Genomic DNA, 53,497 nt, shown 5'->3' on the forward strand with positions numbered 1-53,497 from the left:
CCGGCGACGGGGCCGAGGAACTGATCTTCAGCACTGCCCATTCCGACAAGTGGCAGACCGCCCTGCGCGCCCAGGGCATCGACCCGTCGCTGCTGTCGGCGGCGGCGGGCCGGGCCTGAACCGCTATTCCGCCGCAGTCTTGCGCGGCAGCACCCAGTTCGGGCGCGGGAAATGGCAGGTATAGCCGTTGGGGAAGCGTTCCAGATAATCCTGGTGTTCGGGTTCGGCTTCCCAGAAATCGCCCACGGGTTCCACCTCGGTCACGACCCTGCCGGGCCACAGTCCCGACGCATTCACGTCTGCGATGGTCTCCAGGGCCACCCGCTTCTGATCCTCATCCGCGTAATAGATCGCCGAGCGATAGCTGGGTCCGATGTCGTTGCCCTGCCGGTTGGGCGTGGTCGGATCGTGGATCTGGAAGAACACCTCCAGCAGCTTGCGATAGGTGATGATGCCGGGGTCGAAGACGATCTCGATCCCCTCGGCATGGGTGCCGTGGTTGCGATAGGTGGCGTTCGGGATGTCACCGCCGGTATAGCCGACGCGGGTTGCGATGACGCCGGGCAGGCGCCGGATCAGATCCTGCATCCCCCAGAAGCAGCCGCCCGCAAGAACCGCGCGTTCGCTCATCGGCCGGCCTCCTCGACCTGGGACAGATAGGCGCCGTAACCCTCGGCCTCCATCCGGTCCTTCGGCACGAAGCGCAGCGACGCCGAGTTGATGCAATAGCGCAGGCCCCCGGCATCGGGCGGGCCGTCGGGGAAGACATGGCCCAGATGGCTGTCGCCATGTTTCGACCGAACCTCGACCCGGACCATGCCGTGCGAGGTGTCGCGGTGTTCGGTCACGTTGCCGTCGATGGGCTTGGTGAAGGCGGGCCAACCGCAGCCGGAATCGTATTTGGCCGACGACGCGAACAGCGGCTCGCCGGACACCACGTCCACATAGATGCCGGGTTCGAAATGGTGGTCGTATTCGCCGGTAAAGGGGCGTTCGGTGCCGTTTTCCTGGGTGACGCGACGCTGCTCGGGCGTCAGCCGGGCGACGGCCTCGGCGGTTTTCTGATAGGCCATGCTTGTCCTCCGCTGGTCCTGTTCCGCCCCAATATGGGGCGCCGGGCGCGGATCGCAAAGGTCAGCCGCAGATCGCGGCCCTCGCGGCGGCATATTCGGCGGCCAGCCGGTCGATCCGCGCTGCGGCGGGCACGATGTCGCGCACCGCGCCGATCCCCTGGCCGGATCCCCAGATCTGGCTCCAGGCCTTGGCCTTGGCTGCGTTGCCGCCGAAATTCATGCTGGATGCGTCCGCCGTGTCCAGGTTGTCCGGGTCCAGCCCCGCCGCCCGGATCGACGGCGCAAGGTAATTCCCCGACACCCCCGTGAACAGCGACGAGGTGACGATATCCATCGCCCCGCTTTCGGTGATCATCCGCTTGTAGTCGGCGGGCGCGTTCGCCTCGGCCGTGGCGATGAAGGGGCTGCCGATATAGGCCAGGTCGGCCCCCATGGCCTGCGCCGCCAGCACCGCCCGGCCCGTGGCAATGGCCCCCGACAGCAGCAGCGGGCCATCGAACCAGTCGCGGATCTCCTGGACCAGGGCAAAGGGCGACAGCGGCCCGGCATGGCCCCCCGCGCCCGCCGCCACCGCGATCAGACCGTCCGCGCCCTTTTCAATAGCCTTCTTCGCGAAGACGTTGTTGATCACGTCATGCAGTGCGATGCCGCCGCAGTCATGGGCGGCCTCATTCACCTCGACCCGCGCGCCCAGAGACGTGATCCAGATCGGCACCTTGTGGCGGTGGCAGATCTCGATGTCGCGGTCCAGCCGGGCGTTGCTGCGGTGGACGATCTGATTCACGGCAAAGGGCGCGGCGGGCCGGTCGGGATTGGCCTGGTTGTGGCGGTCCAACTCCTCCCTGATGCGGGTCAGCCAGGCGTCCAGCAGGGGCGGCTCGCAGTCCTTCTCGCGGGCGTTCAGGGCCGGGAAGCTGCCGACGATCCCGGCCTTGCATTGCGCGATCACCAGGTCAGGGCCTGACACGATGAACATCGGCGAGGCGACGACGGGAATGCGCAGGTCTTGCAGGATGGGTGGCAGCATGTGATCCTCCGGGTCTGGCACGACGATGGCGCGGCAGGCGGCGCGGGGCAATGGTAACGCGGCGGAAAATCTCGCGCTTTCGTGAAACCGATGCCGTCCCAAGGGGTTAGAGTTTCGGATCCCTGTTGCAAAGGAGAATGCGCGCCAATGCAGCCGCCAGCCCTGTCCCTTCCCGCCCTGACCGCAAACACCGCCCTTTTCCTCGATTTCGACGGCTGTCTGGTCGAGATCGCCCCCCGCCCCGATGCCGTGTCGGTCCCTTCGGGACTGGCCGACCGGCTGGAACGGCTGCACGATGCCCTAGGCGGGGCGGTGGCGCTGGTCTCGGGGCGTGACGTGGCGGATCTGCGGCGCTATCTGCCCGGTTTTCCCGGCGCGATGGCGGGCAGCCATGGGGCCGAACTGGCCTTGGGCGGCAAGGACATCACGGCGACCCACGACGCCGATCTGGACATTCCCGCCCTGCACGCCGCCGCGGCCGGGGCGGTCGCTGCGCATCCCGCGATTCTGGTCGAACGCAAGCCGCACGGCGTCGCGCTGCATTACCGCGCCGATCCCTCGCTGCGCGCGGTGGTCGAGGAGGTGATGCAGCACCTGGCCGCCGCCCATCCCGACATGATCCTGCAACCCGCCAAGATGGCGGTGGAACTGCGCCCGGCCGGCTCGGGCAAGGACGGCGCCCTGGACCGGCTGATGGCGATGCCGCCCTTCGCGGGCCGCGTCCCGGTCTATGCGGGCGACGACCTGACGGACGAACCGGCAATGGCCCGCGCCCAGGCGCTTGGCGGGGACGGCATCAAGATCGGCGCCGGGGATACCGTCGCGCGATACCGGCTGGACGACCCCGCCGCCCTGGCCCGCTGGCTGGACGAAGCCCTGGGGGGCCTGCGCTGATGTCGCGTCTTGTCGCCGTCTCGAACCGCATTCCGCTGGGCGACAACCCCTCGGGCGGTCTGGTGGTCGCGTTGCAGGACGCGCTGCGCACCTCGGGCGGGCTGTGGGTCGGCTTTTCGGGCGAGACGGTCGAGGATCCGGCCGAGGCCCTGGCCTTCCATGAAGGGGCGGCGTTCCAGCGCGCCTCCTTCGACCTGACGCCGCAGGACCACGACGAATATTACCGGGGCTATTCCAATTCCGTGCTGTGGCCGGTCTGCCATGGCCGCGCGGATCTGATGCGGATCCTGCCGGAATACCTGGACGGCTATCGCCGGGTCAACGAACGCATCGCCCGGCTGCTGGCCCCGCATCTCCGCGAGGGCGACCGGATCTGGATCCACGACTATCAGTTGTTCCCGCTGGCCGGAGAGCTGCGCAAGCTGGGGGTCCGGGGTCCGATCGGGCATTTCCTGCACATCCCCTTTCCCGGCCCCGCCGATTGCGCCACGCTGCCGAACCCGCCAGAGCTGTTCGAATGGCTGTCTCATTACGACCTGCTGGGCTTCCAGGCGCAGCGCGACCTGGACAACTTCGCCGCAAGCGCCCGCAGCCTGACCGATGCCGAACAGGTGTCGGACCATGATTTCCGCATCGCTGACCGCCATATCCGCGCGGGCGTCTTTCCCATCGGCATCGACGCCGCTTCCTTCGTCGCCGAGGCCGAGGGCGCGCGCGAGGAAGACCGGATGCGCAGCCTGACCGGATCGCAGATGATGATCGGCGTGGACCGGCTGGATTATTCCAAGGGCATCCCGCAGCGGTTCCGGGCCTTCCAGTACCTGCTGGAAAACGACCCCTCGCTGACCGAACAGGTGATGCTGCTGCAAATCGCGCCGCCGACACGGGAATCCGTAGAGGCCTATCAGCAGATCCGCGAGGAAACCGAACATCTGGCGGGCCGCATCAATGGCCAGTTCGCCACCGTCAACTGGACGCCGATCCGCTTCATCCACCGCCCGATCCCCCGCAACGAGCTTGCGGGCCTCTATCGCCAGTCCCGCGTGGGTCTGGTCACGCCGCTGGCCGACGGCATGAACCTGGTGGCCAAGGAATATGTCGCGGCCCAGAACGCCGCCGATCCGGGCGTTCTGATCCTGTCGCGCTTCGCCGGCGCGGCCGAGGCGATGACCGAGGCTCTGATCATCAACCCCCACGACCCCTGGGAACTGGCCCAGGCCATGCAGCAGGCCATCGCCATGCCGCTGGACGAACGCCGCGACCGCCACGCGGCGCTGCTGCGCGGCGTGGTCGAACAGGATGTCGGCTGGTGGTCGGCGACCTATCTTCGGGCCTTGGCGCAGGCCCCCGGCTGATCTTCATCTTCGCCCAAATATCCCGCAGGGGGTGCGGGGGACGCGAAGTCCCCCGCCCGTGCCGCCTCAGCGCGCGGACAGCAATTCCGGCACCGACAGCAGGATGAACTCGTTATCCGCCGCCTTGCCGATCTCGCGCCCGCCCGAGAAGGGCAGGTTGTTGTCGTTCGCCACCAGGATATGCGTGTCGTCGACGCGGGCCACGTCCTCGATGGTAAAGAAGGGGAAGCTGAACCTGCCGTCCGCCGACAGCCCTTGGGGGGCCTTGTTGTCGGGATCGGCGATGTCCAGCAGGTCGATATGGCCGATACGGCGGATGAAGCCCTCGGCATCGACGCTGGCGGTATCGACCAGCACCACGTTCTTGACGCGCGCGGGCAGGGGATAGCAGGCGGATTGGTCGGCCGCGCCATCGGCGCAGGCGCGGGCGGCGTCGCCTTCGCCGTTGTCGCGTTCGATGACCAGGGCGCGGGTGTCGTCGATGAAGTTGAAATCGCCGATCGCCGTCGCGCCCTCGGCCAGGCGGAAGCGATAGCTGTCGCCGGTCCAGCCGCCCTTCGCGGTGTCGAAGGTGATGACGCGCAGGAAGTCACCCTCGGGCTGGCCGCCCTCGGCCAGCAGCGGCTTTTCCAGCATCCCCCACAGCAGGCCGGTGCCGGGTTGCAGGGCCATGCCCTCGTATCCGCCCGACCGCTGGACGCGGTAATCGGTGCCGGGCTGCGCGGGAACCGTGCTGCCGGGCGTGTCCGGGCCGGTCAGCGCCGCGCCGTCCAGCATCGTCTGGTGGACCGACAGAACCCGCCCGTCGCGGGCCACGCGCAGGACGAAGGGGCCGAATTCGTCGCCGATCCAGATTTCGTCGTTCAGGAACTGGATGCTTTCCGGGTCGAAATCCGCGCCGGTCAGATAGCGGCCCTCGGTCCCCTCGTTGGCGATGCGGAAGGGCACCTTGTGGTCGGGGTCGCGCAGGAAGACCGTTTCCAGGCGCTCGACCGCGCCGGTCTCGAAATCGGGCTGCATGCGGTGGAAGAACAGCATCGCATCGGGGCTGTTCAGCTTGGACCCGAAGCCGTTGTCGGTCAGCGTGAACCAGCTTCCATCCGCGTCGCGGTTCATCGCCAGGCCCGACATGCCCTGCACCGGCTGGCCGATGAAGGGCAGCGAGACGCCGGTCTTGTGGCCGCCATAGGTCTTGCCCACGTCGCCTTCGACCGACATCGGCGTCTCGTTGCGGGTCTTGCCGGTGAACTTGCCCGACACCCACAGGTCGCGCGGCGCATCGGCGGGGGGCGTCGCCATGGTGAAGGCGGGCAGGGTCGCGTGACCGGCCAGCGTGGCGGGAAAGCTGTCCTCGGCCAGGGCGGCGGTGGTCAGGAGGGGGGCGGCAGAGCAGGCCAGCAAGGCCAGGATCGGGCGCATCGGCGGTTTCCTTCGTCGGTTTCGAAGGCACCTGCTAGGCCGGGATCGTGACAGCGATGCGGCATTGATGTGGCAGGGCGATGAAACCTGCCTCAGCCCGTCGCGTCCCCCGGACCCCCGCCGTCCGAGGCCTGGCGCACACGGGCGATCCGTGCCTCCATCTTGCGCCCCTTGCGCCGGTGATAGCGCCGCACCAGCGGGATGGTGATGTAATAGGACAGCGCGGCGGCGATCGCGCCCATGACCGCGCCGCCGACCGCATAGGGCAGGAAGATGCCGTGCCAGAACTCGGCCAGCCCGCTCCAGCTGGTGGGGCCGGGGCCGAAGGCCGACATGACGTTGTGCCAGGTTTCCGCCGTGGCATGGGCGAATTCGCGGAAGATCACCTGGGGCGACATGTCGCCGGGCAGGCCCAGGATGGTCCGCCCCAGCCCCACCGCGCCAAGCGCGATGAAGGGCGTGGTCAGCGGATTGCCCGCGAAGGTGCCCACGAAGGCCGCCAGCACATTGCCCCGGATCGCCAGGCACAGCAGCGCCGCGACGATGAAGTGAAACCCGTGCAGCGGGGAAAACGACAGGAACACCCCCGCCGCCACGCCGCGCGCGATGCGGTGCGGCTGGTCGGGCAGGCGGCGCAGGCGATACCACAGATAGGTGGTGGACCGCCGGAACCCGCCCGGCGGATAGACGAATTCGCTGGCCAGTTGCCCATATGTGCGCGGCTTGCTGCGCTTGAACACGGCTGTCGTTCCCTTATGCCCCGGACAATGCCCGTTTCAGGGTTTCTTCGCGATATCGCGGATGCGTGCAACCTGCGCGACATCGCTTTCCGCTTCCAGCGCGGTCAGAAGGTTGTGCAGATGCTCCTGGTCGCGCAACTCGACCTCGACCTCTATCCGGTAGAAGTCGGGCTTGCGGTCCATGAATTCAAGATTCGAGATATTGGCCCCCTGCGCCCCGATCAGGCTGCAAATCCGTCCCAGCACCCCGGCATCGTGACGGATCGTCAGGCTCAGCATCGTGGAATAGACCGCCGGGTGGCGGCCCGCGCGCCATTGCACGTCGACCCAGCGGTCGGGGCTGTCCTCGTATTCCGCCAGCACCGGGCAGTCGATGGCGTGGATCACCACGCCCTTGCCGCGATAGGTGATGCCGACGATCCGTTCGCCGGGCAGCGGGCGGCAGCAGGACGCGCGCTTGAAGTCCGCGTCCGCCTCGACCCCGGCGAAGGGGCGGGTGCCGTCGATCTCGTCCTGATGGGCGGCCAGGTCGGGATACAGGACCTGCAACACCTCCTTGGCGGAGTTTTCCGCGCTGCCGATCCGGGCCAGCAATTCGTCGCCGTCGGCGATGCCCATCTGCTTGGCGGCGGTGCGCAGCGCCTTGTCGGTGACCTTGCGGCCGACATGTTCGAAGCTGACGCGGACAAGTTCGCGGCCCAGGCGGATGAAGCGGTCGCGATCTTCCTCGCGCAGGGACCGGCGGATCGCGGCCTTGGCGCGGCCCGTCACCACGATGTCCAGCCAGGTCGATTGCGGGCGCTGACCCGAGGCGGCGATGATGTCGACCGCCTGGCCGTTCTTCAGCCGTGTCCACAGCGGCACGCGGATCCCGTCCACCTTGGCGCCGACGCAGGAATTGCCCAGCCGCGTGTGGATCGCATAGGCAAAGTCGATGGGCGTCGCGCCCTTGGGCAGTTGCAGCACGTCGCCCTTGGGCGTGAAGCAGAACACCTGGTCCTGGTACATCTCCAGCTTGACGGCTTCCAGGAACTCGTTGTGGTCCTCGTCCTCGAAGCGGTCGGTCAGACTGTCGATCCATTCCGCGGGGTTGACCGCGAAGGGGTTCTTGGTGCGGGCGCCGTCGCGATAGGCCCAGTGGGCCGCGACGCCGGATTCGGCGACCTCGTGCATCTGGCGGGTGCGGATCTGCACCTCGACCCGCTTGCCGTCGCGGCCCGAGACGGTGGTGTGGATGGATCGGTAGCCGTTCGATTTCGGCTGGCTGATGTAATCCTTGAACCGTCCGGGCACGGCGCGCCAGCGTTGATGGATCACCCCAAGCGCGCGATAGCAGTCCATGTCCGACCGGGTGATGATGCGGAAGCCATAGATGTCGGACAGCCGCGAGAAAGCCAGCTGCTTTTCCTGCATCTTGCGCCAGACGGAAAACGGCTTCTTGGCGCGGCCGAAGACATCGGCCTCGATCCCCTCGCGTTCCAGTTCGACCCGGATGTCGGCGGTGATCTGGCCAATGATGTCGCCGCTGTCCCGTTGCAGGCTGACGAAGCGGCGGATGATGGAATTGCGCGCCTCGGGGTTGATGACCTTGAAGGCCAGATCCTCCAGCTCCTCGCGCATCCACTGCATCCCCATGCGCCCGGCCAGCGGCGCATAGATGTCCATCGTCTCGCGCGCCTTCTTGACCTGCTTTTCGGGGCGCATTGACCGGATCGTGCGCATGTTGTGCAGCCGGTCGGCCAGCTTGACCAGGATCACCCGCAGGTCGCGGGACATAGCCATGAACAGCTTGCGGAAATTCTCGGCCTGCTTGGACTGCGCGCTGGACAGTTCCAGATTGGTCAGCTTGGTGACGCCATCGACCAGATCGGCGATCTCGGCTCCGAAGGTGGCGGTCAGGTCTTCCTTGGTGGATCGGGTATCCTCGACCGTGTCGTGCAGCAGGGCGGTGACGATGGTCGCGTCGTCCAGCCGCATTTCCGTCAGGATGGCGGCGACGGCGATGGGGTGGGTGAAATAGGGTTCGCCCGACTGGCGGAACTGCCCTTCGTGCATCCGCATCCCGTATTCATAGGCGTCGCGGATTAGGGTCGCGTTGCTGCGCGGGTTATAGTTGCGGACAAGCGCGATAAGGTCTTCGACATCAATCATTCTTTGCCGAAGACCCCTGTTTTCGTGACCTTAACGCTGGTTCGCTTCCAGCATCATGCGCAGCATCCGTTCCTCGGATTCCTCGTCGGCGGGGCGGGGGCGATCCACCTCGGCGCCCAGCAGCAGGGCCATGGCGTCCTCTTCCGGCTCATCGACCTCGATCTGGGTCTGGGTCGATTCGATCATCCGTTCGCGCAGATCATCCACCGGCTGCGTTTCCTCGGCGATCTCGCGCAGGGCCACGACCGGGTTCTTGTCGTTGTCGCGATCCACCGTCGGCGGGCTGCCTGCGGCGATCTCTCGCGCGCGATGCGAGGCCAGCATCACCAGATCAAAGCGGTTCGGGACTTTGTCGACGCAGTCTTCGACCGTTACGCGGGCCATGTCTCACCTGTGCAGTTGCGAATCGGGTATCCGGGGCGAAATCGAGATTCTGAACCCCCCATGCGCCGTTGTCAAGCATCGGCAAGCCCGCTGCCGGGCGCAAGCGGTGTCATGCCCGACAGGGCACCGGGTCCAAGTCGCGCCACCATCTCTGACACCGACTGCCCGGTCAAGGGGTGGCGCCAGCCGGGCGCGATCTCGGCCAGGGGGACCAGGACGAAGCCGCGATCGGCCATCCGGGGATGGGGCAGGATCAACTGGTCGGGCGCCACGACCCGCTGCCGGTCCGGGGGCAGATCCATCCAGTGCCGCAGCGTCGCGGCATCGGGCAGGATCCGGTCGTCAAGGGCGATCAGGTCCAGATCCAGCACCCGCGCCGACCAGCGGCCCGTGCTGCGGTCGCGCCCGAAATCAGCCTCGATCCCATGCAGACGGTCCAGCAGCGCCCGCGGCTCAAGGCCGGTGCGAATCGCCGCCACCGCATTGGCGTAATCCGGCCCGGATCCCGGCGGAAAGGCGGGCGTGTGCCAGATGCGGCTGACCGCTTCTATTGAAATATCCGGGTTTGCGTGCAGAATCGGCAGGGCATCGCGCAGAGTTCGGGCCGCGTCGCCCCTTGCCGATGGCAGGTTCGCGCCCAGGGAAACGATACCGAAAGACAAGTTTTCCATAGGCCCCTGTTCGTTCTATGAAGTCTGCGAAGGCCGTCACGGCGCGCTTCGCCCGCGTGTTGAACGAGCAATTCCATTGAAGGCAACAAAAATGTTTTACAAGGATGATCGCCTGGCGATCTTCATCGACGGAGCCAATCTCTATGCTTCCGCCAAGGCCCTGGGCTTCGACATCGACTACAAGCTGCTGAGGCAGGAATTCGACCGGCGCGGCAAGCTGATGCGCGCCTATTATTATACCGCGCTGATGGAGGGCGAGGATTATTCCCCGATCCGCCCCTTGGTCGACTGGCTGCACTACAACGGCTATTGCGTGGTGACGAAGCCCGCCAAGGAATACACCGACACAATGGGCCGCCGGAAGGTCAAGGGCAACATGGACATCGAACTGACCATCGACGCCATGCAGCTTGCCCCCCGCCTGGACCATGCGGTGATCTTTTCGGGCGACGGCGATTTCCGCCCCCTGATCGAGGCCTTGCAGCGCCAGGGCGTGCGCGTGTCGGTCGTGTCCACGATCCGCAGCCAGCCGCCGATGATCGCCGACGACCTGCGCAGGCAGGCCGACAACTTCATCGAACTGGACGCGCTGCGCGACATCGTGGGGCGGCCGCCGCGCGAACAGCAGTCGGGCGAGGTCTGAGAGACAAGGCCCGCTGTCCCGCTGCGGGCCATCAAGGCCGGGGGCAGGTCACACCAGCCGCCCCTCCTGCATCGCCGCCCGGATGAAGCCCGCGAACAGCGGCGCCGGGGCGAAGGGCTTGGACTTCAGTTCGGGATGGGACTGCACGCCGATGAACCAGGGGTGGTCGGGGTATTCGATCACCTCGGGCAGCTTGCCGTCGGGCGACATGCCCGAAAAGCACAGGCCCGCCTGTTCCAGGGCCTCGCGATAGGTCGCGTCGACCTCGTAGCGGTGGCGGTGGCGGTCCTCTATCTCGGTTGCGCCGCCATAGACTTCGCTGATCCGCGAATCGGGGGTCAGCATCGCGGTATAGGCGCCAAGGCGCATGGTGCCGCCCTTGTCGTCCGTCACCTTGCGCTGCACGGTGTAGTTGCCCTGCACCCATTCCTTCAGATGATAGACGACGGGGGTGAAGCGCGTCTTGCCCGCCTCGTGGTCGAACTCCTCGGATCCGGCGTCGGGCATCCCGGCCAGGTTGCGGGCGGCCTCGATCACGGCCATCTGCATCCCCAGGCAGATGCCCAGATAGGGCACCTTCTTTTCGCGCGCATATTTCGCGGCGGCCAGCATTCCTTCGGTGCCGCGCTCGCCGAAGCCGCCGGGCACGATGATGCCGTGATAGCCGTCCAGAAGATGCGCGCCTTCGCCTTCCAGCTTTTCGCTGTCCACCCAGTCGGCTTTTACGCGGACGCGGTTGGCCATGCCGCCATGGGTCAGCGCCTCGGCAATGGATTTATAGGCGTCTTCAAGCTGGGTATACTTGCCGACCACGGCGATGCGGACCACACCTTCGGCGTTTTCCAGCCGGTCGATCACGTCCTCCCATTTGGACAGGTCTGGACGCGGGGCGGGGCTGATGGCGAAGGCGTCCAGGACCGCGCGGTCAAGCCCCGCGCGGTGATAGGCCAGCGGCGCCTCGTAGATCGACTTCAGGTCATAGGCGGGGATCACCGCGTCGGGGCGCACGTTGCAGAACAGCGCGATCTTGGCGCGTTCCTTTTCCGGGATCGGGTGTTCGGACCGGCAGACCAGCACGTCGGGGGCAAGGCCGATGGATTGCAGTTCCTTGACGCTGTGCTGGGTGGGCTTGGTCTTCAGCTCTCCGCTGGCCGCCAGATAGGGCAGCAGCGTCAGGTGCATCAGGATGCACTGGCCGCGCGGGCGTTCGTGGATGAACTGGCGGATCGCCTCGAAGAAGGGCAGGCCCTCGATGTCGCCCACGGTGCCGCCGATCTCGCACAGCATGAAATCGACCTCATCCTCGCCGATGGCCAGGAAGTCCTTGATCTCGTTGGTGACGTGGGGAATGACCTGGATGGTCTTGCCCAGGTATTCGCCACGCCGTTCCTTTTCCAGCACGTTGGAGTAGATCCGGCCCGAGGACACGCTGTCCGTGCGCCGCGCGGCGACTCCGGTGAAGCGTTCGTAATGGCCCAGGTCCAGGTCGGTTTCCGCGCCGTCATCGGTCACGAAGACCTCGCCATGCTCGAACGGCGACATGGTGCCGGGATCGACGTTCAGATAGGGGTCCAGCTTGCGCAGCCGCACGGTGAAGCCCCGTGCCTGCAACAGCGCGCCTAGGGCCGCCGAGGCCAGGCCCTTGCCAAGCGAGGACACGACGCCGCCGGTGATGAAGATGTAACGCGCCATGAAGGCCCCCGTGAGATGCAAATTCTGTTTGGCTGCGGGCCGTTGGACAGCCAGCATCACGGGACTTGAGATATAGCCGATTCGCCCCGTGGCCGCAATGGACCGCAAGTTGATGTGGGGCGGAAAGGCGCCGCCCCTAGTTGTGGTGTGCTTAGTTGGCGGGCGCCGGGCTGGCCGGGGCAGGGGCCGCGGGCGCATCAGCCGCAGGCGTCGTGGCCGCAGGCGGCGCCACGGGTTCGGCGGCCGGTGCCGCCGCCTCGGGCGTGGCGGTGTCGTTCGCCGGGGCGGCCGCTTCCGGCAGGGGCGGCGTCAGCGGATCGCCCGCCGCGCCGCTGGAGGGCGGCGGCACATAGGCCGGAACCTGCGGCAGCGTCGATTCCTGACGGCCTGCGGGCACGCCCAACTGGTCCATGATGGAACTGTTCGACACCTGCCGCGCCGCAATGATGGTCAGCGCGATCGAGGTCACGAACAGCGCGATGCCGAAGATCCAGGTCAGCCGCGTCAGGGCATTGGCCGCCTGGCGGCCGGTCATGACACCACCGCCACCGCCGCCCATGCCAAGCCCGCCACCCTCGGATCGTTGCAGCAGCACCACCCCGGTGAGCAGCACCGCGAGGATCAGATGGATGGTCAGGACGACGTTTTCCACGGCTTTCGGCCTTTCGCTTTCGGACGCGCCTATCTAGTCATCCGGGCAGATGATGGCAAGCGAGTGTGAACCATGCCTGCGCTGATGATCCAGGGCACCGGATCGAATGTCGGAAAGTCGCTGCTGGTGGCGGGCCTGTGCCGCGCGGCGCGGCACCGGGGCCTGTCGGTGGCGCCCTTCAAGCCGCAGAACATGTCGAACAACGCCGCCGTGACCGCCGATGGCGGGGAAATCGGCCGCGCCCATGCCTTGCAGGCCCGCGCCTGCGGGTTGGAGCCGGTGACCGACATGAACCCCGTCCTGCTGAAGCCCGAGACCGACACCGGCGCGCAGGTGATCCTGCAAGGCCGCGCCGTGGCGCGGGCCGAGGCGCGCGATTATGCGACGTTGCGTCCTCGTCTGCTGCAAGGCGTGCTGGACAGTTTCGCCCGCCTGCGTGCGGCGCATGACCTGGTGATCGTGGAAGGCGCGGGCAGCCCGGCCGAGGTCAACCTGCGCCCCCGCGACATCGCCAATATGGGCTTCGCGCGGGCGGCGGGCGTGCCGGTGGTGCTGGCGGGCGATATCGACCGGGGCGGGGTGATCGCGCAGATCGTCGGCACCCAGGCGGTTCTGGACGCCGGGGATGCGGCGATGATCCGGGGATTTCTGGTCAACAAGTTCCGGGGCGATCCGCGCCTGTTCGACGACGGCTATCGCCTCATCGAGGCGCGCACCGGCTGGCGCGGCTTTGGCCTGGTGCCGTGGTTCGCCGGGGCGCATCGCCTGCCCGCCGAGGACGCGGTGGATCTGCGGGCCTGGAAAGGCGAGGGGCTGCATGTGGTCTGTCTGTGCCTGTCGCGGATCGCGAATTTCGACGACCTGGACCCTCTGGCCGCTGAACCCGCTGTGCGGCTGACCATGCTGGGGCCGGGCCGGGCGATCCCCGGCGATGCGGATCTGGTGATCCTGCCGGGCACCAAATCCACGCTGGGCGACCTGGCCTTCCTGCGCGCGCAGGGCTGGGACACCGATCTGATCGCCCACCACCGGCGCGGCGGGCATGTGCTGGGCATCTGCGGCGGCTATCAGATGCTGGGCCGGGTGATCCGCGACCCTTCGGGCAGCGACGGGGCGGTGGGCGAGGTCGCGGGCCTCGGCCTGCTGGACGTGGAGACCGCGATGGCCGCCGACAAGCGGTTGGAGCGGATCGGCGGCACCGCCCTGGGCCAGCCGGTGACGGGATACGAGATCCATATGGGCCGCACCTTTGGCCCCGACTGCGCGCGGCCCTTCGCCCATATCCCCGGTCCCGACGGCGCACACAGCGCCGATGGCCGGGTCGCGGGCACCTATCTGCACGGGCTGTTCTCGGACGATGCCTTCCGCGCGGCCTGGCTGGCGCGGCTGGGCGCGCCGTCGCGGCCGGGATACGAATCCGGGGTGGACCGGACGCTGGACGAACTGGCCGCCCATCTCGAAGCGCACCTGGACGTGGGCGGGCTGCTGGCGGTGGCCTCAGGCGGCTGACAGGCGCAGCACCTCGGCCACGTCGGGATCGGCATTCATCCGGTCGAACAGCCGCGCGATATTGGGATAATCCTTCCAGGTCTTCGCCACCTTGGCCGACCACCGCGCCATGACGAAGGCATAGGCATCGGCCACCGTCCGACGGTCGCGATAGACATGGCCCTCGGCGCCGATCAGCCTGTCCAGATAGGTCATCACCCGATCCACCCGCGCCTCGGCCGCCTTTTTCACATTGTCCAGCGATGGCGGCGCATGATCGGCGGTAAAGCGCTGCGGGCTGAACAGCGGCCAGAAGGCGGGGTGGAAGTCGCCGGTCAGGAAGGCCATGGCTTCGGCGAATTCGAACCGGCCCATCGCGTCGTCGTCGGGACCAAGCCGGGCGGCGGGATGGGTTTCGGCGATATAGCCCAGGATCGCATCCGCCTGGGTCATCGCGCGCGGCCCGCCCAGATCCAGCGCGGGCACCTGCGCCAGCGGATTGACGCGCCGGAAGTCCGGGGACGCGTAATCGACCCTGACCGCTTCGAAGTCCGCACCCGCCCAGCGAAGCGCGATCCAGGGGGCCAGGGCACAGGTTCCCGGCGCGTAGAACAGTCTCATGGCGATCCCTCCCGTTCGATTGCGATGGTGGCGCGGCGGGGATGGCATTGCAAGCTTGTGACGGGCTTGCGGCTGGACGAAATGGCCCCGCCGCGCTACCTCGGGGGCATGGAACACGCAAAGCCCCCCTTGATGCTGTATCTTGCCGCGCCGCGCGGATTCTGCGCGGGCGTGGACCGCGCCATCAAGATCGTCGAGATGGCGTTGCAGAAATGGGGCGCCCCCGTCTATGTCCGCCACGAGATCGTCCACAACAAGTTCGTGGTGGACAGCCTGCGCGACCAGGGCGCGGTCTTCGTCGAGGAACTGGACGAGGTGCCCGACGACCGCCCGGTGATCTTTTCGGCCCATGGTGTGCCCAAGGCCGTCCCCGCCGAGGCGCGGCGGCGCAACATGATCCATGTGGACGCGACCTGCCCGCTGGTCACCAAGGTCCATAACGAGGCCGCCCGCCATCATGCCGAGGGGTTGCAGATGGTGATGATCGGCCATGCCGGCCACCCCGAGGTGCTGGGCACGATGGGGCAACTGCCCGAGGGCGAGGTGATCCTGGTCGAGACGGTCGCCGATGTGGCCGCCCTCGCGCCGCGCGACCCGGCGCGGCTGGCCTTCATCACCCAGACCACGCTGTCGGTGGACGACACCGCCGAAATCGTGGCGGCGCTGAAGGCGCGTTTTCCCGCCATCCACGGCCCCGCGCGCGAGGATATCTGCTATGCCACCACCAACCGGCAGGCCGCCGTCAAGGCGGTCGCGCACAAGATCGACGCGCTGCTTGTGATCGGGGCGCCGAATTCGTCCAATTCCAAGCGGCTGGTCGAGGTCGGGCGGGCTGCGGGCTGCGCCTATTCGCAGCTGGTGATGCGCGCCGACCAGATCGACTGGCGCGCCATCGACGGCGCCCGCGCGGTGGGCGTCACGGCGGGCGCAAGCGCCCCCGAGGTGCTGGTGAACGAGGTCATCGACGTCTTCCGCGCCCGCTATGACGTGACGGTCGAGATCGTCGAGACGGCGCAGGAGAACGTCGAGTTCAAGGTGCCGAAGGTGCTGCGCGACAGCGCCTGACGGCCAGGCCGGGGGCGCTTCGCCCCCCGGACCCCCAGAGGATATTTGTGCAAAGGTGAAAGCAGGTGCGGCTTTATTCCATGCCCTCGTCGGGCAACAGCTACAAGGTCCGGTTGCTGCTGGCGCTGACGGGCCGGGCGGTCGAGGTCGTGGATTGCGAATATGGCTCGGCCAATCTGGCGCGGGCGAAGGCGGTGCTGCCCTATGGCAAGGTGCCGGCGCTGGTTCTGGACGATGGCCGGGCCTTGGGCGAATCCGACGCGATCCTGTGGTTTCTGGGCGAGGGGACGGCGTTCGTTCCCGCCGATCCGGTGGTCCGCGCGCAGATGCTGGCCTGGATGTTCTGGGAGCAATACAACCACGAGCCGGTGATCGCCGTGCGCGCCGCCCTGCGGACCTATCCCGACCGCGCGGCGCAGGCCACGCCCGAGCGGCTGGCCGACCTGCTGGAACGGGGCCATGCCGTGTTGCAGGTGCTGGAGGACCGGCTGGCGGGCCATGACTGGCTGGCGGGGGATGCGATCAGCTTGGCCGACATCTGCCTTTACGGCTATACCCATACGGCGGGCGATCGGGGCGGGTTCGAGATGGCGCGGTTCCCGGCCGTCAACCGCTGGCTGGACCGGGTGGCGGCGTTGCCGGGATATGTGGGGCTGGATGGCTGAGCTTTTCGCCTGGACCGACGGCGCGTGCAGCGGCAATCCCGGCCCCGGCGGCTGGGGCGTGCTGATGCGCGCCATGGACGGGGATACCGTCGTCAAGGAACGCGAGCTGTCCGGGGGCGAGGCGCTGACCACCAACAACCGGATGGAGCTGATGGCCGCGATCAGCGCGCTGGAGGTTCTGGCCCGGCCCAGTGCGATCACCATCACCACCGACAGCGCCTATGTGAAGAACGGCGTGACCCAGTGGATCCACGGCTGGAAGAAGAACGGCTGGCGCACGGCCGACAGGAAGCCCGTCAAGAATGCCGAATTGTGGCAGCGCCTGGACGAGGCCCGGCGGCGCCATGACGTGACCTGGGCCTGGATCAAGGGCCATGCGGGCCACCCCGAAAACGAACGCGCCGACGAACTGGCCCGCGCGGGCATGGCGCCCTTCAAGCCCGCCAGGGTCGCGGGGTGAGCGTCGGGGCGCTTGTCCCGCTGCTGGATTATGCCAGCGTGCTGGTGTTCGCGCTGACCGGGGCCCTGGTCGCCAGCCGGGCGCAGCTTGACCTGGTGGGCTTCATCTTCTTCGCCACGCTGACGGGCATCGGCGGCGGCACGGTGCGCGATCTGGTGCTGGGGCGCGATCCGGTCTTCTGGGTGCAGCGGCCGGAACTGATCCTGCTGACGGCGGGCGCGGCGGTCGTTGTGTTCTTCACCGCGCATCTGTTCGAAAGCCGCTATAATCTGATCGTCTGGCTGGACGCCTTCGCGCTGGCGGTGGCGGTGCCTGCCGGCGTCGGGCTGGCGCTGGAAACCGGCGCGGCGCCGGTCGTCGCGGTGGCGATGGGCGTCGTGACCGGCACCTTCGGTGGGCTGATCCGCGACGTGGTGGGCAACGAACTGCCCATGGTCCTGAAGCAGAAAGAGCTTTACGTCACCGCGACCTTCGGCGGCGCCCTGGTCGGGGTCGCGCTGATCGGCGTCGGGATGCCGCGCCCGATGGCGCTGATCCTTTGCGGGCTGGTGGTCATCGCGCTGCGGGCGGGCAGCCTGCTGCTGGGCTGGAGCCTGCCGACCTACAAGGCGCGCCCGCCGCGCCGCTAGCGCAGGATCGGCGGGCCTTCGCGGGTGGGGCGGACATCCTCGACCCCCATGCGCAACCCGGCGCCGATGCGGTGGGCCAGCGCCGACCAGGCGCGGGCGGGGTCCGGCGGCAGGGTGCGGCGCAGGGTCTCGTCGAACAGCGCCAGCCAGATCGGGAAATGATCCGCGCGCACGTCGCCCGCCCGCATATGGGCGCGCATCGGGCTGCCGTCATAGCTGCGTTCATAAAGGATCGCATTGCGCCAGAAGGCGGCGATCTTTGCCTCATGCGTGGGCCAGTCGGCGACGTGGTTGGCGAAGACCGGACCCAGCACCTCGTGCCGCCGGACGGCGCCGTAGAAGACGGCGACCACGCGGTCGATCTGCGCGGCGGTCACGTCGAAGCGGGGCGGAATCATGGCGGCTTGTCTGTTCATGGTCGGATCTCATGTGGCGCGCGGCCCGGCCCGGCGCAAGGCGCGGTTTGACGCATGGGGCGGCGGCTGCTATGGCCGCGCGCCGCTCGAAAGGAAGCCCCATGTCCCATTACTCCGACGCCCTGACCCAGCTTGGCGCCCGGACCGACCTGCCCGCCAGCCCGGACCAGGCCGTGCTGGAGCGCGTGCCGAACCCCCAGGCGGGCGAGGTTTATGCCGTCCGCTTCACGCAGCCCGAGTTCACCAGCCTGTGCCCGATCACCGGCCAGCCGGATTTCGCGCATCTGGTGATCGACTATGTTCCCGGTGACTGGCTGGTGGAATCCAAGTCGCTGAAGCTGTTCCTGGGCAGCTTCCGCAACCACGGCGCGTTCCATGAGGATTGCACGGTGGGCATCGGCAAGCGGCTGGTCCAGGCCATCGCGCCGCAATGGCTTCGGATCGGCGGATACTGGTATCCGCGCGGCGGGATGCCCATCGACGTGTTCTGGCAGACGGGGGCCGCGCCCGCCGGGCTGTGGCTGCCCGATCAGGGTGTCGCGGGCTATCGCGGGCGCGGTTAGCGCAGGTTCCGCCAGACCAGCAGCGCCGCGTCCGACAGATCGCCGGCGCGGGCCAGGATATGCTCGGCCCCGATGCCGCCACCGGGACGGGCCGCATCCAGCCGCGCCAGAAGGCGCAGGATGCGGCGGCGGTGGATGCCGGTCCAGGCCTGCACCGGGTCGGCGACCAGCCCGGCGAAGGTCGTGACCAGAGACCCGATCACCGCCAGGGCGATGCCGGTCAGGACCACCGCCCAGGGCGACAGCTCGACCGGAAAGGCCCAGTACCAGGCGCGGCCCAACGTGTCGCCCAGCAGGAAATCGTTTACCGCCGTGGCATGGGCGCGCAGTTCCGCCAGCGGTCCGGCCAAGGAAATCACCCCCGGCGTGGCGCGGTTGAACAGGGCCCAGCCAAAGGCCAGCACGATCAGCGAGGTGGCGATCTCGGACACGGCGTTGCGGGTCTCGGCCAGGGCCGCGGCTTCGCGGCGCACGGCGGCGGGCGGCGCGCCGGGTCCGATTCCCTGGGCGTCCAGGTCGGTGATCAGGCGGATCAGGTCGGACTCGATCACCCGGCCCATGTCCGAGGGCAGAAAGATCCGCCGCGCCGCCAGCCAGGCGCCTGCGCGGCGCGCGCCCAGTCGCGACAACAGCCAGGCCAGCAGCCGCGTCAGAAGGAAGACCGGCGACAGCATCACGTTCAGCGGGGCGCGCAGCAGATCCAGCCCAAGTGCCGCGCGGTGCAGCCGCCATGTGCCGCGCGGCCCGTATCGGTCGCGGACGAAGCGCGATACGGCGGCGCGGCGGCGGGCCATCGCGTCATCTGTCAGGGTTGCGGGCACGCGGGCGCCTTTCTATAGAGGTCGGCATGGAATTTCTGGCGTTCGGACCCCGAATTAGCAACCCGGCGGCGTGAGGTTTCGCGCCGCCGGGTCATGCCTGTCCGAAGCCCCTCCCCGAAGGAAGCCCCGATGGCCGCCGATACCGCCACGACCGACGCCCCCGACTACCGCGACACCGTGTTCCTGCCGCAGACCGAGTTTCCCATGCGCGCGGCCCTGCCGCAGCGCGAACCGGAATGGCTGGCCCGCTGGGACCGGATCGGCATCTATGACCGCCTGCGCGAACGGGCGGAAGGCCGCGCGCCCTTCATCCTGCATGATGGCCCGCCCTATGCGAACGGGCATCTGCATATCGGCCACGCGCTGAACAAGACGATCAAGGACATCGTGGTGCGCAGCCACCAGATGATGGGCCGCGACGCGCGCTATGTGCCGGGCTGGGACTGCCACGGCCTGCCGATCGAATGGAAGATCGAGGAGAAATACCGCGCCGAGGGCCGCGACAAGGACGCCGTGGACATGGTGGAGTTCCGCCAGGAATGCCGCCGCTTCGCCGACGAATGGGTGGATATCCAGCGGCAGGAATTCAAGCGCCTGGGCGTGACCGGCAAGTGGGACGATCCCTATCTGACGATGGATTTCCATGCCGAGGCGGTGATCGCGGCCGAGTTCATGAAGCTGGTGATGAACGGCGCGCTGTATCAGGGGTCGAAGCCGGTGATGTGGTCTCCGGTCGAAAAGACCGCGCTGGCCGAGGCCGAGGTGGAATACAAGGACCACACCAGCCACACGATCTGGGTGCGGTTCCGGGTGGAAAGCGGGCAGGGTATTTGGGCAAAGAAGAAGCCCGTCAGCGTGGTGATCTGGACGACGACGCCCTGGACCATTCCGCAGAACCGGGCGGTCGCCTTCAACCCGGCGATCGGATACGGGCTTTATGAGGTCGGCGCGGTGGCCGAGGGCGCAACCGCCACGGCGGGAGAGGTGCTGGTGCTGGCCGATGCCTTGGCCGAAAGCGTCATGAAGGCCGCGAAGGTCGAGGAGTTCAGCCGCCTGGGCGACGTGGCGGCGGCGGATCTGGAGAGCGTGGTGCTGGCCCACCCGTTTCGCGGCGTCGAGGGCGGCAATGGCGAATGGGATTATGACGTGCCGCTGCTGCCCGGCGACCATGTCACCGACGACGCGGGCACGGGATTTGTCCATACCGCACCCAGCCATGGCGACGACGACTATCAGCTGGGGCTGAAATACAAGCTTCCGATGACCTATAACGTCGAGCCGGACGGCCGTTATCGCGCCGATCTGCCGCTGTTCGGCGGGCAGGCGATCATCGACGCGGACGGCAAGGACGGCCCCGCCAATGTCAGCGTCATCAAGCAACTGGCCTATGCGGGCGCGCTGCTGGCCAAGGGGAAGATCAAGCATTCCTATCCCCATAGCTGGCGGTCCAAGGCGCCGCTGATCTATCGCAACACTCCGCAATGGTTCGCGGCCATCGACAAGCCGCTGGCCGACGGCATGAACGACTATGGCGACACGATCCGCACGCGGGCGCTGACCAGCATCGACAAGCTGGTGAAATGGTGGCCGCAATCGGGGCGCAACCGGATCCATTCGATGGTCGAGAACCGTCCCGACTGGGTGCTGTCGCGCCAGCGGGCCTGGGGCGTGCCGCTGACCTGTTTCGTGCGCCGCGGCGCGAAGCCGGGCGACGACGATTTCCTGCTGCGCGACCAGCGGGTCAACGACCGCATCATCGCCGCGTTCGAAGCCGAGGGCGCCGATGTCTGGTATCGCGACGGCTTCAAAGCGCACGTTCTGGAGGGCGTGGCGAATCCCGACGACTATGATCAGGTCATGGACGTGCTGGACGTGTGGTTCGACAGCGGCTCGACCCATGCCTTCGTGCTGCGCGACCGCGCGGACGGGACGCCGGACGGGATCGCCGACGTCTATCTGGAGGGCACCGACCAGCATCGCGGCTGGTTCCAGTCGTCATTGCTGCAAGGCTGCGCGACCAAGGGCCGGGCGCCCTATCGCAACGTCCTGACGCATGGCTTCACGCTGGACGAGAAGGGCATGAAGATGTCCAAGTCGCTGGGCAATACCATCGTGCCCGCGAAGGTGATCGAGCAATACGGCGCCGACATCCTGCGGCTGTGGGTGGCACAGGCGGACTACAGCGCCGACCAGCGGATCGGGCCGGAGATCCTGAAGGGCACCGCCGACAGCTATCGCCGGTTGCGCAACACGCTGCGCTTCCTGCTGGGCGCGCTGGATGGCTTCAGCGATGCCGAGAAGCTGGACCCGGCGCAGATGCCCGAGCTGGAGCAGTGGGTTCTGCACCGGCTGGCGCAACTGGATCACGCGGTCCGCAGGGGGTACGACCAGTTCGATTTCCAGGGCGTGTTCCAGACGCTGTTCCAGTTCTGCACCGTCGATCTGTCGGCCTTCTATTTCGACATCCGCAAGGACAGCCTGTATTGCGACGCGGCGGACAACCCGCGCCGCCGGGCCGCGCGGACGGTGCTGGACATCCTGTTCCACCGGCTGGTCACCTGGCTGGCGCCGATCCTGCCCTTCACGACCGAGGATGTGTGGCTGTCGCGCTTCCCGTCTTATGACGACAGCGTGCATCTGCACGATTTCCCCGACACGCCCGCCGACTGGCTGAACGAGCCGCTGGCGGTGAAGTGGGACCATGTGCGCCGCGCCCGGCGCATCGTCACCGCCGCTTTGGAGGTCCGGCGCGCCGACAAGACCATCGGCGCCAGCCTGGAGGCCGCGCCGGTCGTCCATGTCGAGGATCGGGACATGCTGGCGGCGCTGAAATCGGTGGATTTCGCGGATGTCTGCATCACCTCGGACCTGTCGCTGACCGCCGATCCAGCCCCGGCCGAGGCCTTCCGCATGGCCGAGATCCCCGGCATGGGCGTGGTCTTCGAACTGGCGGACGGCGAGAAATGCCAGCGCTGCTGGAAGATCCTGCCCGATGTGGGCAGCCACGCCCATCCCGGCGTCTGCGCCCGCTGCGACGACGTGCTGGCATGACGGATGACGACCTGCGCCGGGCGATCCTGGCGCGGGTCGAAGCCCTGCGCCCCGGCACGACCTGCTGTCCCAGCGAGGTCGCGCGGGATCTGGCAGCCGACTGGCGTCCGCTGATGGATCCGATCCGCGATCAGGCGCTGCGGTTGCAGGACCAGGGGTTGCTGCGCATCACCCAGGGCGGGGTACCCGTTACCGGCACAAATATTCGGGGACCGATCCGCCTGTCCCCCGCGACACCGAAGGAGACGCGCGATGTATAAGCCCGCAAGCGACCGTTACGACCGGATGCAATACCGCCGCTGCGGCCGGTCCGGGCTGAAGCTGCCCGCGATCAGCCTGGGTCTGTGGCACAATTTCGGCCATGACACGCCGCACCAGACCAAGCGAGAGATCTGCCGCACCGCCTTCGATCTGGGCATCACCCATTTCGACCTGGCCAACAACTATGGCCCGCCCCCCGGCAGCGCCGAGGAAGCCTTTGGCGAGATCCTGCGCGGCGATTTCGCGGGCCATCGCGACGAGCTGATCATCAGCAGCAAGGCGGGCTGGACCATGTGGCCCGGACCCTATGGCGAATATGGCAGCCGCAAATACCTGATCGCGTCCTGCGACCAGTCGCTGAAACGGCTGGGCGTGGATTACGTCGACATCTTCTATTCCCACCGCTTCGATCCCGACACGCCGCTGGAGGAAACCATGGGCGCGCTGGATCAGATCGTGCGGTCGGGCAAGGCGCTCTATGTCGGGATTTCCAGCTATAACAGCGCCCGCACGGCCGAGGCGGCGGCGATCCTGCGCGATCTGGGCACGCCCTGCCTGATCCACCAGCCCAGCTACAACATGCTGAACCGCTGGATTGAACGCGACGGGCTGCTGGACACGCTGGACGCCCAGGGGGTCGGCAGCATCGTCTTTACGCCCCTGGCGCAGGGGATGCTGACCGGCAAATACCTGAAGGGCATCCCGCAGGACAGTCGCGCGGCGCAGGGCAAGTCCCTGGCCCAGGACTGGCTGACCGACGACATGACCCGACGCCTGAACGGGTTGAACGACCTGGCGGCCGCGCGCGGGCAGACGCTGGCGCAGATGGCGGTGGCCTGGGCGCTGCGCGACGGGCGCGTGACCAGTGCGCTGATCGGGGCGTCCCGCGCCTCGCAGGTGGTCGATTGTGTCGGCGCGCTGGACCGGCTGGATTTCAGCGCCGACGAACTGGCGCGCATCGACGAACTGTCGGCCGGCGGCGACGTGAACATCTGGCGCGGATCGACCGAAGGCGCGGGCGAGGGCTGAGGCGACAGCGCCGCCCGGCCGTGCTAGACTGGCGCCATGCACAGCCAAGGGGGGGCGCCATGCCTGTCGTCAGCGTCAGCCTGATGAACGTGCCGGGGACCGAGGCCGCCATCGGCTGGGCGGGCGGCCATTGCCTGATCGCCGACCGCCCCGAGGGGCGCGCGGGCGGCATGGGCCTGGGCTTCAACGGCGCGCAACTGCTGGCCCTGGCCATCGGCGGCTGCTTCTGCAACGACCTGCGCTACATCGCGCATCGGCGCGGGGTGGGCATCGCCTCGGTCGCGGTCAAGGTGCATCTGGCGATGGAGGGCGATCCGCTGATTGCCACCGGGGCGGACATGGTGGTGCAATGCGCCACCGAGGATGGATCGGACCCTGCGGCGCTGATCGAGGAAGCCAAGGCCGGTTCGATGGTCGGCTGTTCCCTGCCGCGCGGGATCCCGGTGCAGGTGTCGGTGGGGCAGGGCTAATCCCACCACCAGCCGTGTTTCTTCAGCGCCTGGCGGAGCGGCTTTTCGCGCGGCGGCAGGCCGCCCGCGAACAGCGGCCGCAGCTTGTCGCGGCCCTTGCCCTGATAGACCAGCTTCCTGGCCGGTTCCCAGTCGCGCAGCCGCTTCTTGATCCGGTTGGGCGCGACGGCGGCCTCCAGCAGCGCCAGCACCGCGTCGGATTCGCGGGCATAGAGCAGCGGCAGGTTGCGGTAATGGCAGGTCACGCCGCCGTCCAGACCCGCAAGGTCTGAACCGGGGCGCCCGCCGCCCAGGCTGTGGATGACCAGCGGCAAGACGACCTGATCCAGCCAGGGGTCGAGGCTCTGGCAGGCCAGTTCGTCGGGCGGATCGCCCCGCACCGACAGCGCCCAGTCCAGGAAGCGTCGCCCGAACACCGCCGGGTCGGGACCGCAGAACCAGCCGGCGTTGAAGTACAGGTAACGTTCCCAATGCTCGTCCGGTCGGGACAGGTCCAGTGACGACGCGAAGTCCAGGCCGAAGCGGTCATAGAGCGATTTCCAGATCGCCGCATGGCCCGGTCCGTAAAGCGGTGGCTGCGGCCATGTTCCTTCGCGCCGCATGGACGCGGAAGGCCGCGTTCCGAAAGGCACCCGGTCCAGCGGGCCGGTGATCAGCGTGTCGGTGTCGAAGAACACGAACGGCTCGTCCGCGGGCAGCACCGGCAGCGCCTCGATCTTGTTGCCGTAAGGATAGGCTGCGCCGAAATGGCGGGCGGTGAAGGGGGTGATCCGTGCCCCCAGGCTTTCCAGCAGGGCGCGGCTGTCGTCGGCCATCAGGGTGTCGTGACCGGCCCAGGCGCCGTCGGGCCGGGGTTCGGCGACGATCAGGCGGCCGGTGAAGCCGGGGGCGGAATGGCGCAGGCTGGCCGCGAAGATGATCGCCTGAAACTCCAACCGCCCAGCTTGCGCGACGATCAGAAGGTTCGGCGCCATCACCCGCCCAGCAGGTCGAAGACGGTTTCCTTGGGGCGGCACAGCCGCGCGCCCTGGGGTCCGAAGACCACCGGGCGTTCGATCAGCGCCGGATGGTCCGCCATCGCCGCGATCAGCGCGTCGTCGGACAGCGACGGATCGGCTAGCCCCAGGTCGTCATAGGGCGTGTTCTTCCGCCGCAGCAATTCGCGCGGCGCGATGCCCAGCCGGTTCAGGGCCGCGCGCAGTTCATCGGCCGTGGGCGGCTGCGCCTGATAGTCGCGCACCGTCACATCCGCCCCCGAATCCCGCAGGGCTTGCAGCACGAATCGAGAGGTCGAGCATTTCGGATTGTGCCAGATCGTATAGTCGGACATGCGGCCTCCTGCGGTCGCGCGAAGCCTAGCGCCCGGCTTCCGGGATGGGAAGCGCGCTTGTCGCCTTGATCTCCTCCATCGACAGCAGGGCGGTGACGTTGTGGATCTTCACCTCGCCGATCAGCGACTGGTAGAAGCGGTCATAGGCGCGGGCGTTTTTCACCTGCACCTTCAGGATATAGTCGATGTCGCCCGCCAGCCGGTGGGCCTCGATCACCTCGGGGCGGTCGCGCAGGGCCTTCAGGAAGCGCGCGGCCCAGTCCTTGTCATGTTCGCTGGTGCGGATCAGCACGAAGAAGCAGGCCTCCAGCCCCAGGGCCTCGGGGTCCAGAATCGCCACCTGGCGGCGGATCACCCCGGCCTCGCGCAGCTTGCGGATCCGGTTCCAGACCGGGGTCTTGGATGCCCCCACGCGGTCGGCGATCTGGTCCAGGGACAGGCTCGCATCCTCTTGCAACAGGGACAGGATTTTGCGATCCACCTCGTCCAGCCGGAAATTTGTTTTCGCTGCACCTGCAATCTGTGGAAGCTGTTCCGGCATGACCGACCATCGTGGCTGAATGTCCTTATTTTCCAGACCCTATCGCAAAGATCCAGAACAAAATTCTATATTATAGAGACCACTCCGAAAGGGTCCGACCATGAGCAAAGCCTTCGTCCCGACGGCCGCCAAGCCCGGCGTCATCACCGCAAACGACCTGCGCGAAGGCCATAACGTCTGGATGTGCGAGGACGGCTGGACCGCCGATCCCGCCCATGCGACCCTGTTCGAGGACGAGGCCATCGCGGATCTGGCGCTGCTGAAGGCGGTGGGACAGTCGAACATCGTCGTCGGCCCCTATCTGGTGGAAGCCCGCCGCGGCCCGAACGGCCCCGAGCCGACCCATTTCCGCGAGGCGTTCCGCCAGCGGGGACCATCCAACTATTTCCACGGCATCCAGACCCTGAAGCAAGCCAACCTGACCGAGGCCAGCAATGTTTGACGTTCGTCCCGTCGAAACCGACTATGTGCGCCACCGTGCGGCCCAGTTCCGCGCCCAGGTCGAACGACGCCTGGACGGCAGCCTGACGGAAGACGAATTCCGCCCCCTGCGCCTGATGAACGGGGTCTATCTGCAACTGCACGCCTATATGCTGCGGATCGCCATTCCCTACGGCACGATCAGCCCCGACCAGATGCGGATGCTGGCCCATCTGGCCGAGACCTATGACAAGGGTTACGGCCACTGGACGACGCGGCAGAACATCCAGTTCAACTGGCCCCGGCTGGTGGACATTCCCGACATGCTGGACAAGCTGGCCTCGGTGGGCATGCACGCCATCCAGACCTCGGGCAACACCATCCGCAACGTCACCACCGACGCCTTCGCGGGGGCCGCCGCCGACGAATACATGGACCCGCGCCCCTATGCGGAACTGCTGCGCAGCTGGTCCACCGACCACGCGGAATTCCAGTTCCTGCCGCGCAAGTTCAAGATCGCCATCACCGGCGCCGCGCGCGACCGGGCGCTTGTCGCCGCCCATGACATCGGACTGCGCCTGCGCCAGCAGGATGGCAGGACGGGGTTCGAGGTCTGGGTGGGCGGCGGCCTGGGCCGCACGCCCATGCTGGGCAAGGTGATCCGCGACTTCCTGCCCGAGGAAGACCTGCTGGCCTATATCGAGGCGATCATCTCGACCTACAACCTGTCGGGACGCCGCGACAACAAATACAAGGCGCGCATCAAGATCACTGTCCACGAACGCGGCCTGGATGTCTTCAAGGCCGAGGTCGAGGAGGAATTCGCCAAGCGCCGCCGCGACTTCCACGGCGCCGACCGCGAGGCGCTGGCGATCTTCCGCGACCGCTTCGCCGCCCCCGCCTTCCGCAACGGCGCGACCGACAGCTTCGAGGCCGAGCAGGCGAAGAACGGCGCTTTCCGCAGCTGGACGGACACCAACCTGCATCCGCACAAGGTGGACGGCTATGCCAGCGTCATCGTCACCTTCAAGACGCATGGCGCGACACCCGGCGATGCCTCGGCCGACCAGATGCGGCTGCTGGCCGATCTGGCGGAACAATACGGCCATGCCGACCTGCGCATCAGCCATGACCAGAACGTCGTGCTGCCCCATGTCCACAAGTCCGACCTGCCCGCCGTCTATGCCGCGTTGCAAAAGGCCGGGCTGGCCACGGCCAATGCCGGGCTGACCAGCGACATCATCGCCTGCCCCGGCATGGATTACTGCACGCTGGCCACCGCGCGCTCGATCCCCATCGCGCAAGAGATCGCGACCCATTTCAAGGACAACGGCCTGGAAGACGAGATCGGCAAGCTGAACATCCGCATCTCGGGCTGCATCAACGCCTGCGGGCATCACCACCTGGGCCATATCGGCATCCTGGGCCTGGACCGGGCAGGGGTGGAAAACTATCAGATCACCCTGGGCGGCGACGGATACGACATCCCGGCCATCGGCGAACGCGCCGGCGCTGGCTTCCCCTATGACCAGGTGGTGCCCGCCATCGACCGGCTGCTGCGCACCTATCTGGAGGTGCGGGCGGACGCGTCCGAACGCTTCATCGACGCCTATCGCAGGCTTGGCCCGGCGCCCTTCAAGGCCGCCCTCTATCCCGAGCCCGCCCATGCTTGACGATACTCTGGACAGCCGCGCCGCGCGGCTGAACGACCGCTATCGCCATCATGCCGCGACCGAGGTTCTGCGCCGCGCGGTCAGCGACCCCGACCTGGGCCGGGTGACGCTGGTGTCGTCCTTTGGCGCCGAATCGGTGGTGCTGCTGCATATGGTCAGCGTGGTGGCGCCGGGCCTGCCGGTGCTGTTCATCGACACGCAGATGCTGTTCCCCGAGACGCTGGATTATCAGCAAGAGGTCGCGGCCAAGCTGGGCCTGACCAATATCCAGGTGATCCGCGCCACCGAGGCCGAGGTCGCCCGGCACGATCCCGACGGCACGCTGCACCAATTCGACGCCAACGCCTGCTGCGATTTCCGCAAGACGGTGCCGCTGGAACGCGTTCTGTCGGGCTATGACGCCTGGATCACCGGGCGCAAGCGGTTCCAGAACAGCGACCGCGCCGCGCTGGAATTCTTCGAACCCGAGCCGCCGTCGCGGCTGCGCATCAACCCGCTGGCCCATTGGCGCAGCGAGGACGTGCAGGAATACATGGCCGAGAACAACCTGCCCCGTCATCCGCTGGTGGCGCGCGGCTATCCCTCGATCGGTTGCGCGCCCTGCACCTCGCCGGTGAAGCCGGGCGAGGATCCGCGCGCCGGACGCTGGCGCGGCCAGGACAAGACCGAATGCGGCATTCACTTCATCGGCGGCAAGATCGTCCGCGGAAAGGTTCCGGCATGACAGACCGACTGAACAGCGAACGCGTCATCGCGCGCGACGACGGCTTTCATCCGCTGGTCCAGGAAGCCGACGAAGTTCTGGCCCCCGATACGCCGCTGGCGGATCTGGAGCAGTATCTGGACCGAGAGTTGATCGCCATCGACTTTCCGTCCTTCACCGACGGTCGCGGCTTTTCGCTGGCGCGCCGCCTGCGGGAACTGGGCTATCAGGGCCGTCTTCGCGCATCCGGGCGGCTGATCGCCGACCAATACGCGATGGCGCGCCGCGTCGGCTTTTGCGAAGTCGAGGTGGCCCCGGACATCGCCGCCCGCCAGCCGCAGGATCAATGGATCGCGCGCGCCGACTGGAAGGCCTTCGACCACCGCGCGAAGCTGGCGGGCTAAGGGGGTTCCGCCCCGCCGCCGCATCGACTAGAACCGCTCAGGAATTGACATGACGCTGGACATCCCCGTGGCCGATGCCGCCCCCAAGCCCGCCCCAAAGACACTTCCCGACGCGCAGACGGTGACGGCCGTCAAGCACTGGACGGACAGCCTGTTTTCCTTCCGCGTGACGCGCCCCGCGTCGCTGCGGTTCCGGTCGGGCGAATTCGTGATGATCGGGCTGCTGGGCGACAACGGCAAGCCCTTGCTGCGGGCCTATTCCATCGCCAGCCCCAATTGGGACGAGGAACTGGAATTCTATTCGATCAAGGTGCCGGACGGCCCGCTGACCTCGAAATTGCAGCATATCCAGCCGGGCGATGAAATCATCCTGCGCCCGAAACCCGTGGGCACGCTGGTTCTGGACGCGCTGCTGCCCGGCAAGCGGCTGTGGTTCCTGGCGACCGGCACCGGCATCGCGCCCTTCGCGTCGCTGATGCGCGACCCGGAAACCTACGAACGCTATGAACAGGTCATCATGATGCATACCTGCCGCACGGCGGATGAGCTGACCTATGGCCGCGAACTGGTGGAAAACCTGAAGAACGATCCCCTGCTGGGCGAGATCTATGGCGAGGATTTTGCCAACCGGCTGATCTATTACCCCACCACCACGCGGGAAGAATCGCCGCGCATGGGCCGGATCACGGACAACATGACCTCGGGCAAGGTCTTCGCCGATCTGGGCCTGCCGCCGATCAGCCCGGAGACCGACCGGGCGATGGTGTGCGGCAGCCTGGCCTTCAACGTCGATGTGAAGGCGGTGCTGGAAGGGTTCGGCCTGCGCGAGGGCGCGAATTCCGAACCCCGTGAATTCGTCGTGGAAAAGGCTTTCGTCGGCGACGGCGTTTAAGCCTGCCGGGAACGGTATTTCGGCAAGGGCGCGGCTTGGGTCGCGCCCTTTTGCATTGGGATTTCCGCCGATCACGACCGGGTCACGCACCTGTTTGGAACCGGCAACTTCGAACACTGGTTACATGCGCGACAGATCAAACCGTTCGAGGCAAGGGAATCCCAATGCGCCGCATGATCAACAACACGACCGCCATCGCGGCCTGCCTGTCGCTGCTGGTGCCGCCCATGGCCCAGGCGCAGGGCGCGCCCACCGAAGGCGAACAGCCGCCCGTGCCGCCTGCCCAGGAACAGCAGGCCGAACCGGCAGCCCCCGAAGTGGAGAGCGCGCCCGTGGAATCGGCTGCGCCCGAAGCGGCAGCCGAGACCCCGGCCCAGGAACCGGCTGTCGACGCAGCCCCCGAACCGGAATCGCCCGCTGCGGAACCAGAAGCCGAGGCGGCGGCCGAACCGGAGGCTCCGGCGCCCGAAGCCCCGGCAGCCGACGCCACTTCCGCACCCGCACCCGCGTCGCAGGAGGCCGAGGCCCAGGCAGAACCGGCCGAGGTTCCGGCCCAGGCCGAAGCCCCGGCGGATTCCGAAGGCAGATCGCAGCGCGCCGACGAGCGCGCCGAACGCCAGGCCGAGCAGGAGCAGTCCACGGCCGATGCCCAGGCCGAACGCCCCGCCGCCGCCCCTCGCCAGCAGGATGAGGAACCCCCGGCCGCAGCCCAGGACGCGCGCCAGCAGGATCAGGAGCGACCCGCGCCCGCCGCCCGCGAACAGCAGGCCGACCGTCCCGAACCCGCACCAGCCGAGGCCGAGGACAGCGCCGACCCCCTGCGCGATGCCTTGGAGGCCGAACAGTCCACCCCCGAAACCGACGCCGCCCAAGCGGAACCGGACCAAGCGCAGACTGATGCCCCTGCGGCACCGAATCAGGATGACCCGCGCGACGCCCCGGCCCGCGAACAGGCGACCCCCGAGGCAGCCGCCGAAAGCCAGCCCCCTGCCGCAGACCCTTCGGCCCAAGCCTCGGAAACCGTGCCCGAGGCCGATGCTCCCGCCACCGAAGGGGCCCAGCAGGCCGCCGAGGAGACGGGCGCGGCCACTGCTGCTGCCCTGAACGACGATCAGCAAGGCGAGGTGGTCGAGCAGCAGATCACCGAGGAGAACAGCCGTTCCTCGTCCGAGGACTTCGCGACCAGCCTGCGCGACGCCCTGGCGCCGGAACAGGCGCAGACGGCCCAACGCAGCGACGATGACGACGACAACGACCTGGCCAAGGCGCTGCTGCTGGGCTTGGGTGCCGTCGCGGTCGGAACCTATCTCAACAACAACCGCCAGGTGGCGCTGTCGGCGCCCGACCGGGTGGTCGTGACCCGCGCCGACGGCAGCCAGGAGGTGATCAAGGACGAGGTGGCCCTGCTGCGCCAGCCCGGATCGACCGTGGCGACCGAGAACTTCGACGACGGTTCGTCGCGCACGGTCGTCACGCGCGCCGATGGCAGCCGCGTCGTCACCATCCGCGACGCCGACCTGCGGGTGCTGCGCCGCACGCTGGTCTCGGCCGACGGCACACAGACCCGCCTGATCGACGACACCGCCGAGGTCCAGCCGGTCGATCTCTCGACCCTGCCCGCGCCTGCGCCCGTGACCGCGACCGGCGTGTCCCAGGACGAGGCCGCGCTGCGCGCAGCCTTGCAGCGTGAGGTGGATATCGACCGCCGATTCACCCTGGGGCAGATCCGATCCATCCCGCAGGTCCGCGCCCTGGTGCCGCCGGTGACGATCGACGCGATCACCTTCGACACGGGCTCTGCGGCGATCTCTCCCGATCAGGCCCGGCAGCTGTCCGCGCTGGGCAACGTGATCCAGGACGCGATCGCGAAGAACCCCCAAGAGATGTTCCTGATCGAGGGCCATACCGATACGGTCGGCCCCGACGCCGCGAATCTGGCGCTGTCGGACCGGCGCGCGGAATCAGTGGCCCTGGCGCTGACGGAATATTTCCAGGTGCCGCCGGAAAACCTGGTCGTGCAGGGCTATGGCGAACAATTCCTGCAAGTCCGCCAGGAAGGCGACGTGCGCGAAAACCGTCGCGCTGCGGTCAGGCGGATCACCGACTTGTTGCAAACTGCGCGGGCGCAATAAGAAAAAAACCCGGCGCGGGATCCTGAAGCATTCAGCGCCATAGCCCACGACCTTCAAGGCCTGCCAGCGTCGCCGCTGGCAGGCCTTTGTTTTTAAATGTTGGGATGGCAAGGCAACAACATCCGCAGGAGTTGTTCGTCCGCAGAGCTTTAAATCCGTAAAGTTGATTTTACAGAAATCTCCATTGGCATGTGGCCCGGCATTCAAGCGCTGCCGTCCCTCGCCAAGGCGCCGAACGAGCGCTGGTCCACCGACCTTTGCCGGATCTGGGCGAGGACAGATGGACCTCTTTAGCCCTGGTCATCGATTGCCACACGCGCGAATTTCTGGGTTGGCGCCTGGTACGGGCAAGGCAACCACGGAGGCCAGCGCGCTGGAACACGCTGTGATCAGCCGGTTCGCCGCTGCCTTGCCCTGGCTCCGTAGCGCTCAACGACCACCAGCGACTTTTTCCATAGGTGAATCCAAGGCGGGGCAGCCGGGCTGGAGAGGGACGAGTGATGGACACGAACGCCTTGCGCTGTGTCCAGCGCCTCCATGAATTCGAACAGCGTTATGTCGGGATCCTGTCCGATCAGTGCCGCGAAAAAGGCCCGGTGCGCTTCCCCATCCCTCAGTTCCCGCCCAATATCCCATTCAGCGCCCGGCTCAGCGCATCGTCCGAACTGGCGGTGCTGCTGTCGCCGGGGGTCTGCGGGGCCGTCACCTGCGTCGGCGCACCCCCCGCCGGATTGGCCGAATTGACGGCCCCCGCCAAGGCGGCCGCCAGAGGGTCGTCTGCTGAACCCGAGGTTACGACGCGGGGCGCGCCGTCGTTGGACAGCAGGATGCCGCTGCCGTCCGGCGAAACGGTAGAGAGCGGCAGTTCCGGCAGCCCCTCGTGAATGTCGGTCATCACCGCCTGCCAGATCTCGGCGGGCAGGCCGCCGCCGGTCACGCCTTTCAGCGGGGTGTTGTCGTCGTAGCCCATCCAGACGCCCACGACATACTGTTCCGAAAAGCCCACGAACCAGGCGTCGCGATAGCTGCTGGTGGTGCCGGTCTTGCCTGCCACGGGGCGCGTACCCATCTTGGCGCGGGTGCCGGTGCCGCTGTCGATCACCTGCTGCATCATGTAGATCAACTGCCCCGCTGCGCGCTGGCTGATGACCCGCGCGCCCATGCCCCCCGACTGGCCCATCAGCGGCTGGTCGTCGCCCGCGATGCGCAGTTCGATCAACCCATAGGGCGCGACCGAGGTGCCGCCGTTGCGGATCCCGGCATAGGCGCCGGTCAGTTCCATCAGCGTCGCCTCGGACGCGCCCAGGCCCAACGAGGGGCTGGTGGTCAGGTTGCTGACGATGCCGAAGTCGTGGGCAATGCGGCGCACCGCGTCGCGGCCGACGGTTTCCTGCAAGCGGATCGTGGCGGTGTTCAGCGACTGTTTCAGCGCCGTGGTCAGCGTGACGTTGCCGTAATAGCGGCGGGTATAGTTCTGCGGCGACCAGGGCCTGCCGCCGGGGATGCGGATGGTCAGCGGCCCGTCCTCGATCCTGTCGCCGGGGCCATAGCCCGCCTCCAGCGCGGCGGCATAGACGAAGGGCTTGAAGGACGATCCGGTCTGGCGCTTGGCCTGGACGGCGCGGTTGAAGGCGCCGTTCACGATGCTGTCGCGCCCGCCGATGATCGCGCGCACCGCGCCGTCGGCGGACATCACCACCACGGCGGCCTCGGCCTTGGAATTGTCGCTGACCTTTTCGTCGAAGATCCGCTTCAGCGCCCGTTCCGCCGCCGTCTGGATGCGCGGGTCGAAGGTGGTGCGGATCGTCACGTCCTCGGTCGTTTCGCTGGTCAGGAAGCCGGGACCGGATTCCATCACCCAATCGGCGAAATATCCGCCCGCCCGCGCCTCGGCGGCCTGGGACAGCGAGGCGGGATTGGCGCGGGCTTGCGCGACCTCATCAGGGGTCAGATAGCCTTCCTCGCCCATCAGGCCCAGGACCACGTTGGCCCGTTCCCGGCTGCGTTGCAGGTTCGCGGTCGGGGCGAAATAGCTGGGCGCTTGCAGCAGGCCCGCCAGCATCGCCGATTCGGCCGCGTTCACCTCGGACGCGTGCTTGTTGAAATAACGCTGGCTTGCAGCCTCGAACCCGCGCGAACCGCCGCCCATGTAAGAGCGGTTCATGTAGATGCTGAGGATTTCGTCCTTGGAATACTTGGCCTCAAGCGCGAAGGCGAAGGGCACTTCCTTGATCTTGCGCCAGATGCCGCCGCCACGGCAATCCTGTTCGAATTCGGCCTCGTTCTTCCAGCGGATCGGATCGAAGGTCTCGCCCAGGCACAGCAGCTTGGCGACCTGCTGGGTGATGGTCGACCCGCCGTTGCCTTCCAGCGGACCGCGCCCTTCGGCCAGGTTGATCTTGATGGCGCTGGCGATGCCGCGCGGGCTGACGCCGAAATGGCGGTAGAAGCGCCGGTCCTCGGTCGAGATCACGGCCTCTTTCAGGACCGGGGCGATCTTGTCGCTGGTGACGGCGCCATAGGTCTCGCCCCGCCAGGCGAAGACCTTGCCGTCAGCGTCAAGCATGGTGACGGACCCGCGCGCGCGGGCGTCGAACAGGGCCTGGGGTTCCGGCAGGCCGGCATAGAAATAGGCGGTGGCGCCGCCGATGATCAGGGCCATCACCATGGCCAGCCGCCACATCGAACCCCAGACGATCCGCCAGATCAGGCCGACGGTTCCCGCGATGGTGCGCACCACGACATTGCCGCGCCGGACGGGGGCCTTGTGGCGGCGCACGGGGGATTTCGGCTCGGCCGGGGCCGTGCGTTTGTCGGCAACAGGGCTGCGGCCCGTGCGCTTCGGGGTGCCGGTCGGTCGTTTCATGAGTCAGGGTGCCTGCGTGTCTGCCCACGGCCGCTTTCCGGCCAAATTGCGCGCCAGCCTATACCAAGAATCGCCCCGAGGGAATTGCGCTGACCAATCCGTGATTTGCGCATGAAAAAAGGCCCGGCGGGATCGCCGGGCCTTTGGATCGGTACGGATGGCGTCAGTTATAGGCGTTTTCGCCGTGGGTGGTGATGTCCAGGCCCTGGCGTTCGTCGTTGACGGTGACGCGCAGCCCGATCAGCGCCTTGACGATGTGGATGGCCACGAAAGACACCACGCCCGACCAGACAATCGCGATCACCACGCCCAGGGTCTGCGCATAGACCTGCCCGCCCATCGAGAATTCGGCGACGGCATTCGCGCCGTAATCGAACACGCCCGTGCCGCCCAGCGAGGGCGCGGCGAAGACGCCCGTCAGGATCGCGCCGACGATGCCGCCGATGCCGTGGATGCCGAACACGTCCAGGCTGTCGTCGATGCCCATGCGCGGCTTCACGCTGATGACGAACCACATGCACAGCAGACCCGCGACCAAGCCGATGGCGATGGCGCCCATCGGGCCCACGAAGCCCGCCGCCGGGGTGATGCCCACCAGCCCGGCGATGGCGCCCGAGATTCCGCCCAGCAGGCTGGGATGGCCGCGGAAGGCCCATTCGCCGAAGGACCAGGCCAGCACGCCCGCGGCGGTGGCGACGGCGGTGTTGATCATCGCCAGGGCGGTCAGGCCATTGGCCTCCAGGTTGGACCCGGCGTTGAAGCCGAACCAGCCGATCCACAGCAGGCAGCCGCCCACCAGGGTGAAGGTCAGGTTGTGGGGGGCCAGAAGCTCTTTCTTGTAGCCGATGCGGGGACCGGCGACCATGGCGGCGACCAGGCCGGCCACGCCCGCGTTGATGTGAATGACCGTGCCGCCCGCGAAATCCAGCGCGCCGTGGCTGAACAGCAGGCCCGAGGGCGCGTCATAGGCCGACGGGCCGCCCCACCACCAGACCATATGGGCCATCGGCAGGTAGGACAGGAAGAACCAGATCACGATGAACAGCAGGACCGCGCTGAATTTCAGCCGTTCCGCCGTGGCGCCCACGATCAGGGCCGAGGCGATGCAGGCGAAGGCCATCTGGAAGATCACGAAGGACAGTTCCGGGATCACCACGCCCGCCGTGAAGCCCTCGACCACCGACTCGGTGCCGACGCCCGACAGGAACATCTTCGACAGCCCGCCGATAAAGGGAGTCGGGAAGCCCACCTCCTCGGGCGTGCCCGCCCCGGTGAAGGCCAGCGAATAGCCGAAGGCCACCCACAGGATCGCCATCATGCTGAACACCGTCAGCACCTGCATCAGCACCGACAGCATGTTCTTGGCCCGCACCAGCCCGCCATAGAACAGCGCCAGCCCCGGCAGCGTCATCATCATCACCAGGATGGCCGAGATCAGCATCCAGGTCGTATCGCCCTTGTCCGGGACCGGCACGGCGGCCTCGACCGCGACCACGGCATCCTGCGCGAATGTGGGCGCCGCAATCAGCATCGCGGCACCGGCAATAAAGGGAGCAGCCCTTGTCATCATCATATCCCCTTCCATGCGGCACCGGACGCGCCGCCGACGCCCTTTCATGGGGCGGGGCGCGGGGGCTTGCACAGGCGCCGGGCAGGGGCGGGACGGGACCAGACAGAAATTGCCCGTTTCATGGGCGGATTATGCCGCCATCGCCTGTCCTGGGGGCAGAGTCGGGACCGGCGATGCCCGTGGGACGTGCAAGGGCGCGGTCAGGCGACGCGGCTGACGACGAAATCCGCCAGATCGGACAGCATGTCGCGGATCGGATGCGGCGGCAGCTTGGCCAGCGCCGTGCGGGCGGTGGCGGACCATCGCAGGGCGTCGGCGCGCGCGGCCTCCATCGCGCCGTGCCGCGACAGCAGCGACAGCGCCCGGTCCAGGTCGCCGTCCCGCTGGTCGCCCTGTTCGATGGTGCGCGACCAGAAGGCGCGTTCCTCGGGGGTGGCGCGGGCGACGGCCTTGATGACCGGCAGGGTCAGCTTGCGTTCGCGGAAATCGTCGCCGACATTCTTGCCGATGGTCTCGGTCGCGCCGCCGTAATCCAGCAGGTCGTCGACGATCTGGAAGGCGATGCCAAGCGCGTCGCCGTAATCGAACAGCGCCCGCACCTGATCGGCGGGCGCCCCCGCGATGACGCCGCCCACCTCGGTCGCGGCAGAGAACAGCGCGGCAGTCTTGCCGCGCACCACCGTCAGATAGACGCCTTCATCGGTGCGCAGATCCTGGGCGGCGGTCAGTTGCAGAACCTCGCCCTCGGCGATGGTGGCGGCGGCGTTGGACAGGATCTCCAGCGTGCGCAGGTTGCCGGGTTCGACCATCAGTTGGAAACTGCGCGCGAACAGGTAATCGCCCACCAGCACGCTGGACTTGTTGTCCCACAGCAGGTTCGCCGTCGGTCGCCCGCGCCGCTGGCGGCTTTCGTCCACCACGTCGTCATGCAGCAGAGTCGCGGTGTGGATGAATTCGACCGTCGCGGCCAGATGGACGTGATAGGGCCCGGCATAGCCCAGCATCTTTGCCGCCGCCAGTGTCAGCATCGGCCGCAGCCGCTTGCCCCCGGCCTCGATCAGATGGGCCGTCACCTCGGGGATGCGGGGGGCGTGTTCGCTGGACATCCGCTGCCGGATCAAGGCGTTGACCGCCTCCATCTCGGGGCTCAGCGCCTCTGCCAGCCGGTCCAGCGGTTTCTGGACGTTTTCCTGCACACCCATGGCCTTACCCCTTTGCCGCGCCCGTCCCTTGCCATGTCATCGACAATTCCGCAACCGCCCCCTAACGTCCGCCCCATGAAAGAACTGTTCCGCAGCAACGATCCCGTCCGCATGTCCCGCGCCCTGGGCCTGCTGGAGCACGAGGGCATCCCCGCCTTTCCCATGGACCAGCACATGAGCATCCTGGAAGGATCCCTGGGGATCCTGCCGCAGCGGCTGATGGTCGCGGATCGCGACGAATTCATGGCCCGCGCGATCCTGCGCGACGCCGGCCTGGATGAGTGATCTTTCCGACGACGGCTTCCTGGACGGCCGGCTGCGCGTCTTGCAGCCCCGGCGCGGCTTCCGGTCGGGCGCCGATGCGGTGATGCTGGCGGCGGCCTGTCCGGCAGCGGCGGGCCAGGCGGTGCTGGAACTGGGCTGCGGGGCGGGGGTCGCCAGCCTTTGCCTGGGCTGGCGCGTGGCGGATCTGCGGCTGGCGGGCCTGGAACGACAGCCCGACTATGCCGATCTGGCGCGACGGAATGCCGCGGCCAATGGCATCGCGATGCAGGTGCTGACGGGCGACGTGGCGCTGCCGCCTGCCGCTTTGCGGGCGATGGCCTTCGACCATGTGATCGCCAACCCGCCCTATTTCCTGGGCGGCACCCCGGCCCCCGACGGCGGCAGGGCGCTGGCGCGGCAAGAGCAGACGCCGCTGGCGGTCTGGATCGACGCGGGCCTGCGCCGATTGCGGCCGGGCGGCGTCCTGACGCTGATCCAGCGGGCCGACCGGCTGGACGCGATGCTGGAGGCGCTGTCGGGCCGGGCGGGGTCGATGGCGATCCTGCCCATCGCGGGCCGGGCGGGGCGAGAGGCGGGCCGCGTGATCCTGCGGGCGCAGAAGGGCGGACGGGGCCCGCTGCGGCTGCTGGCGCCCTTCGTGATGCACCGCGCGCCGGCCCATCCGGGCGACCGGGAAGACCTGACCCCGGCGGCATCGGCGGTTCTCCGCGAGGGGCTGCCGCTCACGACCCTGTTTGCAAAAGTCTCGTGACAGAATCGAAAGCCTGTGCTGCAATCCCCCTGTTCGACTCAACCTATACAGGAGGACGAGATGTCGGTTGCTTCCCACGTCGAGGAACTGCGCAAGAAACACCAAGTTCTGTCCGAAACCGTTGAAAAGGAACAAAGAAGCCCTGGTGTCAGCGATCTGCAAATCAAGGCGATGAAGCGCGAGAAACTTCGTCTCAAGGAAGAGATTTCCCGACTGTCCCACTGATCCGTTGAACGATGACGGAATTGGAACGGCCCGCGCGATCCGCGCGGGCCGTGTCCGTTTGTCGCAGCCTGTCAGGCGAAATACTGCCCGCCATTGGCGGTGATGGTCGACCCGGTGATGAAGCCCGCATCGTCCGAGGCCAGGAACACCACTGTCCGGGCGATCTCCTCGGGTTCGCCCAGCCGTCCCACGGGGATCTGCGGGATGATGCGTTCGTTCAGCACCTTTTCGTCGATGGCCTTGACCATTTCGGTCGCGATATAGCCGGGGCAGATCGCATTCACGGTGATGCCCGCCCGCGCGCCTTCCTGAGCCAGCGCCTTGGTAAAGCCCAGGTCTCCGGCCTTGGCGGCGGAATAGTTCGCCTGGCCTGCCTGGCCCTTCTGCCCGTTGATCGAGCTGATATTGATGATCCGCCCGAACTTGCGGTCGCGCATTCCCGACCAGACCGGATGGGTCATGTTGAAAACGCCGGTCAGGTTGGTGTCGATGACCTCTTTCCACTGCTGCGGCGTCATCTTGTGGAACATCGCGTCCCGCGTGATGCCTGCGTTGTTGACCAGCACGGCGATGGGGCCAAGATCCTCTTCGATCTGCTTGATGCCCGCGGCGCAGGCGTCATAGTCCGCGACCGACCATTTATAGGTCTTGATCCCGGTTTCGTCCGTGAACGCCTTGGCGGCCTCGTCATTGCCCGCATAGGTCGCGGCGACAGTATAGCCAGCCTCTTGAAGCGCCTTGGAAATCGCCGCGCCGATCCCGCGCGAGCCGCCGGTGACAAGTGCAACCTTGGACATGGTCCCCTCCCTCAAATAAACAGCATTGAAATATTGCTACAAGGCAAGTTGGTGGCGCGCAATATCATTGCGCGCCATTTTTTCTCACCGCTCGACGCAGAGCGCCACGCCCATGCCGCCGCCGATGCACAGGGTGGCCAGGCCCTTCTTGGCGTCGCGGCGCTTCATCTCGAACAGCAGGGTGTTCAGGACGCGCGCGCCCGATGCGCCGATCGGATGGCCGATGGCGATGGCGCCGCCGTTCACGTTCACGATGTCCGGGTTCCAGCCCATGTCCTTGTTGACCGCGCAGGCCTGGGCGGCGAAAGCCTCGTTCGCCTCGACCAGATCCAGATCCTGGACCGACCAGCCCGCCTTTTCCAACGCCTTGCGGCTGGCGGGAATCGGGCCGGTGCCCATGATCGCCGGATCCAGCCCCGCCGTCGCATAGGATGCGATCCGCGCCAGGGGCGTCAGGCCGCGCCGGTTCGCCTCGTCCTCGGTCATGACCATCACCGCCGCCGCGCCGTCGTTCAGCCCCGAGGCGTTGCCCGCCGTGACCGAGCCTTCCTTGGAAAAGGCGGGACGCAGCTTCTGCATGGCGTCGATGGTCGCGCCCGCGCGGATGTATTCGTCCTTGTCCACCACCGTGTCGCCCTTGCGGGTCTTGACGGTGTAGGCGACGATTTCATCATCGAAGCGGCCAGCCTTCTGCGCGGCTTCGGCCTTGTTCTGCGAACCAAGCGCGAATTCGTCCTGCTGGTCGCGGCTGATCGACCATTTCTGCGCGACGTTTTCCGCCGTGGTGCCCATGTGGTAATTGTTGAAGGCGTCCCACAGCCCGTCGCGGATCATGGTGTCGACCAGTTGCATGTCGCCCATCTTCTGCCCGGCGCGCAGATAGGCGGCGTGCATCGACATCGACATGCTTTCCTGGCCCCCGGCCAGCACCACCCGCGCATCCCCCAGGATCACCTGCTGCGCGGCCAGCGCCACGGCCCGCAGGCCCGACCCGCAGACCTGGTTGATTCCCCAGGCCGAGGATTCCTGCGGCAGGCCCGCCTTGATATGCGCCTGGCGCGCGGGGTTCTGGCCTTGGCCCGCAGTCAGCACCTGGCCCAGGATCGTCTCATCGACCTCGGCCGGGTCCAGGNGCGGGCCACGACTTCCTTCAGGACGGCGGCGCCCAAGTCATGCGCCGGGATATTTGCGAACGATCCCATGAAGCTGCCGACGGCGGTGCGGGCGGCAGAGACGATTACGGCTTTGGTCATGACGGGTTCCTTCCCTCGAAGCCAGACAGATGGCGAATCGAGGACAGGATGCGGGTTCGTGCCGTCGCGTCAAGCAGATCGGCCAAAAGTCGTGCAGAGCCTTACCGCAAGGCCGCCGAGGGCGGGGACTTCCACGGCGGCGCGATGGTCGGCGCCCCGAAGTAATAGCCTTGCAGGCAGTCGATGCCGTTTTCGATCAGGAAGCTGGCATCGTCCGCCGTTTCCACCATTTCCGCCACGGTGAACATGTCGAAATGCCGGGCGATGGACATCAGCGCCTGGGTCAGCACCTGGTTGTCGGGATGGTCCGAGATTTCGCGGATGAACTGGCCGTCGATCTTGATCATGTCGAAGCAGAAATCCCGCAGATAGCGGAACGAGGTATAGCCCGCCCCGAAATCGTCGAGCGCCAGGCTGATCCCGTATTTCTGAACCTCGCGCATGAAGGACTTCACCTCGTCCGGAAGGCCCATGGCCGAGCTTTCGGTGATTTCCAGGATCAGCCGTTCGGCGGCCTGCGGGTCGTCGGCGACGCCGCGGCGCAGGATGGTCATCCAGGCGGGATAGCCGATCGACCGCGCCGACATGTTGATGGACAGCCGCAGCGACGTTTCCTCGGACAGGGCCTTCAGACCCAGCGACAGCGACAGGCAGTCGATCCGGCGGCCCAGTTCGGTGGTTTCCGCCACCGGCATGAAGTCGCGCAGCGGCACCATGCGGCCCGATTCGTCGATGATGCGGATCAGCCCTTCGTAAAAGGCCGGGCGGCTGGTCCGCTGCGCCTGCACGACCGGCTGGAAGGCCAGCACCCCGTTGCCCCGTTCGACCGCCAGCCTGACGGCGGGCAGGGTCAACCGGCTTTGCCGGTCCACGGCATAATCCAGCGGCGAGCCTTTCGCAGGCGGGTTCGCGTCCATCACATCAACCCTCGTTACGCAATCATTCCGTGTTCCCTTATGGCGATGATCGCCTAATTTGCCGTAAACGGGCAGGAGTTTCTGGATAAAAGGTTAACGATCCATGACCGACCGCTGCACCTGGTGCGGGACCGACCCGCTGTATGTCGCCTATCACGACACCGAATGGGGCGTGCCCGAACGCGATCCGCGCGCCCTGTGGGAAAAGCTGGTGCTGGACGGCTTCCAGGCGGGGCTGTCCTGGATCACCATCCTGCGCAAGCGTGACGGGTTCCGCGAGGAATTCGACGGCTTCAACCCCGAACGCGTGGCCCGCTGGGACGCGGCGCGAATCGACCGCGCGCTGCAAAACCCCGGCATCGTCCGCCATCGCGGCAAGATCGAGGCGACCGTGAAGGGCGCGCGCCTGTTCCTGGAGATCGAGGGCGATCAGGGATTCGCGCCCTGGCTGTGGTCCTTCGTCGGCGGCCAGCCGATCCAGAACCGCTTCGCCAGCATGGCCGAGGTTCCCGCCGCCACCCCCGAATCGACCGCCATGTCCAAGGCGCTGAAGAAACGCGGCTTCACGTTCTGCGGGCCGGTCATCACCTATGCCTTCATGCAGGCCACCGGCATGGTCAACGACCACATGACCGGCTGCCCGCGCCACGCGGAACTCAGCGCTGCGTCAACTGCCGGATAAGGGTCTTGGCGCCGTCGGCATCCCAATGATCGTCGCCCATCAGGCGGGCGATCTCGTTTCCGTCGCGGTCGATCAGCACGGTGACGGGCAGGCCGACCACGCCCATGTCGCGCGCCAACTGCTGGCGCGGGTCCAGCAGGACGGGCAGGTTGGTCACGCCGGTCTCGGCGAAGAAGTCGTGGATCTTCGGCACCGCGTTGCGGCCCGTGGCGATGGTCACGACCTGGAAATCCTCGCCGCCCAGTTCGGACTGAAGCGCGTCGAGCGCGGGCATTTCCTTGCGGCAGGGCGCGCACCAGGTCGCCCAGAAGTTCACCAGAACGACCTTGCCCTTGTAGTCGGCCAGGGTATGCGTGCCGCCGTCCGGGTCGGTGAATTCGACCGCGCTGACCGGCGGCGCGTCCTGGGTCTGGACCAGCTTCGGCAGCGCCTGCCTGGCCGCGTCCCAGTCCACCGGGCCCGCGAAGGCGGCGTTTGCACCGAAAAGCAGTGCCGTATAAAGCAGGGCGGAACGCAGCATGAAGACCTCCGAGGGACGCGCCAATGACCGACCGGCCGCAACAGGACAGCGCCAACAGCATGTGGGGCGGGCGCTTCGCCGCCGGGCCGGACGCGATCATGGAGGCGATCAACGCCTCGATCGGGTTCGACCGGCGGCTCTACGCCCAGGACATCCGGGGCAGCCGGGCCCATGCCGCGATGCTGGCGGCGCAGGGCATCATCAGCACTAGCGATGCCGAGGCGATCAGGGAAGGGCTGCTCACCGTCTTGTCAGAGATCGAGGCGGGCAAGTTCCCCTTCCGCACCGAACTGGAAGACATTCACATGAATGTCGAGGCGCGCCTGAAAGAGATCATCGGAGAGCCGGCGGGCCGCCTGCACACGGGCCGGTCCAGGAACGACCAGGTGGCGACCGATTTCCGTCTGTGGGTGCGCGACCAGTGCGACGCCGCGATCCAGGCGCTGCGGGCGCTGATCCGCGCTGCTTTGTCGCAGGCCGAGGCCGGGGCGGATTGGGTCATGCCGGGCTTTACCCATCTGCAAACCGCCCAGCCGGTCACCTGGGGCCATCACATGATGGCCTATGTCGAGATGTTCGGCCGCGATCTGTCGCGTTTCCAGGACGCGCGGCGGCGGATGAACGAATCGCCCCTTGGGGCTGCGGCCCTGGCCGGAACCGGCTATCCCATCGACCGCCATGCGACGGCGGCGGCACTGGATTTCGACGCCCCCATGGCCAACAGCCTGGATGCCGTATCGGATCGGGATTTCGCGTTGGAATTCCTGTCGGCATCCTCGATCTGCGCCGTCCACCTGTCGCGGCTGGCCGAGGAACTGGTGATCTGGTCATCCGCCCAGTTCCGCTTCGTGTCGATGTCGGACAAGTGGTCCACCGGATCGTCGATCATGCCGCAAAAGCGCAACCCCGACGCGGCCGAGCTGATCCGCGCCAAGATCGGCCGTATCCTGGGCGCGACGGTGGCGCTGTTCACGGTGATGAAGGGCCTGCCCTTGGCCTATTCCAAGGACATGCAGGAGGACAAGGAGCAGGTCTTCGATGCTGCGGACAGCCTGATGCTGGCCTTGGCCGCGATGACCGGGATGCTGTCCGACCTGTCCGCCAACCGCGAGAAGATGGAGGCCGCCGCGGCCTCGGGCTTTTCCACCGCGACCGATCTGGCTGACTGGCTGGTCCGTGAATTGGGCCTGCCCTTCCGCGACGCGCACCATGTCACCGGGTCGCTGGTCGCCCTGGCGGAACAGCGGGGCTGCGACCTGCCGGACCTGACCCTGGCCGACATGCAGGGGGTCCATGCGGGGATCACCGATAAAGTCTTTGGCGTTTTGGGCGTTCACAACTCGGTCGCGTCGCGGCAAAGCTATGGCGGCACGGCGCCCGGTCGGGTGCGCGCGCAGATCGCTCGCTGGAAGGAGATACTGGCATGAAATGGTTCGCAATCCTGGCGGTGATCGCGGTGGCTGCCTGCGGCGTCGACGGCGCCCCCGAACGCCCTTCCGCTGCGCCGAAGACGGCCCCCAAATCCAACGTCTCGATTTCCGGCCACGCCACCATGGGCGTGATCACGGAGCTGTAGGTGGACCATTTCAACTATCACGCCGGGGAACTGCACGCCGAGGATGTGCCCCTGTCGCGCATCGCCGCAGAAGTGGGCACCCCGGTCTATGTCTATTCGGCGGCGACGCTGACACGGCATTTCGGCCTGTTCCGGCAGGCGCTGGCCTGGACCGATCACCTGGTCTGCTTCGCGGTCAAGGCCAACAGCAATCTGGCGGTCCTCAAGCTGCTGGGCGATCTGGGCGCGGGGATGGATGTCGTCTCGGGCGGCGAATACGCACGCGCCCGCGCGGCGGGGGTGCCTGGCGACCGGATCGTCTTTTCCGGTGTCGGCAAGACCCTGGCCGAGATGCGTCAAGCCATCGAAGGCGGGATCCGCCAGTTCAATGTCGAGAGCGAGCCGGAAATGCGCGCTTTGTCGGCCCTGGCCGCCAGCATGGGCGCGGTGGTGCCGGTCGCCGTCCGCGTGAACCCGGACGTGGACGCGAAAACGCACGAGAAGATCGCCACCGGGAAATCTGAAAACAAGTTCGGCATCCCCATCGCCCGCGCCCGCGAGGTCTATGCCGAGGCGGCAAGCCTGCCCGGTTTGCGGGTCGTCGGCGTCGATGTGCATATCGGCAGCCAGTTGACCGATCTGGACCCCTATCGCGCGGCCTATGCCAAGGTGGCCGACCTGACCCGCGCCTTGCGCGCCGACGGCCATGCGATCACCCGGCTGGATCTGGGCGGCGGCTTGGGCATTCCCTATCGCCGCGACAACAACGCGCCGCCCTTGCCGCTGGAATACGGCCAGGTGATCCGCGAGACGGTGGGCGACCTGGGCTGCGAGATCGAGATCGAGCCGGGCCGCAACATCGTCGGCAACGCGGGCATCCTGCTGTCGCAGGTGATCTATGTGAAACAGGGCGAGGGCCGCGATTTCCTGATCGTGGACGCGGCGATGAACGACCTGGCGCGCCCGGCCATGTATGGCGCGCATCACGATATTGTGCCGGTGATCGAACCCGCGGTCGGCGCGGCGGTGCGGCCCTTCGACGTGGTGGGGCCGGTCTGCGAATCGGGCGACACCTTCCAGAAGGGCGCGGACCTGCCCCGGATGGCGGCGGGCGATCTGGTCGCCTTCCGGTCCGCCGGGGCTTATGGCGCGGTGATGGCCTCGGAATACAATTCCCGGCCGCTGGTGCCCGAGGTTCTGGTGCGGGGCGATCACTTCGCCGTCATCCGGGCGCGACCGACGTTTGAGGAAATGCTGGCGCGGGATAGCATTCCCGCATGGCTTTGACGCGGAACGAGTCGGAACCGTCGCAGCCGGGGGCTGTCTGCCCCCGGACCCCCGAGGATATTTTCGCACAGAAGATGGGACCGGTCGCACGCGCCCTTCGTCTGACCCGCTGGGGGATGGTGTGGGAGCAGGCGGCCCGCGCTTTCTGGCCGCTGGGCACGGTACTGGCCGCTGTATTCGCGGCTTTCGCCCTGGGCGTCGTTGCGGCGGTGCCGGGGCCGGTGCTGCCCTGGCTGGCCGGGGCCGTAGTGCTGATGCTGTTGTGGACCGCGATCCGGGGCGGGATGCGGTTCCGCCGGGTGCGTATGGCCGATGCGGTGGACCGGCTGGACCGGACCCTGCCGGGGCGGCCCTTGGCGGCGCTGTCGGACCGCGCGGCGGTCGGCGGCGAGGGCGCGCTGTGGCAGGCGCATCTGGCGCAGATGCAGGCTCGTGCCGCGCAGGCGCGGGCGGTGCGTCCCGATGCCGGGCTGGCGCGGCGCGATCCCTTTGCGCTGCGGCTGGCCGGGCTGGTGGCCCTGGCCATGGCGATGGTCTTCGGCGGCGCGGCCCAGATGGGGCAGGGGATCCAGGCCCTGGCCGCGACCGTATCCCGGCCGGCGGCGACCAATGCGGTCCCAGCCGGGCCAAGCTGGGAGGGCTGGGCCGAGCCGCCCGCCTATACCCGCCGCCCGACGATCTATCTGAACGTCCTGGCCGAGGGGCAGGTGCTGGAACTGCCCAAGGGCAGCGCCGTGACCTTTCGTCTGTATGGCGGCGGGGTGACGGTGACCCAGGACGTCGGCCCGGCGGTGGGCAAGGATCCGCAGGCGCCCGGTTTCCGGGCCGAGGCGTCGGGCGTGATCGAGGTCGCGGGGCGGCGTTTTGACGTGACCGTGCTGCCCGACAACGCGCCGGTGATCCGCGCCGGGGCCGCGCCGGTGCGCCGCGCGGACGGTCGGTTGGTGCAGGATTTCGAGGCCAGCGACGATCACGGCGTTGCTTCGGGTCAGGCGGTGATCGCGCTGGACCTGCCCGCAGTGGACCGCCGCTTCGGTCTGGCCATCGATCCCGAGCCCCGCCCGGCGGTCGAACTGGTCCTGCCGCTGCCGCGCGGCGACCGCCATCAGGTCAAGGGTCAGTTGACCGAGGATCTGTCGCGCCACCCTTGGGCGAATCTGCCGGTCAGCGTCAGCCTGCGCGCCGTCGACGGGATCGATCAGTGGGGCGAGGCGCAGCCCATGCACACCGTCCTGCCGGGGCGGCGCTTCTTCAATCCCTTGGCCGCCGCGCTGATCGAGATGCGGCGCGACCTGCTGTGGTCGCGCGGCAATGCCGGCCGCAGCGCCGAGATCCTGCGCGCCGTCACCTGGCAGCCCGAAGGGTTCGTCGAACGGCCCCTGTATCTGCAACTGCGCGGCGCCGTGAACCTGCTGGAAGGCCCGGCCCTGAGCGACAAGCTGCGCGACGACCTGGCCGAGGCGCTGTGGCAGGCCGCGATCCAGTTGGAGGATGGCGGGCTGTCGGATGCCTTGGAACGGATGCGCCAGGCACAGCAGAAGCTGTCCGAGGCGATCCGCAACGGCGCCAGTCCCGACGAAATCCAGCGGCTGATGGACGAACTGAAAGAGGCGACGGACGCCTATACCGACATGCTGGCGCAGCAGAACCAGCAGGATCCGTCCGAACGCTTTACCAGGGACCAGCCTAGCCAGCAGATCACCGGCGACCAGATCCAGCAGATGATGGACGAAATCCAGCGCCTGATGAACGAGGGCCGGATGGCCGAGGCGCAGGAATTGCTGGAACAGTTCAACCGCATGATGGAGAACTTGCAGGTCCGCCAGGGCCAGGGCGGCGAGGGTCAGCAGGGCAGCAGCGGCAACCAGCCGATGAACCGGCTGGCCGATACGCTGCGCGAGCAGCAGCGCCTGTCGGACGAGGCGTTCCGCGACATGCAGGAACAGTTCGGCCAGGGCCAGATGGGGCAGCCCTCGCCCGACGCGCAGGGTCTGGCCGACCGGCAGCGGCAGCTGCGCGAGGATCTGGGCCAGCAGCAGGGGCTGTTGCCGGGCCAGGGATCGCCCGGCGGCGACCAGGCGCGGCGGCAGTTGGATGAAGCGGGCCGCGCCATGGAGGATGCCGAACGCGCCTTGCGCGACGGCGATACCGGCGGCGCCTTGCAGCGTCAGGCCGATGCGATCCAGTCGATGCGCGAAGGGATGCGGGCGCTTGGCGACATGATGGCCCAGCAACAGGGCCAGCAGGGGCAGCAAGGCCGGGGCGAGGATGGCCAGCGACCCGGCGGCGGTGATCGCGCCGGGGAAGGACAAAGCTTTGGCCAGCGTCCGACGCTGGATCCCCTGGGCCGTCAGCGCGACGGTAACGGCAATGTCATCGCCGGGGGCGATCCGCTGGCCGAGGGCGTCGATCCGGCCCGCCGTGCGCGCGATCTGCTGGACGAAATCCGCCGCCGCACTGGCCAGCCGGAACGTCCGCAGGACGAACGCGACTACCTGGGACGGCTGCTGGATCGGTTCTGATCAGCGGACCAGCGTGGCCGCGCGATCCTGCAACCACAGCCGCGCCCCGTCCAGGCTGGCCCGAAGCTGCATCAGCCCGTCGCCAATCCCCCCTTGATCGGCCAGCCGGGGCGCCAGCAGATACAGCGCCACTACGCCCCCGGCCAGCATCACCGCCAGCCCGAAGCCCATGCCATAGCCGCCCGGCCTGCGGGCAGGGGCGGGTTCGCTGACCATCGCCGCCGGGGCGTGGACCGGGGCGGGGGTTGGGCGGGCTTCGTTTGGCTGCTCAATGGCGGGCGGCAAAGGATCCGGCAGATCCGGCATGGCGGCTTCGGCGGGTTTGGCGTCGAAATGCCGGGTGATGGTCGTCGCGGGCCATTCGGGATCGGCGGCCGCGCGGGGGACGCCTGGGGCGGCCTCGCCATCCTCGGCCGCGCGGGCGCGGCGTTCGTGTTCGACCTCGCCCCTCAGGATTTCCAGCACGCTGTCGGGCAGGCGGCGGCTCAGCGGAGGCAGATCTGCGGGCGGCTCGGCGGCGGGCAGGGACGGCAGATCGCCCGGATCCTGCCGTGCCGTGCCGTGCCAGATCTTGCCGCAGGCGCTGCACTCGACCTCTCGCCCCTCGGGTGGGATGGCCGTGTCGGGCACGCGGTATTCGGCCGCGCAACCGGGACAGATCAACCGTATTTCCGCCATTCCGACCCCTCGCATTCGCCTTGTGGCTGTTCTATCAAGCGCGGGGCCGGGTTCCAAGCCGGGCACCGAAGGAACAAGGGGGTTGCGCTTGATCGAGATGCGGGATGTCGGCTTCGGCTATCACGGGGGGGCCGAACTGCTGTCGAACATGACGCTGACCTTGCAGCCGGGCATGTTCCATTTCCTGACCGGCCCGTCGGGGTCGGGCAAGACGACGCTGCTGCGGCTGTGCTATGCCGACCTGCTGCCGACCTCGGGGCAGATGACGGCGTTCGGCGACGATGTGCGGCAGTTGACCCGCGACGGCATTTCCGATCTGCGCCGCCGGGTGGGCGTGGTCCATCAGGACACGCAGTTCCTGGATCATCTGCCGGTGGCCGAGAACGTGGCGCTGCCGCTGTCGATCTCGGGCCAGGCGGTGGACATGGCGGCGCTGCGCGACCTGCTGGGCTGGGTGGGCCTGTCCCAGCACGCCCGCGCGATGCCGCCGTCCCTGTCGGGCGGCGAACGCCAGCGCGCGGCCCTGGCCCGTGCGGTGATCCTGTCGCCCGACCTGGTGCTGGCGGACGAACCCACCGGCAACCTGGATTGGGACATGTCGGTCCGGCTGATGCAGCTGCTGATCGAGTTGAACAAGTCGGGCAAGACCGTGCTGGTCGCCACCCATGACCTGAACCTGATCCGCGCGACCAAGGCGCAGGTCGCGGCCCGCGTGCTGCGGATCGCGAACGCAACATTGCAGCTGGCAGGGGCGGATCTGTGAGACGGACGGAATTTCGGGCGCTGAATCTGAGGGCGCTGTGGCAGGGGCTGATGCGCGACGGCGGGTCGGGCGACCGGATCGTGCCGCCGACCGGGTTCACCGCGCAACTGACGCTGTTTTCCGCAGGCGCCATGGCGTTCCTGGCGGTCTTCGCCCTGGCCCTGTCGCTGGCGACGGGGCGGCTGGCCGACCGCTGGGCCGGTGAGCTGGCGGGGTCGGTGACGGTGCGGGTCAGCGCCTCGTCCTCCGAACAGGACGCCCGCACCCAGGCCGCAATGCAGGTTCTGTCCACGACCCCCGGCGCGGGCCAGCCGCGCCTGCTGCCCCCCGATGAGGTCGCCGGGCTGCTGACCCCCTGGTTCGGTCCCGACATGCCGGTCGATGCGCTGCCGGTGCCCGCCCTGATCGACCTGCCCATCGCGGGCGACGATTTCGACGCCGAGGGCCTGCGCCTGCGGCTGGAGGCCGAGGCGCCCGGCGCCGTTCTGGATGATCATACCGAATGGCGCCGCCCCCTGGTGACGGCCGCGAACCGGCTGCGGATGCTGGGCATCGTGTCGTTGCTGCTGATCGCGGCGGCGTCGGCCTCGATGATCACGCTGGCGGCCAAGGCGGCGCTTGCGGCGAACGGGCAGGTGATCCGGGTGCTGCGGCTGATCGGCGCGCGCGACATCACCATCGCCACGGCTTTCGTGCGGCGTTTCACCAAGCGCGCGGCGGTGGGCGCCACGGTCGGCACGCTGTTCGGCATGGCGGGCATCGCCCTGCTGCCCGGCATGGACGCGGCGGGCGGGTTCCTGACCGGGCTTGGCTTCCAGGGCTGGGGCTGGCTGCTGCCGCTGCTGATCCCGGTCGTGGCCGCCGCCGTCGGCTTTCTGGCGACCCGCTGGGCGGCGCTGAAGATGCTGGGAGCGGTTCGATGAGCCAGCCGGCAGAAGGCGGACGGGCGCAATCGCCCGTGCCCGGCCCGCTGACGCCGTGGCAATATGCGCAGAACGCGCTCTATTATCTGCATGTCGCGCTTGCGACCATTGTGATCGGGCTGCTGGGCCTGCCCGCGCTGTTGCGCGACGGCCGGGCCGGCGCGAACCGCGTGGCGACCCGCTGGATCGGATACATGCTGTGGGCCGCGCGTCTGCATCTGGGCCTGACCTGCGAGATTCGCGGCACCCCTCCGGTCGACGACTGCATCATCGCCGCCAAGCACCAGTGCTTTCTGGACATCCTGGTGATCGCCCATGCCGCCCCCCGCCGCGCCTTCATCATGAAGCGCGAGGTCAAGCACATCCCGATCATGGGCTGGTATGCCTGGAAGGTCGGCTGCATCCCCATCGACCGCGCGCGCGGCCGCGACGCCATGCGCGCCATCTCGGCCGAGATCAACCGGCGGATCGCGGGCGAGGGGCTGGGCCAGCTGATCATCTATCCCGAGGGCACCCGCACCCGGCCGGGCGAACGCCGCCCCTACAAGCACGGCGTCAGCACGATCCGCGCGGGCACCGGCCTGCCGGTGGTGCCGGTCGCGGTGAATACCGGCCTGTTCTGGCCCCGCAAGGGCTGGGGCATCCGCCCCGGCCGCGCCGTGGTCGAGTTCCTGCCGGTCATCCCGGCCGAGGTTCCGGCCGAAGGCTTCATTCCCCGGCTGGAGGCCGAGGTAGAGACTCATTCAGACCGGCTGATGGCCGAGGCGGGGTTTACGCATGAACTGGCTGGAACCGGGCGATCTTGAAACGATCTATGGCACACCCGGCGCGACATCGCTGCGCAAGGTGGCCGACCGGCTGACCCCGGACTACGCCGCCTTCATCGCCCGGTCGCGGTTCTGCGTGCTGACAACCGTCGGACCCGAGGGCACCGACGGCAGCCCGCGCGGCGATGACGGCCCTGTTGTCCGCGCCCTGGACGACCGGCATCTGGCGCTGCCCGACTGGCGCGGCAACGACCGCATCGATTCGCTGCGCAACATCCTGCGCGACGGCCGCGTCAGCCTGATGTTCCTCGTGCGTGGATCGGGCAATGCGATCCGCGTGAACGGCCATGCCCGCGTCACGGACGACGACGCCCTGCGCGACAGCCTGTCCCATCAGGGCAGGCTGCCCCGCACCGTCATCGTCGTGCGGATCGCCGAGGTTTATTTCCAATGCGCCCGCGCGGTGATCCGCGCCGGGCTGTGGTCGGGCATCGACGACAGCCGGGGCTTGCCCACGCCCGGACAGATCCTGGCCAACATGACCGAAGGGGCTGTCGGCGGTGCGGCCTATGACGCCGAATGGCCGGGGCGGGCCGCCGCGACCCTGTGGTGACGGGCGTCAGGCCAGGCTTTTCGATCCCATGTCCAGGAATTTCTGCCGCCTGTCCTTGATCAGCTCGGCGGGCTTCTTGCCCTTGAGTTCGGCCAGCATCGCGGCGATTTCCTGGCCCACCGCCGCGATGGCCGCGCCGGGGTCGCGCTGCGCGCCGCCCACGGGTTCGGGGATGATACGGTCTATCACGTCCAGTTTTTTCAGATCCTGGGCGGTCAGGCGCAGCGCCTCGGCCGCCTCGCGCATCCGTTCGGCGTCCTTCCACAGGATCGAGGCGCAGCCCTCGGGCGAGATCACCGAATAAATCGAATGTTCCAGCATGGCGATGCGGTTTGCGGTCGCGAAGGCCACGGCGCCGCCTGATCCGCCCTCGCCGATGATGACGGAAACCAGCGGCACCCCGATCTCCAGGCATTTCTGGGTGCAGCGGGCGATGGCCTCGGATTGCCCGCGTTCCTCGGCGCCCTTGCCGGGATAGGCGCCGGGCGTATCGACCAGCGTGATAACCGGCAGCTTGAAGCGATGCGCCAGATCCATCAGCCGGATCGCCTTGCGGTATCCCTCGGGGCGGGCCATGCCGAAATTGTGCTGGATGCGGGTCTTGGTGTCGTTGCCCTTTTCGTGTCCGATCACCACGCAGGGCGCGTCGTCGAAGCGCGCCAGGCCGCCCATCACCGCATGGTCGTCGCCGAAGGCCCGATCGCCCGCCAGGGGCGTGTATTCGGTGAACAGCGCCTCGATATAGTCGCGGCAATGCGGGCGGTCGGGATGGCGGGCCACCTGGGTCTTGCGCCAGGGGTCGAGCGATTTGTAGAGATCGCGCAGCAGGTCGCCGGATTTCTTGTCCAGCGCCGCCGCCTCTTTTTCCACATCCACGGTGTTTTCGGATTTGCGGGCCAGGGCGCGAAGCTCCTCGGCCTTGCCTTCGATGTCGGCAAGCGGCTTTTCGAAATCCAGATAGACCATGCGCAGGGTGCCTTCGGGCT

General features: G+C 67.7%; 56 protein-coding genes and 1 pseudogene (1 of these 57 cut by a window edge). 32 read left to right on the forward strand and 25 right to left on the reverse strand.

Going from position 1 to position 53,497, the window contains the following annotated elements:
* On the forward strand, positions 1 to 119 hold the 3' portion of the coding sequence (locus tag ACTJI6_RS08020; RefSeq protein WP_440799435.1) for a YqgE/AlgH family protein. It extends 505 nt beyond the left edge of the window; only the last 119 of its 624 coding nucleotides appear in the window; the start codon falls outside the window, past its left edge; its stop codon occupies positions 117 to 119.
* Between the two features lie 4 nt (positions 120 to 123).
* Here ACTJI6_RS08020 and msrA read toward each other — a convergent pair whose 3' ends face one another.
* The 3 genes from msrA to ACTJI6_RS08035 form a co-directional block, all read right to left on the reverse strand.
* Positions 124 to 630: a peptide-methionine (S)-S-oxide reductase MsrA gene (msrA, locus tag ACTJI6_RS08025; protein WP_126152801.1), complete on the reverse strand. Its 507-nt coding sequence runs from the start codon at positions 628 to 630 to the stop codon at positions 124 to 126.
* Positions 627 to 1,073, reverse strand: a complete 447-nt coding sequence (msrB, locus tag ACTJI6_RS08030; protein WP_126152802.1) for a peptide-methionine (R)-S-oxide reductase MsrB — start codon at positions 1,071 to 1,073, stop codon at positions 627 to 629. The genes msrA and msrB overlap by 4 nt, the downstream gene beginning before the upstream one ends.
* 61 nt (positions 1,074 to 1,134) lie before the next feature.
* Positions 1,135 to 2,100: an NAD(P)H-dependent flavin oxidoreductase gene (locus ACTJI6_RS08035; RefSeq protein ID WP_440799439.1), complete on the reverse strand. Its 966-nt coding sequence runs from the start codon at positions 2,098 to 2,100 to the stop codon at positions 1,135 to 1,137.
* 147 nt (positions 2,101 to 2,247) lie between these two features.
* Here ACTJI6_RS08035 and otsB point away from each other — a divergent pair, with 147 nt between their 5' ends.
* Positions 2,248 to 2,994 (forward strand): trehalose-phosphatase, encoded by a 747-nt coding sequence (gene otsB / locus ACTJI6_RS08040; RefSeq protein WP_440799442.1) that lies wholly within the window; start codon positions 2,248 to 2,250, stop codon positions 2,992 to 2,994.
* Positions 2,994 to 4,349, forward strand: coding sequence for an alpha,alpha-trehalose-phosphate synthase (UDP-forming) (locus tag ACTJI6_RS08045; RefSeq protein ID WP_440799445.1), 1,356 nt, complete (start codon positions 2,994 to 2,996; stop codon positions 4,347 to 4,349). The genes otsB and ACTJI6_RS08045 overlap by 1 nt, the downstream gene beginning before the upstream one ends.
* A 66-nt stretch (positions 4,350 to 4,415) precedes the next feature.
* Here ACTJI6_RS08045 and ACTJI6_RS08050 read toward each other — a convergent pair whose 3' ends face one another.
* The 5 genes from ACTJI6_RS08050 to folK all read right to left on the reverse strand — a co-directional run bounded on the left by ACTJI6_RS08050 (position 4,416) and on the right by folK (position 9,714).
* A complete protein-coding gene (locus ACTJI6_RS08050; protein WP_440799448.1) occupies positions 4,416 to 5,768 on the reverse strand; it encodes an esterase-like activity of phytase family protein in 1,353 nt (450 codons plus the stop codon).
* 92 nt (positions 5,769 to 5,860) lie between these two features.
* Positions 5,861 to 6,508 carry a DUF2062 domain-containing protein gene (locus ACTJI6_RS08055; RefSeq protein ID WP_440799451.1) on the reverse strand — a complete coding sequence of 216 codons (648 nt, stop codon included), beginning with the start codon at positions 6,506 to 6,508 and terminating at the stop codon, positions 5,861 to 5,863.
* 36 nt (positions 6,509 to 6,544) lie between these two features.
* Entirely contained in the window at positions 6,545 to 8,659 is a 2,115-nt protein-coding gene (locus ACTJI6_RS08060; protein WP_126152808.1) for a RelA/SpoT family protein, read from the reverse strand.
* Between the two features lie 30 nt (positions 8,660 to 8,689).
* Positions 8,690 to 9,043 carry a DNA-directed RNA polymerase subunit omega gene (gene rpoZ, locus ACTJI6_RS08065; protein WP_126152809.1) on the reverse strand — a complete coding sequence of 118 codons (354 nt, stop codon included), beginning with the start codon at positions 9,041 to 9,043 and terminating at the stop codon, positions 8,690 to 8,692.
* 71 nt (positions 9,044 to 9,114) lie between these two features.
* Complete coding sequence (gene folK, locus ACTJI6_RS08070) at positions 9,115 to 9,714, reverse strand: 2-amino-4-hydroxy-6-hydroxymethyldihydropteridine diphosphokinase (protein WP_440799455.1); 600 nt, start codon at positions 9,712 to 9,714, stop codon at positions 9,115 to 9,117.
* A gap of 91 nt (positions 9,715 to 9,805) precedes the next feature.
* On the opposite strand from folK, the gene ACTJI6_RS08075 reads away from it, so the two are divergent.
* Complete coding sequence (locus tag ACTJI6_RS08075) at positions 9,806 to 10,357, forward strand: LabA-like NYN domain-containing protein (RefSeq protein ID WP_126152811.1); 552 nt, start codon at positions 9,806 to 9,808, stop codon at positions 10,355 to 10,357.
* 48 nt (positions 10,358 to 10,405) lie between these two features.
* Here the strand turns inward: ACTJI6_RS08075 and ACTJI6_RS08080 are convergent, their stop codons facing one another.
* Together ACTJI6_RS08080 and secG are read right to left on the reverse strand one after the other, a co-directional pair.
* Positions 10,406 to 12,049 carry a CTP synthase gene (locus ACTJI6_RS08080; protein ID WP_126152812.1) on the reverse strand — a complete coding sequence of 548 codons (1,644 nt, stop codon included), beginning with the start codon at positions 12,047 to 12,049 and terminating at the stop codon, positions 10,406 to 10,408.
* A 151-nt stretch (positions 12,050 to 12,200) separates the two neighbouring features.
* Positions 12,201 to 12,701 (reverse strand): preprotein translocase subunit SecG, encoded by a 501-nt coding sequence (gene secG / locus ACTJI6_RS08085; protein WP_440799460.1) that lies wholly within the window; start codon positions 12,699 to 12,701, stop codon positions 12,201 to 12,203.
* Positions 12,702 to 12,773: 72 nt separating this feature from the next.
* On the opposite strand from secG, the gene ACTJI6_RS08090 reads away from it, so the two are divergent.
* On the forward strand, positions 12,774 to 14,210 hold the full coding sequence (locus tag ACTJI6_RS08090) for a cobyric acid synthase (RefSeq protein WP_440799463.1): 1,437 nt from the start codon (positions 12,774 to 12,776) through the stop codon (positions 14,208 to 14,210).
* Here ACTJI6_RS08090 and ACTJI6_RS08095 read toward each other — a convergent pair.
* Positions 14,199 to 14,810 carry a glutathione S-transferase family protein gene (locus ACTJI6_RS08095; protein WP_440799466.1) on the reverse strand — a complete coding sequence of 204 codons (612 nt, stop codon included), beginning with the start codon at positions 14,808 to 14,810 and terminating at the stop codon, positions 14,199 to 14,201. The two genes, ACTJI6_RS08090 and ACTJI6_RS08095, sit on opposite strands and share 12 nt — an antisense overlap.
* A 108-nt stretch (positions 14,811 to 14,918) precedes the next feature.
* Here ACTJI6_RS08095 and ispH point away from each other — a divergent pair, with 108 nt between their 5' ends.
* From ispH to ACTJI6_RS08115, 4 genes are all read left to right on the forward strand, one after another.
* Positions 14,919 to 15,875, forward strand: coding sequence for a 4-hydroxy-3-methylbut-2-enyl diphosphate reductase (ispH, locus tag ACTJI6_RS08100; RefSeq protein ID WP_440799469.1), 957 nt, complete (start codon positions 14,919 to 14,921; stop codon positions 15,873 to 15,875).
* Positions 15,876 to 15,940: 65 nt separating this feature from the next.
* Complete coding sequence (locus ACTJI6_RS08105) at positions 15,941 to 16,540, forward strand: glutathione S-transferase family protein (RefSeq protein WP_440799472.1); 600 nt, start codon at positions 15,941 to 15,943, stop codon at positions 16,538 to 16,540.
* Positions 16,533 to 17,000: a ribonuclease HI gene (gene rnhA, locus ACTJI6_RS08110; protein WP_126152817.1), complete on the forward strand. Its 468-nt coding sequence runs from the start codon at positions 16,533 to 16,535 to the stop codon at positions 16,998 to 17,000. Before ACTJI6_RS08105 ends, rnhA begins: the two co-directional genes overlap by 8 nt.
* A complete protein-coding gene (locus ACTJI6_RS08115; RefSeq protein ID WP_440799476.1) occupies positions 16,997 to 17,629 on the forward strand; it encodes a trimeric intracellular cation channel family protein in 633 nt (210 codons plus the stop codon). The genes rnhA and ACTJI6_RS08115 overlap by 4 nt, the downstream gene beginning before the upstream one ends.
* Here the strand turns inward: ACTJI6_RS08115 and ACTJI6_RS08120 are convergent.
* Positions 17,626 to 18,045: a group III truncated hemoglobin gene (locus ACTJI6_RS08120; RefSeq protein WP_440799479.1), complete on the reverse strand. Its 420-nt coding sequence runs from the start codon at positions 18,043 to 18,045 to the stop codon at positions 17,626 to 17,628. The two genes, ACTJI6_RS08115 and ACTJI6_RS08120, sit on opposite strands and share 4 nt — an antisense overlap.
* Positions 18,046 to 18,146: 101 nt before the next feature.
* On the opposite strand from ACTJI6_RS08120, the gene queF reads away from it, so the two are divergent.
* A complete protein-coding gene (gene queF, locus ACTJI6_RS08125) occupies positions 18,147 to 18,608 on the forward strand; it encodes a preQ(1) synthase (RefSeq protein WP_440799482.1) in 462 nt (153 codons plus the stop codon).
* On the opposite strand, the gene ACTJI6_RS08130 is transcribed toward queF, so the two are convergent.
* Complete coding sequence (locus tag ACTJI6_RS08130; protein ID WP_440799485.1) at positions 18,605 to 19,429, reverse strand: DUF6635 family protein; 825 nt, start codon at positions 19,427 to 19,429, stop codon at positions 18,605 to 18,607. The genes queF and ACTJI6_RS08130 overlap by 4 nt on opposite strands.
* Positions 19,430 to 19,558: 129 nt before the next feature.
* Between ACTJI6_RS08130 and ileS the strand changes: the two genes are divergently transcribed.
* The 4 genes from ileS to ACTJI6_RS08150 are packed head-to-tail and all read left to right on the forward strand — an operon-like array spanning position 19,559 to position 24,240.
* A complete protein-coding gene (gene ileS, locus ACTJI6_RS08135) occupies positions 19,559 to 22,480 on the forward strand; it encodes an isoleucine--tRNA ligase (RefSeq protein ID WP_440799488.1) in 2,922 nt (973 codons plus the stop codon).
* On the forward strand, positions 22,477 to 22,740 hold the full coding sequence (locus ACTJI6_RS08140) for a DUF3253 domain-containing protein (protein WP_440799491.1): 264 nt from the start codon (positions 22,477 to 22,479) through the stop codon (positions 22,738 to 22,740). The genes ileS and ACTJI6_RS08140 overlap by 4 nt, the downstream gene beginning before the upstream one ends.
* Complete coding sequence (gene mgrA, locus ACTJI6_RS08145) at positions 22,733 to 23,770, forward strand: L-glyceraldehyde 3-phosphate reductase (RefSeq protein ID WP_440799494.1); 1,038 nt, start codon at positions 22,733 to 22,735, stop codon at positions 23,768 to 23,770. The genes ACTJI6_RS08140 and mgrA overlap by 8 nt, the downstream gene beginning before the upstream one ends.
* Before the next feature lie 59 nt (positions 23,771 to 23,829).
* Positions 23,830 to 24,240, forward strand: coding sequence for an OsmC family protein (locus ACTJI6_RS08150; RefSeq protein WP_440799497.1), 411 nt, complete (start codon positions 23,830 to 23,832; stop codon positions 24,238 to 24,240).
* Here ACTJI6_RS08150 and ACTJI6_RS08155 read toward each other — a convergent pair.
* Genes ACTJI6_RS08155 through ACTJI6_RS08165 form a run of 3 tightly spaced genes read right to left on the reverse strand, consistent with a single transcriptional unit; the run spans position 24,237 to position 26,111 of the window.
* Complete coding sequence (locus tag ACTJI6_RS08155) at positions 24,237 to 25,214, reverse strand: hypothetical protein (RefSeq protein WP_440799500.1); 978 nt, start codon at positions 25,212 to 25,214, stop codon at positions 24,237 to 24,239. The genes ACTJI6_RS08150 and ACTJI6_RS08155 overlap by 4 nt on opposite strands.
* Complete coding sequence (arsC, locus tag ACTJI6_RS08160; RefSeq protein ID WP_440799503.1) at positions 25,214 to 25,570, reverse strand: arsenate reductase (glutaredoxin); 357 nt, start codon at positions 25,568 to 25,570, stop codon at positions 25,214 to 25,216. The genes ACTJI6_RS08155 and arsC overlap by 1 nt, the downstream gene beginning before the upstream one ends.
* A 25-nt stretch (positions 25,571 to 25,595) precedes the next feature.
* Positions 25,596 to 26,111, reverse strand: coding sequence for an Lrp/AsnC family transcriptional regulator (locus ACTJI6_RS08165; RefSeq protein WP_126152827.1), 516 nt, complete (start codon positions 26,109 to 26,111; stop codon positions 25,596 to 25,598).
* Positions 26,112 to 26,211: 100 nt separating this feature from the next.
* Here ACTJI6_RS08165 and ACTJI6_RS08170 point away from each other — a divergent pair, with 100 nt between their 5' ends.
* From ACTJI6_RS08170 to ACTJI6_RS08195, 6 genes are all read left to right on the forward strand, one after another.
* Positions 26,212 to 26,553: a DUF2849 domain-containing protein gene (locus ACTJI6_RS08170; RefSeq protein WP_440799507.1), complete on the forward strand. Its 342-nt coding sequence runs from the start codon at positions 26,212 to 26,214 to the stop codon at positions 26,551 to 26,553.
* Positions 26,546 to 28,204, forward strand: coding sequence for a nitrite/sulfite reductase (locus ACTJI6_RS08175; protein ID WP_440799510.1), 1,659 nt, complete (start codon positions 26,546 to 26,548; stop codon positions 28,202 to 28,204). Before ACTJI6_RS08170 ends, ACTJI6_RS08175 begins: the two co-directional genes overlap by 8 nt.
* Positions 28,197 to 28,928, forward strand: a complete 732-nt coding sequence (locus ACTJI6_RS08180; protein WP_440799513.1) for a phosphoadenylyl-sulfate reductase — start codon at positions 28,197 to 28,199, stop codon at positions 28,926 to 28,928. Before ACTJI6_RS08175 ends, ACTJI6_RS08180 begins: the two co-directional genes overlap by 8 nt.
* On the forward strand, positions 28,925 to 29,311 hold the full coding sequence (locus tag ACTJI6_RS08185) for a DUF934 domain-containing protein (protein ID WP_126152831.1): 387 nt from the start codon (positions 28,925 to 28,927) through the stop codon (positions 29,309 to 29,311). The genes ACTJI6_RS08180 and ACTJI6_RS08185 overlap by 4 nt, the downstream gene beginning before the upstream one ends.
* 49 nt (positions 29,312 to 29,360) lie before the next feature.
* Positions 29,361 to 30,203, forward strand: coding sequence for a ferredoxin--NADP reductase (locus ACTJI6_RS08190; protein WP_440799516.1), 843 nt, complete (start codon positions 29,361 to 29,363; stop codon positions 30,201 to 30,203).
* 164 nt (positions 30,204 to 30,367) lie between these two features.
* On the forward strand, positions 30,368 to 32,335 hold the full coding sequence (locus ACTJI6_RS08195; protein ID WP_440799519.1) for an OmpA family protein: 1,968 nt from the start codon (positions 30,368 to 30,370) through the stop codon (positions 32,333 to 32,335).
* Positions 32,336 to 32,948: 613 nt separating this feature from the next.
* On the opposite strand, the gene ACTJI6_RS08200 is transcribed toward ACTJI6_RS08195, so the two are convergent.
* From ACTJI6_RS08200 to ACTJI6_RS08210, 3 genes are all read right to left on the reverse strand, one after another.
* The gene (locus ACTJI6_RS08200) at positions 32,949 to 35,201 is read right to left on the reverse strand and encodes a transglycosylase domain-containing protein (RefSeq protein WP_440799522.1); all 2,253 of its coding nucleotides are present in this window, start codon (positions 35,199 to 35,201) and stop codon (positions 32,949 to 32,951) included.
* A gap of 163 nt (positions 35,202 to 35,364) precedes the next feature.
* Entirely contained in the window at positions 35,365 to 36,768 is a 1,404-nt protein-coding gene (locus ACTJI6_RS08205; RefSeq protein ID WP_440799525.1) for an ammonium transporter, read from the reverse strand.
* Positions 36,769 to 36,971: 203 nt separating this feature from the next.
* Positions 36,972 to 37,973: a polyprenyl synthetase family protein gene (locus ACTJI6_RS08210; RefSeq protein ID WP_440799528.1), complete on the reverse strand. Its 1,002-nt coding sequence runs from the start codon at positions 37,971 to 37,973 to the stop codon at positions 36,972 to 36,974.
* A gap of 75 nt (positions 37,974 to 38,048) precedes the next feature.
* Between ACTJI6_RS08210 and ACTJI6_RS08215 the strand changes: the two genes are divergently transcribed.
* From ACTJI6_RS08215 to ACTJI6_RS08225, 3 genes are read left to right on the forward strand one after another with little or no spacing between them, the layout of a single operon-like run.
* Entirely contained in the window at positions 38,049 to 38,258 is a 210-nt protein-coding gene (locus ACTJI6_RS08215; protein WP_440799531.1) for a putative signal transducing protein, read from the forward strand.
* Positions 38,251 to 39,009: a tRNA1(Val) (adenine(37)-N6)-methyltransferase gene (locus ACTJI6_RS08220; protein ID WP_126152838.1), complete on the forward strand. Its 759-nt coding sequence runs from the start codon at positions 38,251 to 38,253 to the stop codon at positions 39,007 to 39,009. The genes ACTJI6_RS08215 and ACTJI6_RS08220 overlap by 8 nt, the downstream gene beginning before the upstream one ends.
* A 60-nt stretch (positions 39,010 to 39,069) precedes the next feature.
* Positions 39,070 to 39,234 carry a YdcH family protein gene (locus tag ACTJI6_RS08225; RefSeq protein ID WP_126152839.1) on the forward strand — a complete coding sequence of 55 codons (165 nt, stop codon included), beginning with the start codon at positions 39,070 to 39,072 and terminating at the stop codon, positions 39,232 to 39,234.
* Positions 39,235 to 39,305: 71 nt separating this feature from the next.
* Here the strand turns inward: ACTJI6_RS08225 and phbB are convergent, their stop codons facing one another.
* The 3 genes and pseudogenes from phbB to ACTJI6_RS08240 all read right to left on the reverse strand — a co-directional run bounded on the left by phbB (position 39,306) and on the right by ACTJI6_RS08240 (position 42,201).
* Positions 39,306 to 40,031: an acetoacetyl-CoA reductase gene (gene phbB, locus ACTJI6_RS08230; protein ID WP_126152840.1), complete on the reverse strand. Its 726-nt coding sequence runs from the start codon at positions 40,029 to 40,031 to the stop codon at positions 39,306 to 39,308.
* Between the two features lie 84 nt (positions 40,032 to 40,115).
* A pseudogene (locus ACTJI6_RS08235) lies at positions 40,116 to 41,284 on the reverse strand (acetyl-CoA C-acetyltransferase).
* A 101-nt stretch (positions 41,285 to 41,385) separates the two neighbouring features.
* Positions 41,386 to 42,201, reverse strand: a complete 816-nt coding sequence (locus ACTJI6_RS08240; RefSeq protein ID WP_126152842.1) for an EAL domain-containing protein — start codon at positions 42,199 to 42,201, stop codon at positions 41,386 to 41,388.
* 103 nt (positions 42,202 to 42,304) lie between these two features.
* On the opposite strand from ACTJI6_RS08240, the gene ACTJI6_RS08245 reads away from it, so the two are divergent.
* Positions 42,305 to 42,883 (forward strand): DNA-3-methyladenine glycosylase I, encoded by a 579-nt coding sequence (locus tag ACTJI6_RS08245; RefSeq protein ID WP_440799536.1) that lies wholly within the window; start codon positions 42,305 to 42,307, stop codon positions 42,881 to 42,883.
* On the opposite strand, the gene ACTJI6_RS08250 is transcribed toward ACTJI6_RS08245, so the two are convergent.
* Complete coding sequence (locus ACTJI6_RS08250) at positions 42,858 to 43,403, reverse strand: TlpA disulfide reductase family protein (RefSeq protein WP_440799539.1); 546 nt, start codon at positions 43,401 to 43,403, stop codon at positions 42,858 to 42,860. The genes ACTJI6_RS08245 and ACTJI6_RS08250 overlap by 26 nt on opposite strands.
* Before the next feature lie 23 nt (positions 43,404 to 43,426).
* Between ACTJI6_RS08250 and argH the strand changes: the two genes are divergently transcribed.
* The 4 genes from argH (at position 43,427) to ACTJI6_RS08270 (ending at position 48,767) form a co-directional block, all read left to right on the forward strand.
* Positions 43,427 to 44,830 carry an argininosuccinate lyase gene (gene argH / locus ACTJI6_RS08255; protein ID WP_126152845.1) on the forward strand — a complete coding sequence of 468 codons (1,404 nt, stop codon included), beginning with the start codon at positions 43,427 to 43,429 and terminating at the stop codon, positions 44,828 to 44,830.
* The gene (locus tag ACTJI6_RS08260) at positions 44,827 to 44,979 is read left to right on the forward strand and encodes a hypothetical protein (protein WP_164555105.1); all 153 of its coding nucleotides are present in this window, start codon (positions 44,827 to 44,829) and stop codon (positions 44,977 to 44,979) included. The genes argH and ACTJI6_RS08260 overlap by 4 nt, the downstream gene beginning before the upstream one ends.
* The gene (lysA, locus tag ACTJI6_RS08265) at positions 44,980 to 46,245 is read left to right on the forward strand and encodes a diaminopimelate decarboxylase (RefSeq protein WP_440799543.1); all 1,266 of its coding nucleotides are present in this window, start codon (positions 44,980 to 44,982) and stop codon (positions 46,243 to 46,245) included.
* A gap of 74 nt (positions 46,246 to 46,319) precedes the next feature.
* Positions 46,320 to 48,767, forward strand: a complete 2,448-nt coding sequence (locus ACTJI6_RS08270) for a DUF4175 domain-containing protein (protein ID WP_440799546.1) — start codon at positions 46,320 to 46,322, stop codon at positions 48,765 to 48,767.
* Here the strand turns inward: ACTJI6_RS08270 and ACTJI6_RS08275 are convergent, their stop codons facing one another.
* Positions 48,768 to 49,445, reverse strand: a complete 678-nt coding sequence (locus ACTJI6_RS08275) for a zinc-ribbon domain-containing protein (protein WP_440799549.1) — start codon at positions 49,443 to 49,445, stop codon at positions 48,768 to 48,770. It abuts the gene before it with no gap.
* An 88-nt stretch (positions 49,446 to 49,533) separates the two neighbouring features.
* Between ACTJI6_RS08275 and ACTJI6_RS08280 the strand changes: the two genes are divergently transcribed.
* Genes ACTJI6_RS08280 through ACTJI6_RS08295 form a run of 4 tightly spaced genes read left to right on the forward strand, consistent with a single transcriptional unit; the run spans position 49,534 to position 52,511 of the window.
* Entirely contained in the window at positions 49,534 to 50,208 is a 675-nt protein-coding gene (locus tag ACTJI6_RS08280) for a cell division ATP-binding protein FtsE (RefSeq protein ID WP_440799552.1), read from the forward strand.
* A 50-nt stretch (positions 50,209 to 50,258) separates the two neighbouring features.
* Positions 50,259 to 51,131: a cell division protein FtsX gene (locus ACTJI6_RS08285; protein WP_440799798.1), complete on the forward strand. Its 873-nt coding sequence runs from the start codon at positions 50,259 to 50,261 to the stop codon at positions 51,129 to 51,131.
* Positions 51,128 to 51,937: a lysophospholipid acyltransferase family protein gene (locus ACTJI6_RS08290; protein ID WP_440799555.1), complete on the forward strand. Its 810-nt coding sequence runs from the start codon at positions 51,128 to 51,130 to the stop codon at positions 51,935 to 51,937. Before ACTJI6_RS08285 ends, ACTJI6_RS08290 begins: the two co-directional genes overlap by 4 nt.
* The gene (locus tag ACTJI6_RS08295; protein ID WP_440799558.1) at positions 51,909 to 52,511 is read left to right on the forward strand and encodes a pyridoxamine 5'-phosphate oxidase family protein; all 603 of its coding nucleotides are present in this window, start codon (positions 51,909 to 51,911) and stop codon (positions 52,509 to 52,511) included. The genes ACTJI6_RS08290 and ACTJI6_RS08295 overlap by 29 nt, the downstream gene beginning before the upstream one ends.
* 6 nt (positions 52,512 to 52,517) lie before the next feature.
* Here the strand turns inward: ACTJI6_RS08295 and ACTJI6_RS08300 are convergent, their stop codons facing one another.
* Entirely contained in the window at positions 52,518 to 53,477 is a 960-nt protein-coding gene (locus ACTJI6_RS08300) for an acetyl-CoA carboxylase carboxyltransferase subunit alpha (protein ID WP_126152851.1), read from the reverse strand.
* Positions 53,478 to 53,497: the final 20 nt, after the last annotated feature.

The organism is Paracoccus sp. 22332 (assembly GCF_052045125.1).
GTDB lineage: Bacteria > Pseudomonadota > Alphaproteobacteria > Rhodobacterales > Rhodobacteraceae > Paracoccus > Paracoccus haematequi_A.

What these genes read in the sequence shown, in the direction of transcription:
- queF (WP_440799482.1), top strand. Translation starts at nt 18,147, where the DNA reads ATGTCCCATTACTCCGACGCCCTGACCCAGCTTGGCGCCCGGACCGAC.
- msrA (WP_126152801.1), bottom strand. Translation starts at nt 630, where the DNA reads ATGAGCGAACGCGCGGTTCTTGCGGGCGGCTGCTTCTGGGGGATGCAG.
- ACTJI6_RS08215 (WP_440799531.1), top strand. Translation starts at nt 38,049, where the DNA reads ATGAAAGAACTGTTCCGCAGCAACGATCCCGTCCGCATGTCCCGCGCC.
- ACTJI6_RS08080 (WP_126152812.1), bottom strand. Translation starts at nt 12,049, where the DNA reads ATGGCGCGTTACATCTTCATCACCGGCGGCGTCGTGTCCTCGCTTGGC.
- ACTJI6_RS08210 (WP_440799528.1), bottom strand. Translation starts at nt 37,973, where the DNA reads ATGGGTGTGCAGGAAAACGTCCAGAAACCGCTGGACCGGCTGGCAGAG.
- ACTJI6_RS08195 (WP_440799519.1), top strand. Translation starts at nt 30,368, where the DNA reads ATGCGCCGCATGATCAACAACACGACCGCCATCGCGGCCTGCCTGTCG.
- ACTJI6_RS08155 (WP_440799500.1), bottom strand. Translation starts at nt 25,214, where the DNA reads ATGGCGCCGAACCTTCTGATCGTCGCGCAAGCTGGGCGGTTGGAGTTT.
- ACTJI6_RS08180 (WP_440799513.1), top strand. Translation starts at nt 28,197, where the DNA reads ATGCTTGACGATACTCTGGACAGCCGCGCCGCGCGGCTGAACGACCGC.
- ACTJI6_RS08190 (WP_440799516.1), top strand. Translation starts at nt 29,361, where the DNA reads ATGACGCTGGACATCCCCGTGGCCGATGCCGCCCCCAAGCCCGCCCCA.
- ACTJI6_RS08270 (WP_440799546.1), top strand. Translation starts at nt 46,320, where the DNA reads ATGGGACCGGTCGCACGCGCCCTTCGTCTGACCCGCTGGGGGATGGTG.
- folK (WP_440799455.1), bottom strand. Translation starts at nt 9,714, where the DNA reads ATGGAAAACTTGTCTTTCGGTATCGTTTCCCTGGGCGCGAACCTGCCA.
- ACTJI6_RS08260 (WP_164555105.1), top strand. Translation starts at nt 44,827, where the DNA reads ATGAAATGGTTCGCAATCCTGGCGGTGATCGCGGTGGCTGCCTGCGGC.
- ACTJI6_RS08300 (WP_126152851.1), bottom strand. Translation starts at nt 53,477, where the DNA reads ATGGTCTATCTGGATTTCGAAAAGCCGCTTGCCGACATCGAAGGCAAG.
- ACTJI6_RS08170 (WP_440799507.1), top strand. Translation starts at nt 26,212, where the DNA reads ATGAGCAAAGCCTTCGTCCCGACGGCCGCCAAGCCCGGCGTCATCACC.
- rpoZ (WP_126152809.1), bottom strand. Translation starts at nt 9,043, where the DNA reads ATGGCCCGCGTAACGGTCGAAGACTGCGTCGACAAAGTCCCGAACCGC.
- ACTJI6_RS08185 (WP_126152831.1), top strand. Translation starts at nt 28,925, where the DNA reads ATGACAGACCGACTGAACAGCGAACGCGTCATCGCGCGCGACGACGGC.
- ACTJI6_RS08165 (WP_126152827.1), bottom strand. Translation starts at nt 26,111, where the DNA reads ATGCCGGAACAGCTTCCACAGATTGCAGGTGCAGCGAAAACAAATTTC.
- ACTJI6_RS08035 (WP_440799439.1), bottom strand. Translation starts at nt 2,100, where the DNA reads ATGCTGCCACCCATCCTGCAAGACCTGCGCATTCCCGTCGTCGCCTCG.
- ACTJI6_RS08245 (WP_440799536.1), top strand. Translation starts at nt 42,305, where the DNA reads ATGACCGACCGCTGCACCTGGTGCGGGACCGACCCGCTGTATGTCGCC.
- phbB (WP_126152840.1), bottom strand. Translation starts at nt 40,031, where the DNA reads ATGTCCAAGGTTGCACTTGTCACCGGCGGCTCGCGCGGGATCGGCGCG.
- ACTJI6_RS08290 (WP_440799555.1), top strand. Translation starts at nt 51,128, where the DNA reads ATGAGCCAGCCGGCAGAAGGCGGACGGGCGCAATCGCCCGTGCCCGGC.
- ispH (WP_440799469.1), top strand. Translation starts at nt 14,919, where the DNA reads ATGGAACACGCAAAGCCCCCCTTGATGCTGTATCTTGCCGCGCCGCGC.
- ACTJI6_RS08060 (WP_126152808.1), bottom strand. Translation starts at nt 8,659, where the DNA reads ATGATTGATGTCGAAGACCTTATCGCGCTTGTCCGCAACTATAACCCG.
- mgrA (WP_440799494.1), top strand. Translation starts at nt 22,733, where the DNA reads ATGTATAAGCCCGCAAGCGACCGTTACGACCGGATGCAATACCGCCGC.
- ACTJI6_RS08220 (WP_126152838.1), top strand. Translation starts at nt 38,251, where the DNA reads ATGAGTGATCTTTCCGACGACGGCTTCCTGGACGGCCGGCTGCGCGTC.
- ACTJI6_RS08090 (WP_440799463.1), top strand. Translation starts at nt 12,774, where the DNA reads ATGCCTGCGCTGATGATCCAGGGCACCGGATCGAATGTCGGAAAGTCG.
- ACTJI6_RS08050 (WP_440799448.1), bottom strand. Translation starts at nt 5,768, where the DNA reads ATGCGCCCGATCCTGGCCTTGCTGGCCTGCTCTGCCGCCCCCCTCCTG.
- argH (WP_126152845.1), top strand. Translation starts at nt 43,427, where the DNA reads ATGACCGACCGGCCGCAACAGGACAGCGCCAACAGCATGTGGGGCGGG.
- ACTJI6_RS08200 (WP_440799522.1), bottom strand. Translation starts at nt 35,201, where the DNA reads ATGAAACGACCGACCGGCACCCCGAAGCGCACGGGCCGCAGCCCTGTT.
- ACTJI6_RS08075 (WP_126152811.1), top strand. Translation starts at nt 9,806, where the DNA reads ATGTTTTACAAGGATGATCGCCTGGCGATCTTCATCGACGGAGCCAAT.
- ACTJI6_RS08175 (WP_440799510.1), top strand. Translation starts at nt 26,546, where the DNA reads ATGTTTGACGTTCGTCCCGTCGAAACCGACTATGTGCGCCACCGTGCG.
- ACTJI6_RS08205 (WP_440799525.1), bottom strand. Translation starts at nt 36,768, where the DNA reads ATGACAAGGGCTGCTCCCTTTATTGCCGGTGCCGCGATGCTGATTGCG.
- arsC (WP_440799503.1), bottom strand. Translation starts at nt 25,570, where the DNA reads ATGTCCGACTATACGATCTGGCACAATCCGAAATGCTCGACCTCTCGA.
- otsB (WP_440799442.1), top strand. Translation starts at nt 2,248, where the DNA reads ATGCAGCCGCCAGCCCTGTCCCTTCCCGCCCTGACCGCAAACACCGCC.
- ACTJI6_RS08095 (WP_440799466.1), bottom strand. Translation starts at nt 14,810, where the DNA reads ATGAGACTGTTCTACGCGCCGGGAACCTGTGCCCTGGCCCCCTGGATC.
- ACTJI6_RS08240 (WP_126152842.1), bottom strand. Translation starts at nt 42,201, where the DNA reads ATGGACGCGAACCCGCCTGCGAAAGGCTCGCCGCTGGATTATGCCGTG.
- ACTJI6_RS08225 (WP_126152839.1), top strand. Translation starts at nt 39,070, where the DNA reads ATGTCGGTTGCTTCCCACGTCGAGGAACTGCGCAAGAAACACCAAGTT.
- ACTJI6_RS08295 (WP_440799558.1), top strand. Translation starts at nt 51,909, where the DNA reads ATGAACTGGCTGGAACCGGGCGATCTTGAAACGATCTATGGCACACCC.
- ACTJI6_RS08275 (WP_440799549.1), bottom strand. Translation starts at nt 49,445, where the DNA reads ATGGCGGAAATACGGTTGATCTGTCCCGGTTGCGCGGCCGAATACCGC.
- msrB (WP_126152802.1), bottom strand. Translation starts at nt 1,073, where the DNA reads ATGGCCTATCAGAAAACCGCCGAGGCCGTCGCCCGGCTGACGCCCGAG.
- ileS (WP_440799488.1), top strand. Translation starts at nt 19,559, where the DNA reads ATGGCCGCCGATACCGCCACGACCGACGCCCCCGACTACCGCGACACC.
- ACTJI6_RS08045 (WP_440799445.1), top strand. Translation starts at nt 2,994, where the DNA reads ATGTCGCGTCTTGTCGCCGTCTCGAACCGCATTCCGCTGGGCGACAAC.
- ACTJI6_RS08120 (WP_440799479.1), bottom strand. Translation starts at nt 18,045, where the DNA reads ATGAACAGACAAGCCGCCATGATTCCGCCCCGCTTCGACGTGACCGCC.
- rnhA (WP_126152817.1), top strand. Translation starts at nt 16,533, where the DNA reads ATGGCTGAGCTTTTCGCCTGGACCGACGGCGCGTGCAGCGGCAATCCC.
- ACTJI6_RS08150 (WP_440799497.1), top strand. Translation starts at nt 23,830, where the DNA reads ATGCCTGTCGTCAGCGTCAGCCTGATGAACGTGCCGGGGACCGAGGCC.
- ACTJI6_RS08140 (WP_440799491.1), top strand. Translation starts at nt 22,477, where the DNA reads ATGACGGATGACGACCTGCGCCGGGCGATCCTGGCGCGGGTCGAAGCC.
- ACTJI6_RS08250 (WP_440799539.1), bottom strand. Translation starts at nt 43,403, where the DNA reads ATGCTGCGTTCCGCCCTGCTTTATACGGCACTGCTTTTCGGTGCAAAC.
- ACTJI6_RS08285 (WP_440799798.1), top strand. Translation starts at nt 50,259, where the DNA reads ATGCGCGACGGCGGGTCGGGCGACCGGATCGTGCCGCCGACCGGGTTC.